General features: G+C 53.7%; 55 protein-coding genes and 1 riboswitch (2 of these 56 running past the window's edge). Of the genes, 33 read left to right on the plus strand and 22 right to left on the minus strand.

Annotation, left to right across the window (positions count from 1 at the left end; genetic code table 11):
• Both HV237_RS01075 and HV237_RS01080 read left to right on the plus strand, forming a co-directional pair.
• A protein-coding gene (locus HV237_RS01075; protein ID WP_016157705.1) for an SDR family oxidoreductase crosses the window boundary here: on the plus strand, positions 1–560 show its 3' portion. It extends 199 nt beyond the left edge of the window; 560 of the gene's 759 nt are visible here — the last part of the coding sequence; the start codon falls outside the window, past its left edge; its stop codon occupies positions 558–560.
• A 547-nt stretch (positions 561–1107) separates the two neighbouring features.
• Entirely contained in the window at positions 1108–1710 is a 603-nt protein-coding gene (locus HV237_RS01080; protein WP_181541665.1) for a response regulator transcription factor, read from the plus strand.
• A gap of 18 nt (positions 1711–1728) precedes the next feature.
• Here the strand turns inward: HV237_RS01080 and HV237_RS01085 are convergent, their stop codons facing one another.
• Both HV237_RS01085 and HV237_RS01090 read right to left on the minus strand, forming a co-directional pair.
• A complete protein-coding gene (locus tag HV237_RS01085) occupies positions 1729–2079 on the minus strand; it encodes a lysozyme (protein ID WP_047358196.1) in 351 nt (116 codons plus the stop codon).
• A gap of 71 nt (positions 2080–2150) precedes the next feature.
• Entirely contained in the window at positions 2151–2705 is a 555-nt protein-coding gene (locus tag HV237_RS01090) for a GNAT family protein (protein WP_047358195.1), read from the minus strand.
• A gap of 167 nt (positions 2706–2872) precedes the next feature.
• Here HV237_RS01090 and HV237_RS01095 point away from each other — a divergent pair, with 167 nt between their 5' ends.
• Positions 2873–4462, plus strand: coding sequence for an STY4199 family HEPN domain-containing protein (locus HV237_RS01095; RefSeq protein ID WP_047358194.1), 1590 nt, complete (start codon positions 2873–2875; stop codon positions 4460–4462).
• 26 nt (positions 4463–4488) lie between these two features.
• Here HV237_RS01095 and HV237_RS01100 read toward each other — a convergent pair whose 3' ends face one another.
• The gene (locus tag HV237_RS01100) at positions 4489–6138 is read right to left on the minus strand and encodes an alpha,alpha-trehalase (RefSeq protein ID WP_029139724.1); all 1650 of its coding nucleotides are present in this window, start codon (positions 6136–6138) and stop codon (positions 4489–4491) included.
• Between the two features lie 425 nt (positions 6139–6563).
• Between HV237_RS01100 and HV237_RS01105 the strand changes: the two genes are divergently transcribed.
• Complete coding sequence (locus HV237_RS01105; protein WP_016157700.1) at positions 6564–7958, plus strand: cytochrome-c peroxidase; 1395 nt, start codon at positions 6564–6566, stop codon at positions 7956–7958.
• 381 nt (positions 7959–8339) lie between these two features.
• Complete coding sequence (dinQ, locus tag HV237_RS01110) at positions 8340–8423, plus strand: damage-inducible type I toxin DinQ (protein ID WP_003837776.1); 84 nt, start codon at positions 8340–8342, stop codon at positions 8421–8423.
• A 66-nt stretch (positions 8424–8489) separates the two neighbouring features.
• Here dinQ and gorA read toward each other — a convergent pair whose 3' ends face one another.
• Together gorA and HV237_RS01120 are read right to left on the minus strand one after the other, a co-directional pair.
• Positions 8490–9842 (minus strand): glutathione-disulfide reductase, encoded by a 1353-nt coding sequence (gene gorA, locus HV237_RS01115; RefSeq protein ID WP_047358193.1) that lies wholly within the window; start codon positions 9840–9842, stop codon positions 8490–8492.
• A gap of 104 nt (positions 9843–9946) precedes the next feature.
• Positions 9947–10789 (minus strand): 23S rRNA (adenine(2030)-N(6))-methyltransferase RlmJ, encoded by an 843-nt coding sequence (locus tag HV237_RS01120; RefSeq protein ID WP_016154881.1) that lies wholly within the window; start codon positions 10787–10789, stop codon positions 9947–9949.
• Between the two features lie 214 nt (positions 10790–11003).
• Between HV237_RS01120 and prlC the strand changes: the two genes are divergently transcribed.
• Positions 11004–13046: an oligopeptidase A gene (gene prlC / locus HV237_RS01125; protein WP_046274490.1), complete on the plus strand. Its 2043-nt coding sequence runs from the start codon at positions 11004–11006 to the stop codon at positions 13044–13046.
• 8 nt (positions 13047–13054) lie between these two features.
• Positions 13055–13804: a 16S rRNA (guanine(1516)-N(2))-methyltransferase RsmJ gene (rsmJ, locus tag HV237_RS01130; RefSeq protein WP_047358192.1), complete on the plus strand. Its 750-nt coding sequence runs from the start codon at positions 13055–13057 to the stop codon at positions 13802–13804.
• A gap of 44 nt (positions 13805–13848) precedes the next feature.
• Here rsmJ and HV237_RS01135 read toward each other — a convergent pair whose 3' ends face one another.
• Complete coding sequence (locus HV237_RS01135) at positions 13849–15048, minus strand: NAD(P)/FAD-dependent oxidoreductase (protein ID WP_047358191.1); 1200 nt, start codon at positions 15046–15048, stop codon at positions 13849–13851.
• A 231-nt stretch (positions 15049–15279) separates the two neighbouring features.
• Between HV237_RS01135 and HV237_RS01140 the strand changes: the two genes are divergently transcribed.
• Positions 15280–15783 carry an Rrf2 family transcriptional regulator gene (locus tag HV237_RS01140; protein WP_016154877.1) on the plus strand — a complete coding sequence of 168 codons (504 nt, stop codon included), beginning with the start codon at positions 15280–15282 and terminating at the stop codon, positions 15781–15783.
• Positions 15784–15984: 201 nt separating this feature from the next.
• Here HV237_RS01140 and dtpB read toward each other — a convergent pair whose 3' ends face one another.
• Positions 15985–17457 (minus strand): dipeptide/tripeptide permease DtpB, encoded by a 1473-nt coding sequence (gene dtpB / locus HV237_RS01145; RefSeq protein ID WP_019078104.1) that lies wholly within the window; start codon positions 17455–17457, stop codon positions 15985–15987.
• 281 nt (positions 17458–17738) lie between these two features.
• Positions 17739–18176, minus strand: a complete 438-nt coding sequence (gene uspA / locus HV237_RS01150; protein ID WP_003023368.1) for a universal stress protein UspA — start codon at positions 18174–18176, stop codon at positions 17739–17741.
• Positions 18177–18569: 393 nt separating this feature from the next.
• Between uspA and uspB the strand changes: the two genes are divergently transcribed.
• The gene (uspB, locus tag HV237_RS01155; protein ID WP_003023371.1) at positions 18570–18905 is read left to right on the plus strand and encodes a universal stress protein UspB; all 336 of its coding nucleotides are present in this window, start codon (positions 18570–18572) and stop codon (positions 18903–18905) included.
• Between the two features lie 64 nt (positions 18906–18969).
• Here uspB and pitA read toward each other — a convergent pair whose 3' ends face one another.
• Positions 18970–20469: an inorganic phosphate transporter PitA gene (pitA, locus tag HV237_RS01160; RefSeq protein WP_016154875.1), complete on the minus strand. Its 1500-nt coding sequence runs from the start codon at positions 20467–20469 to the stop codon at positions 18970–18972.
• A 229-nt stretch (positions 20470–20698) separates the two neighbouring features.
• On the opposite strand from pitA, the gene HV237_RS01165 reads away from it, so the two are divergent.
• Complete coding sequence (locus tag HV237_RS01165; protein WP_046274493.1) at positions 20699–21892, plus strand: NAD(P)/FAD-dependent oxidoreductase; 1194 nt, start codon at positions 20699–20701, stop codon at positions 21890–21892.
• 38 nt (positions 21893–21930) lie between these two features.
• Here the strand turns inward: HV237_RS01165 and HV237_RS01170 are convergent, their stop codons facing one another.
• Positions 21931–22944 carry a magnesium transporter gene (locus HV237_RS01170; protein WP_047358190.1) on the minus strand — a complete coding sequence of 338 codons (1014 nt, stop codon included), beginning with the start codon at positions 22942–22944 and terminating at the stop codon, positions 21931–21933.
• 55 nt (positions 22945–22999) lie between these two features.
• Positions 23000–23183: riboswitch (M-box (ykoK) riboswitch) on the minus strand.
• Between the two features lie 411 nt (positions 23184–23594).
• Between HV237_RS01170 and HV237_RS01175 the strand changes: the two genes are divergently transcribed.
• From HV237_RS01175 to HV237_RS01185, 3 genes are read left to right on the plus strand one after another with little or no spacing between them, the layout of a single operon-like run.
• The gene (locus tag HV237_RS01175) at positions 23595–24662 is read left to right on the plus strand and encodes an HlyD family efflux transporter periplasmic adaptor subunit (RefSeq protein ID WP_016157686.1); all 1068 of its coding nucleotides are present in this window, start codon (positions 23595–23597) and stop codon (positions 24660–24662) included.
• Entirely contained in the window at positions 24659–27406 is a 2748-nt protein-coding gene (gene rbbA / locus HV237_RS01180) for a ribosome-associated ATPase/putative transporter RbbA (RefSeq protein ID WP_047358189.1), read from the plus strand. The genes HV237_RS01175 and rbbA overlap by 4 nt, the downstream gene beginning before the upstream one ends.
• Positions 27406–28530 carry an ABC transporter permease gene (locus HV237_RS01185; protein WP_019078107.1) on the plus strand — a complete coding sequence of 375 codons (1125 nt, stop codon included), beginning with the start codon at positions 27406–27408 and terminating at the stop codon, positions 28528–28530. The genes rbbA and HV237_RS01185 overlap by 1 nt, the downstream gene beginning before the upstream one ends.
• A 79-nt stretch (positions 28531–28609) precedes the next feature.
• On the opposite strand, the gene nikR is transcribed toward HV237_RS01185, so the two are convergent.
• Positions 28610–29011, minus strand: coding sequence for a nickel-responsive transcriptional regulator NikR (gene nikR, locus HV237_RS01190; protein ID WP_005121550.1), 402 nt, complete (start codon positions 29009–29011; stop codon positions 28610–28612).
• A gap of 91 nt (positions 29012–29102) precedes the next feature.
• The gene (locus HV237_RS01195; RefSeq protein WP_047358188.1) at positions 29103–29963 is read right to left on the minus strand and encodes a LysR family transcriptional regulator; all 861 of its coding nucleotides are present in this window, start codon (positions 29961–29963) and stop codon (positions 29103–29105) included.
• A 99-nt stretch (positions 29964–30062) separates the two neighbouring features.
• Here HV237_RS01195 and HV237_RS01200 point away from each other — a divergent pair, with 99 nt between their 5' ends.
• On the plus strand, positions 30063–30569 hold the full coding sequence (locus HV237_RS01200) for a phenolic acid decarboxylase (RefSeq protein WP_047358187.1): 507 nt from the start codon (positions 30063–30065) through the stop codon (positions 30567–30569).
• On the opposite strand, the gene acpT is transcribed toward HV237_RS01200, so the two are convergent.
• Both acpT and HV237_RS01210 read right to left on the minus strand, forming a co-directional pair.
• Positions 30561–31151 (minus strand): 4'-phosphopantetheinyl transferase AcpT, encoded by a 591-nt coding sequence (gene acpT / locus HV237_RS01205; protein WP_047358186.1) that lies wholly within the window; start codon positions 31149–31151, stop codon positions 30561–30563. The two genes, HV237_RS01200 and acpT, sit on opposite strands and share 9 nt — an antisense overlap.
• Before the next feature lie 62 nt (positions 31152–31213).
• Positions 31214–32263: an AI-2E family transporter gene (locus HV237_RS01210; RefSeq protein ID WP_047358185.1), complete on the minus strand. Its 1050-nt coding sequence runs from the start codon at positions 32261–32263 to the stop codon at positions 31214–31216.
• A gap of 133 nt (positions 32264–32396) precedes the next feature.
• On the opposite strand from HV237_RS01210, the gene HV237_RS01215 reads away from it, so the two are divergent.
• Positions 32397–33614: an MFS transporter gene (locus HV237_RS01215; RefSeq protein WP_047358184.1), complete on the plus strand. Its 1218-nt coding sequence runs from the start codon at positions 32397–32399 to the stop codon at positions 33612–33614.
• A 3-nt stretch (positions 33615–33617) separates the two neighbouring features.
• Here the strand turns inward: HV237_RS01215 and HV237_RS01220 are convergent, their stop codons facing one another.
• A complete protein-coding gene (locus tag HV237_RS01220; RefSeq protein WP_016154847.1) occupies positions 33618–34175 on the minus strand; it encodes a DcrB family lipoprotein in 558 nt (185 codons plus the stop codon).
• 72 nt (positions 34176–34247) lie between these two features.
• Positions 34248–34913 (minus strand): 7-cyano-7-deazaguanine/7-aminomethyl-7-deazaguanine transporter, encoded by a 666-nt coding sequence (locus HV237_RS01225; RefSeq protein ID WP_019078120.1) that lies wholly within the window; start codon positions 34911–34913, stop codon positions 34248–34250.
• Between the two features lie 168 nt (positions 34914–35081).
• Between HV237_RS01225 and tusA the strand changes: the two genes are divergently transcribed.
• Positions 35082–35327, plus strand: a complete 246-nt coding sequence (tusA, locus tag HV237_RS01230) for a sulfurtransferase TusA (protein ID WP_003827551.1) — start codon at positions 35082–35084, stop codon at positions 35325–35327.
• A gap of 46 nt (positions 35328–35373) precedes the next feature.
• Here tusA and zntA read toward each other — a convergent pair whose 3' ends face one another.
• Together zntA and HV237_RS01240 are read right to left on the minus strand one after the other, a co-directional pair.
• On the minus strand, positions 35374–37572 hold the full coding sequence (zntA, locus tag HV237_RS01235; RefSeq protein WP_047358183.1) for a Zn(II)/Cd(II)/Pb(II) translocating P-type ATPase ZntA: 2199 nt from the start codon (positions 37570–37572) through the stop codon (positions 35374–35376).
• Between the two features lie 74 nt (positions 37573–37646).
• Positions 37647–38273, minus strand: a complete 627-nt coding sequence (locus HV237_RS01240) for a lysoplasmalogenase (RefSeq protein ID WP_047358182.1) — start codon at positions 38271–38273, stop codon at positions 37647–37649.
• A gap of 141 nt (positions 38274–38414) precedes the next feature.
• Here HV237_RS01240 and HV237_RS01245 point away from each other — a divergent pair, with 141 nt between their 5' ends.
• Complete coding sequence (locus tag HV237_RS01245) at positions 38415–38789, plus strand: DUF2500 domain-containing protein (protein WP_016154843.1); 375 nt, start codon at positions 38415–38417, stop codon at positions 38787–38789.
• A gap of 84 nt (positions 38790–38873) precedes the next feature.
• Here HV237_RS01245 and HV237_RS01250 read toward each other — a convergent pair whose 3' ends face one another.
• Both HV237_RS01250 and rsmD read right to left on the minus strand, forming a co-directional pair.
• Positions 38874–39149, minus strand: a complete 276-nt coding sequence (locus HV237_RS01250; protein ID WP_016154842.1) for a DUF1145 family protein — start codon at positions 39147–39149, stop codon at positions 38874–38876.
• Positions 39139–39735: a 16S rRNA (guanine(966)-N(2))-methyltransferase gene (rsmD, locus tag HV237_RS01255; RefSeq protein ID WP_016157666.1), complete on the minus strand. Its 597-nt coding sequence runs from the start codon at positions 39733–39735 to the stop codon at positions 39139–39141. Before rsmD ends, HV237_RS01250 begins: the two co-directional genes overlap by 11 nt.
• A gap of 276 nt (positions 39736–40011) precedes the next feature.
• Here rsmD and ftsY point away from each other — a divergent pair, with 276 nt between their 5' ends.
• From ftsY to livJ, 5 genes are all read left to right on the plus strand, one after another.
• Positions 40012–41538 (plus strand): signal recognition particle-docking protein FtsY, encoded by a 1527-nt coding sequence (ftsY, locus tag HV237_RS01260; RefSeq protein ID WP_047358181.1) that lies wholly within the window; start codon positions 40012–40014, stop codon positions 41536–41538.
• A 2-nt stretch (positions 41539–41540) separates the two neighbouring features.
• Complete coding sequence (ftsE, locus tag HV237_RS01265; protein ID WP_003023420.1) at positions 41541–42209, plus strand: cell division ATP-binding protein FtsE; 669 nt, start codon at positions 41541–41543, stop codon at positions 42207–42209.
• Positions 42202–43260 (plus strand): permease-like cell division protein FtsX, encoded by a 1059-nt coding sequence (ftsX, locus tag HV237_RS01270; protein ID WP_016154839.1) that lies wholly within the window; start codon positions 42202–42204, stop codon positions 43258–43260. The genes ftsE and ftsX overlap by 8 nt, the downstream gene beginning before the upstream one ends.
• 255 nt (positions 43261–43515) lie before the next feature.
• Positions 43516–44370: an RNA polymerase sigma factor RpoH gene (rpoH, locus tag HV237_RS01275; RefSeq protein ID WP_003023425.1), complete on the plus strand. Its 855-nt coding sequence runs from the start codon at positions 43516–43518 to the stop codon at positions 44368–44370.
• Positions 44371–44637: 267 nt separating this feature from the next.
• Positions 44638–45741 (plus strand): branched chain amino acid ABC transporter substrate-binding protein LivJ, encoded by a 1104-nt coding sequence (gene livJ, locus HV237_RS01280; RefSeq protein WP_029139730.1) that lies wholly within the window; start codon positions 44638–44640, stop codon positions 45739–45741.
• Positions 45742–45898: 157 nt separating this feature from the next.
• Here the strand turns inward: livJ and panM are convergent, their stop codons facing one another.
• The gene (gene panM / locus HV237_RS01285) at positions 45899–46282 is read right to left on the minus strand and encodes an aspartate 1-decarboxylase autocleavage activator PanM (RefSeq protein ID WP_016154837.1); all 384 of its coding nucleotides are present in this window, start codon (positions 46280–46282) and stop codon (positions 45899–45901) included.
• A gap of 424 nt (positions 46283–46706) precedes the next feature.
• On the opposite strand from panM, the gene livK reads away from it, so the two are divergent.
• From livK to ugpQ, 11 genes are all read left to right on the plus strand, one after another.
• Positions 46707–47816: a high-affinity branched-chain amino acid ABC transporter substrate-binding protein LivK gene (gene livK / locus HV237_RS01290; protein WP_016154836.1), complete on the plus strand. Its 1110-nt coding sequence runs from the start codon at positions 46707–46709 to the stop codon at positions 47814–47816.
• Between the two features lie 61 nt (positions 47817–47877).
• Complete coding sequence (gene livH / locus HV237_RS01295; protein WP_003023435.1) at positions 47878–48804, plus strand: high-affinity branched-chain amino acid ABC transporter permease LivH; 927 nt, start codon at positions 47878–47880, stop codon at positions 48802–48804.
• Positions 48801–50078 carry a branched chain amino acid ABC transporter permease LivM gene (gene livM / locus HV237_RS01300; protein WP_016154835.1) on the plus strand — a complete coding sequence of 426 codons (1278 nt, stop codon included), beginning with the start codon at positions 48801–48803 and terminating at the stop codon, positions 50076–50078. The genes livH and livM overlap by 4 nt, the downstream gene beginning before the upstream one ends.
• Entirely contained in the window at positions 50075–50842 is a 768-nt protein-coding gene (livG, locus tag HV237_RS01305) for a high-affinity branched-chain amino acid ABC transporter ATP-binding protein LivG (protein ID WP_003023438.1), read from the plus strand. The genes livM and livG overlap by 4 nt, the downstream gene beginning before the upstream one ends.
• A gap of 17 nt (positions 50843–50859) precedes the next feature.
• Positions 50860–51573 carry a high-affinity branched-chain amino acid ABC transporter ATP-binding protein LivF gene (livF, locus tag HV237_RS01310; RefSeq protein ID WP_085951092.1) on the plus strand — a complete coding sequence of 238 codons (714 nt, stop codon included), beginning with the start codon at positions 50860–50862 and terminating at the stop codon, positions 51571–51573.
• Positions 51574–51674: 101 nt separating this feature from the next.
• Positions 51675–51956: a hypothetical protein gene (locus HV237_RS01315; RefSeq protein WP_016157661.1), complete on the plus strand. Its 282-nt coding sequence runs from the start codon at positions 51675–51677 to the stop codon at positions 51954–51956.
• 248 nt (positions 51957–52204) lie between these two features.
• On the plus strand, positions 52205–53521 hold the full coding sequence (gene ugpB, locus HV237_RS01320; protein ID WP_016154831.1) for a sn-glycerol-3-phosphate ABC transporter substrate-binding protein UgpB: 1317 nt from the start codon (positions 52205–52207) through the stop codon (positions 53519–53521).
• A gap of 112 nt (positions 53522–53633) precedes the next feature.
• Entirely contained in the window at positions 53634–54521 is an 888-nt protein-coding gene (ugpA, locus tag HV237_RS01325; protein ID WP_016154830.1) for a sn-glycerol-3-phosphate ABC transporter permease UgpA, read from the plus strand.
• Positions 54518–55363, plus strand: a complete 846-nt coding sequence (gene ugpE / locus HV237_RS01330) for a sn-glycerol-3-phosphate ABC transporter permease UgpE (protein ID WP_047358180.1) — start codon at positions 54518–54520, stop codon at positions 55361–55363. The genes ugpA and ugpE overlap by 4 nt, the downstream gene beginning before the upstream one ends.
• A 2-nt stretch (positions 55364–55365) precedes the next feature.
• Positions 55366–56436 carry a sn-glycerol-3-phosphate import ATP-binding protein UgpC gene (locus HV237_RS01335; protein WP_016154829.1) on the plus strand — a complete coding sequence of 357 codons (1071 nt, stop codon included), beginning with the start codon at positions 55366–55368 and terminating at the stop codon, positions 56434–56436.
• The gene (ugpQ, locus tag HV237_RS01340) at positions 56433–57176 is read left to right on the plus strand and encodes a glycerophosphodiester phosphodiesterase (RefSeq protein ID WP_047358179.1); all 744 of its coding nucleotides are present in this window, start codon (positions 56433–56435) and stop codon (positions 57174–57176) included. Before HV237_RS01335 ends, ugpQ begins: the two co-directional genes overlap by 4 nt.
• On the opposite strand, the gene HV237_RS01345 is transcribed toward ugpQ, so the two are convergent.
• Positions 57173–57287, minus strand: partial view of a DUF2756 family protein gene (locus HV237_RS01345; RefSeq protein ID WP_016157658.1) — the end only. Its footprint extends 326 nt past the window's final position; 115 of the gene's 441 nt are visible here — the last part of the coding sequence; its start codon lies beyond the right edge, outside the window — the gene reads right to left on this strand; it ends in the stop codon at positions 57173–57175. The genes ugpQ and HV237_RS01345 overlap by 4 nt on opposite strands.

Below are 57287 nucleotides of genomic sequence, written 5' to 3' on the forward strand. Positions count from 1 at the left end.
CTTTCCCTCAGTTTGTCAAACAGGTGCAGGAAACCCTACAAACGCACTGGCAAAGCGACACCTTTGATTATTTATTGAACAATGCCGGAGTTGGCATTAACGCGCCTTATCCGGCGTTCACTGAAGCGCAATTTGACCAGCTTTTGGACATCCATTTTAAAGGACCTTTTTTCCTGACACAGAACCTGCTGGCGCTGATCAACAACGGCGGACGCATTCTTAATGTCTCGACCGGATTGTCGCGCTTTGCGCTACCGGGTTACAGCGCTTACGCTGCCATGAAAGGGGCGATGGAGGTGTTAACCCGTTATCAGGCGAAAGAGCTGGGAGAGCGCGGCATTACGGCGAATATTATTGCGCCTGGGGCAATCGAGACGGATTTTAGCGGCGGAAACGTGCGGGATAATGCGCAATTGAATGCCTACATTGCATCGCAGACGGCGCTGGGGCGTGTTGGGTTACCGGACGATATTGGCGACGCCATTGCTGCGTTGCTCAGCGATGAACTGGCCTGGATGACGGCACAGCGTATCGAAGTCTCTGGCGGGATGTTCCTGTAATTGACCGCCTCTTACTTAGCCTTTTGAGCAATCGAAAACCGGCGCGCCATCAGAAGTCAAAATATAACTGGTGGCGTTAGCCGGTATTATTTGGAATCTGATACCGCAATCGCGGTGCTGAAAGAGATCGGGGATAAACGTTCTGAAGAGTTCATTCTTCTTCGGGAGTGGATTTGTTGTATCAGAAACTATGATCACCTCCCCATTCTCATGCCCGAATGATCATTTAATGCGATATTTTGTTTTGTAACATATTTGTCTGTTATCGTGAATTCCTTATTTTTAGCTAAGAATATAAACTCCGGGTTATTAATATTAGTAATCCAGTTTTGAACGTCAAATATTAAGGATTTTCTGAAAATTTGACCCCGATTTTGATCCTTTGTGTGATTCTTTGGTTTCAGCTGTAACTATTTATAACGTCTGCTTCTTTCTTCTCCGTCTATCGGTAAAATGGCCTCCGCCAAATGGTGACTTCATATTTTGCCCCTCGGATAATACCCTTCCGCGTGTTAAGGCTAATATCTTATTCAGACGGAGATAAATAATGCAGTTAATAATGTTTGACAGGCAGTCAATATTTATTCATGGAATGAATGTAATTTTGCAAGAGCGTATTCCAGGAGTGAATGTTCAGGGTGTCAGTCAGGCAGATGATCTTTGGCGGACGCTGGAAGACAATCCTGATGCACTGGTAATGCTGGATGGAGATTTTGACGCTGAATTCTGCCGTAGCTTGCTGCAACAGATGGCAGAGCGCTTTGCGAAGGTAAAAGTGCTGGTAACCGCAACGGACTGCCGTAAAAAATGGCTACAGGAAGTCACGCAATTAAACGTGCAGGCCATTGTTCCGCGCGATTCTGATGCGGAAACCTTCACGCTGGCACTCAATAGCGTCGCGATAGGTATGATGTTTATCCCCAGAGATTGCATCACAGCGACCGAATGTGGCGGGCAAAATATCAGATTGCTCAGCGCGCGTCAGCGGGAGATTCTGACGATGCTGGCCGCCGGAGAATCTAATAAACAAATTGGTCGATTATTAAATATCAGCACTGGAACGGTAAAAGCCCATCTTGAATCGCTGTATCAGCGCCTGGAGGTAAAAAACCGTACGCAGGCGGCAATGATGCTAAACGACACCCTATAATGGGAAAATATTTCACAGTCAGACTGTTTCTGGCTGTGAAATAGCCCCCGGCCAGAATTCAGCACTGCAAAACCGGCTAATCCCCACGCTGAGCATCCATGCAATTAACGCTTCTTGTTGAAACCGATCTTGTATTTGCGGCATTTCCTTATGGATGAATGCCTCGCAGATATTTATATCCGCGAACAGCAATGTTTCGGCTTGCATCAGCATAATTGGGGCATCAAAGGATTCATCTGCGGTGATTTCGTGCCCGTAGCCAATGACCCAGATCCCCTTTTTGTCCTGATACTTTTCCAGCGACAGGCCCTGCCATTGCTTAATAAATGCGATACAGGCGGGCGTGAACTGCGTCGAATGTAGCGGCATAATAATCTCTGTACAAAAAGACCTATTTTAAGAAACACACCCCGTTACGCCAGCCGCCATCCAGCCATTTTTTACAGCAAAACGCCTGATGGCTTGGGCGGCTGATATTCCTGTTTTAACAGGCCGAAAATCCAGTCATCATGCCAGGTTTGATGTAGCCAGTAGCTTTCTCGCAGCGTGCCTTCGAGAATGAACCCGACCTTTTCCAGTAGACGCCGTGAGGCATCGTTTCCTGCGGTGACGCAGGCCGTCAGTCGGCGTAGTCCTCCGGCGGTAAACGCATAATCGCAAACGGCATGCAGGGATTCAGCGCCATAACCTTTGCCCTGCGCCTCGGGAGTGAGCAGAAAGCCGACCTCGGCACATTCATTTCTATCCTGAATATATCCGGTTACCCCAAGCGGTACGCCCGATGCCTTATCGCACAGGACCAGGCACAGCCAGTGTGGACTGCCGGGAGACCATTCAGGCAAGCGGGAGTCAAAGACTGTCCGTATCTCCTCTTCGGTACGCGAGTCAGCGACAAAGCGCATCACATCTGCGTTCTTCTGTAACGTTAAGAAAAACGCCCAGTCGTCATGTGTGAGCGGGCGGCAGATCAAACGCGAGGTTTTCAGTACAGGCACAGGCTTATCTCCAGAATAATTTTCAATGATTGTGCGGAAGTCACTGTAAAACATATTTATTTGCTATATGAATGTGTTTTAGTCTGTGGCGGCACAGCGCTGCATTTAAAAAAGATAACTACACACCATTGTGAGGCCGCACTTTTTGGGTCCTTTTAGGGAAGATAATGACCAATAGCGCGTTACAGGCGACATGTACACCATTCGAACATTGTTTGGGGATAATCCGGCAAGCCTCGGTAGAAATTTTGCTGATGCTTGGCGTGCGCGTCGCAGAGGGTAAAGATCCACGCTGGTTTCTCGAGCAGCTTGACCAGGCGCGATTGAATCTGGGAGGTTGGGGTGTTGTCGCCAGGCGGTTGCAGATGAATGACGCGCAATTGAGTCAGTTCACGTTGCGGCTACGCCATCTTCAGCAGAGCGTGCCGCAATATGAAAATGGCCAGGACGTCAGTGAAAACCAGCTGATTTCTGCGCTGCGCTTTGTCGCTTCTCTGGAACAGTTGCGCCAGCAACAGCCCCTCCTGAAGTATCCAACCGAGATTGAACGTGCAGAGCCGGATGCGCAGATGCGGGCGCAGCGTCAGCTTCGCGCAATAGAATTAACCCTCAAATCGCTGATTGCGCGGGTATGGCCGGATCAACATCCGCTCAACAGCTTCCTGAAACAGCACTTTGGCGGTGAACGTCTGCGTCGCTGGTTAAAGCTGGGAGAAAGTCGGGATGCGCTGGACGGCATGATGTTTAGCGAACTGGCGCTGATGGTTGTCGATAAGAAGTTATTCGTTCGGCATTTTAGCGAGATTTTTAACGACACCTCGGTGCTCATGTCGTTTGTTGAGCCACGTATCACGCTGAGGATGTTCCTGGATGACTGCCGCCTGGCCCGTAACTGCGTTATCGCGCAGCAGCCGCTAACCTCAGTACAGCTGCTGTTGCTGGATTGCCAGTACCGACAGATTACTCACCCTGTGCAGCGGGCATTTGAAGAACGGCGTACGCGCATTAATCCTGCGTCGTATATGGAGTCCGATGAGGCGACGGTTCGCCAGTTTTGGGAAAGCGCAAAGCAAAAAGACGAGCAGGCGGGGGGCGATAAACAGGAAATCGCAGACAGTATCGATCCGCCGGAGAAGCGTGCCAGGCGCACGGCGGAAGAACGTGAACAGCTGATTTCCGGCATGTTGTGGGTAGCGGTCGGCGTGATGGTGCTGGTGATTTCGCTGGGCGCGTTCTGGTTATTCATTTCGCCAGCGCCACAAGCGTCTTCCGGGCAATCTGTTGAAATCGTGCAGGAGGAGCCACGGCGTGATGCCCCTAGTGCGCGGGAGTCGGTGACCCGAATGGGCATCACCTGGGATGCCTTTAACATGCGCGCGGCTATCGAGCGCAACGACACCCGTGTGACGTCACTTTTCCTACAGGGCGGGATGGACTGGAAGCTGGCGTGGACGGAGCAGGCATTCTCGGCAGGCAATACCGAGGTGTTGAGGCTGCTGCTGCGTTACCCTTCGCAGATGAGTGAGAGTAAGCCATGTCGGCAGTTTATGACCACGGTCAGCCATGCGATGGCGAATGGGGCGTCACTCACATCGCTGCATAAAAGCTACCTGCAAAGTTTTTGTTCGGTGCCGGCGGTTGTCGCGCGTCAGCAGTATGACCTTGAACAGGCCGAGCTACGCGTTCGCGCGCAGCCAAGCCCAGAGAACAAGAAATGGCAGAAAATTCACGCCGAACTGTACGATGCGATTAACTGACGGTCTGATAATTCAGACCGTCAGATCTAGGGTTCGCCATACAGACCGATGAGTCGGCGCACCACGCCATTGGTCCAGCCAAAGCCGTCCTGCAACGGATATTCTCCGCCGCCGCCTTCGCGCGGCGCGGCGTCGGCGATGTGGTATTTTTCGATAAGCTTGTGGTGTTCCTGATAAAAGAGATTCACCGTTTTCAACCAGTTACGGGCGATTTCATCCCCGAGATGGTCGTCGCCGTAAAGTTTGAAACCCTGGATCGCCATCCACTGCAGCGGCGCCCAGCCGTTGGGTTTATCCCATTGCTCACCTGTTTCATGCTCCGTGGCTAAAATTCCTCCGGGGGTTAGCAGGCGGCTGCGGACCGCATTGGCAAGTCGGTCGGCTTGTTCATGCGTTGCCATGCCGACATACAGCGGCACAATACTGGCTGCAGAGAACAGGGCCATTTGTTCGCGCCGCCAATCGTAATCGCGATAGCAGCCGTTTTCATCGTCCCAGAGATAGCGATTCACCGCATCGCGGCGGTCATTGGCTTTCTGGCGAAACTGCGCTTCAGTGTCTTTGTCGCCTTTCAGTGCGGAAATATTGGCGATAGTGCTCTCCAGCTTGTAGAGGAACGCGTTCAGGTCAATAGGTATGAACTGAGTGGTGCGTATGCTGGCAAGACGGCCTGCATCGCGTAGCCAGCGCGAGGAGTAATCCCAGCCGGAGGCCGCGCCCGCGCGCAAATCCCGATACACTTCATTGGGTGGGCGACCCGAATGCTTGGCGGTTTCGACGTCTTCAAGCCACGACTCATCGCGCGGCGTATCACGATCGTCCCAATAGCGGTTGAGCAGGGAGCCGTCCGACATTCTGATCACGTGACGGTAGGCCTGGTTGAGTACCAGGGAATCTGCGCCATCCATCCAGAACGCGTACTCCATTTTTAGATGATCAAGGTAACGACGCGCGCCGCGTACGCCATCCTCTTCAAACAGTTCGACCATCAGCGCAAAGACCGGCGGCTGCGAGCGACTCAGGTAGTAAGTACGGTTACCGTTCGGGATGTGACCATAGTTTTCAATCATCCAGGCAAAGTTATCCGCCATACATTTCAGCAGATCTTCGCGACCGCTCTCCGCCAGACCCAGCATGGTGAAGTAGGAATCCCAGTAGTAGGTTTCACTAAAACGTCCGCCGGGCACAATATATGACTGCGGTAACGCCAGCAGCGAGGACCAGGGAATGTGGTCCTGTGGTTCGCGCGTCAGCACCGGCCACAGTTGATCGATATGCTCTTTCAACGAATTTGCCGGGTCAGAAACATATTCACTGGAGGGCGTTTCCGGGAGCCAGAAGTGGTTCTCGACGAAGCGTCGCAGATCAAAGTCGCGGTGGCGTTTAACCTTGCGATAGCGGATCAAAATATCCAGCGGATCCATTTTCGGCGCACAGTCGGGGAAGGTTTTGCTATCGGCAAACAGTTTCGACGACTGAACGTGTTCGAACAGCTCGAGGTAACGATCGGCGGGAGTTAACGCATCTGAGGCGGGTAACCCTTCAATCATCTCCGGTTCAGGCTCTGCCTCAATCATTTCATCCAGCTTTAACTCGCACGGATCCATTTCATAAAGCAGATCGATGTCGATCGTCATTTCTTCAGAAGGGGCGTGGGGTAGTTTCTGGTTGAGCATAATGCGAAAGACCTCCGATGGACGTTGAAAGATTAAGGCTATTGCCCGCTCGTCAATTAAGCGTAGACATTCGCTTCGGTATCTGGTGAGTAAAGCGTGCGGTCGATCACATTTTAGTGCTGCGCAATATCCAAAAAATAAATCTATCCCAATGAAAATAATGAATAATTCCGAATTCTGCGCAACCTGAAGATATTCCATTTTCAGAACATTCGATTGCAACGAGGTGTGAACACAACCTGGTAACGTTTAACTCTATAATAGGCACAGGCTATTCTATCGATAGTTCTCCTCCATGTAATTGCTTGATACTTATCAAAATAGTAATCCCCTCATTTCCTATGATGGTCAGGTCTGACAAAGACTGTCTATTAATTATTCTAATTTTCTGGGTCACAATAACTCACAACGGTGAGGGTAAAATAATGAAAATCATTACCCGTCTTACCGTGATTGCCATAGCTGGCGTCGCGATTTGTTATTTTGGATTATCCGGTTATGTGTGGTATCACGATAATCAACGGAGTAAACAGGCTGATGTTCAGGCCTCTACGCTGGAAGAAAATAATAAAGTACTAGGGTTCTTACGTGAAAAAGGATGCGATTATTGTCACACTCCTTCGGCTGAATTACCTTTCTATTCTTCTTTTCCCGTCGCTAAGCAGTTGATGAATTACGATATTCAACTGGGATACAAATCATTCAATCTGGAGGCCGTTCGTGCGGCGCTGGTCGCGGATAAACCCGTTTCGCAAAGCGATCTGAATAAAATTGAATGGGTGATGCAGTACGAGACTATGCCGCCGACGCGTTATACCGCACTGCACTGGGCTGGCAAGGTCAGTGATACGGAGCGAGCAGAGATCCTGGGCTGGATTGCGAAACAGCGTGAGCAGTACTACGCCAGTAACGATACTGCCACGCAGCATCGTAATGAACCTGTACAGCCGATACCGGAAAGCATCCCGACCGATGCCCGCAAAGTAGCGCTTGGTTTTACGCTTTACCATGACCCGCGTATTTCCGGCGATAGCACGATTTCTTGCGCGCACTGTCACGCCCTGAATGCGGGCGGCGTGGATGGCCGGAAAACGTCAATCGGTGTAGGCGGCGCGGTTGGCCCTATCAATGCGCCAACGGTATTTAACTCGGTCTTTAACGTTGAGCAATTCTGGGATGGCCGTGCGCCAACATTGCAGGCGCAGGCCGGTGGTCCACCGTTGAACCCTATCGAAATGGCGTCTAAATCCTGGGATGAAATTATCCAGAAACTGGACAAGGATCCGCAACTTAAGCAAGAGTTCATTGCCGTTTATCCGCAGGGATTCAGTGGGGATAATATTACCGATGCGATTGCTGAGTTTGAGAAAACGCTGATTACGCCAAATTCGCCGTTTGATAAATGGCTGCGTGGTGATGAAGCGGCCTTAACCGCTCAGCAAAAACATGGCTATCAGTTGTTTAAAGATAATAAGTGCGCGACCTGTCATGGCGGTATTATTTTAGGCGGACGTTCATTTGAGCCATTGGGGCTGAAAAAGGACTTTAATTTCGGCGAGGTCACTGCTGCAGATATTGGCCGCATGAACGTCACCAATGAATTACGTGACAAGCTGCGTCAGAAAGTCCCTGGATTGCGTAACGTTGCGCTGACTGCGCCTTATTTCCATCGCGGTGATGTGCCTACGCTCGACGGTGCGGTAAAACTGATGCTGCGTTATCAGGTGGGTAAAGAACTGCCGCAGGAAGATATCGACGATATCGTGGCATTCCTCGAAAGCCTTAATGGGGTATATACACCGTATATGCAGGGTAAATAATTTCTCTCTGGTCCAGATTCGGACGTAAAAAAACCGACTTCGCGTCGGTTTTTTTACGCTTCAGCCCGAGTTGGTGGTTCTGGCCGAAGTGAGAGTTCCATCATCTAACCCTTCAATCGTATTACCATACCGGTAGTATTGCAAGAATACGCTGGTTGTTTTGATTAAAACAACTGTATACTTATCCAGTTAGCTCTGAAGCATTTTCATTCCGGACGCGCGCTAAACGCTTTCTAAGTCCTGATCGGCTGTACGGGTGGTGCCGTTGGCCGATGCTCTGGCCGGAGTGAGAGTTCCATCATCTAACACTGGGACATGCGCCGTGACAGGCAATGGATGAGTAAGCGGAGGCATTCTCACTCCATCTGATGGAGAAAACGGGTGATTGATAAAGCAATCATCGTTCTGGGAGCGTTAATCGCGTTGCTGGAGCTGATCCGCTATCTGCTGCAACTGCTGAACTAATAGCGGAAACGTAACTAAGGGCAAAGAGCTAACCCCTCTTTGCCCTTTAACATTCCTGAAGCGCGATTAACGCATGGTGACAAACTCTTCAGATGCCGTTGGGTGAATGGCAACGGTGTTATCAAAGTCTTTCTTGGTTGCGCCCATTTTCAGAGCGACCGCGAAGCCTTGCAGCATTTCATCCATCCCAAAACCAATGCCATGAATACCGACAATCTTCTCTTCCGGACCGACGCAAACCAGCTTCATGCGGCACGGCTGACGGTGGGTGGTGACAGCGGTATACATCGCGGTAAACGATGATTTATACACTTTCACCTGATCATCGCCGTGCTGTTCGCGAGCCTGCTGCTCGGTCAGGCCCACGGTACCAATAGGCGGATGGCTGAAGACCACGGTCGGGATGTTGCTGTAGTCCAGATGCTCGTCCGGCTTGTTGTTAAACAGACGCTCGGACAGGCGGCGGCCCGCGGCAACGGCAACCGGCGTCAGCTCAACGGCCCCGGTGTTATCGCCGACGGCATAAATACCCGGCACGCTGGTGTTCTGGAATTTATCAACGACGATGTAGCCTTTTTCGTTGGTTTTCACGCCAGTAACCGCCAGGTTGAAGTTGTCGGTGGCAGGTTCACGACCGATCGCCCAAATCAGGCAATCTACCGTTTCGCTACGACCATCTTCCAGTTGCAGGGTCAGGCTACCATCAGCGTTTTTAACGACTGCTTTTGGTATCGCGTGAGTATGCAGAGCCGGGCCTTCGGCGTTCATCACCTCAACGAGCGTGTCGACGATCATCGGGTCGAAGCTGCGCAGCGGCGCGTGTTTACGCACGAACAGATGCGTTTCTGCGCCCAGACCGTTAATTACGCCCGCCAGTTCAACGGCGATGTAGCCTGCGCCAACAACGGCCACGCGTTTTGGCAGCGCGGGCAGCTCAAAGAAACCGTCGGAGTCGATACCATATTCCACACCCGGAATGCTCGGATGGCTCGGGCGACCACCGGTAGCAATCAAAATATGATCGGCAGTAATGGTTTCACCGTTCACTTCAATGGTTTTGGCATCCACAAAGCGGGCAAAGCCTTTAATCACATCGACATTATTTTTGCCCAGCACGTTGTCGTACGAGGTATGAATGCGATCAATATAAGCGGTACGCGTGGCGATCAGTTTATCCCAATCGAACTTATTGATGGTGGTGTCGAAACCGTAATCCGGCCCGTACATGTGGATTGCTTCGCGGACCTGTGCGGCATGCCACATCACTTTTTTCGGTACGCAGCCAACGTTAACGCAGGTGCCGCCTAGCTCTTTAGCTTCAATCAGCGCGCATTTCTGGCCGTACATTGCTGCACGGTTAATGGAGGCAATACCGCCGCTGCCGCCGCCAATAGCGATGTAATCATAGTGCTTGGTCATGACCGCTCCTTCATGTTCATTGTAGGGCGGAGAAGCGTTACGCCATCCGCCAAAATATTCGCGATTGTATACCTGAAATTAAAAGGTTCCACCGATGACTGCGATTACTCCGGCACGATCCAGCTTACCGACGTATGACCGGTTCCTGCCGGAACCAGTTTGCTGTGCAACCACGGCAGGACACTGTTCATCTGCTGCTCCAGCTTCCACGGCGGGTTTATTACAATCATACCGGACGCCGTCATGCCGCGCTGATCGCTGTCCGGACGCACCGCCAGCTCAATCTGCAGAATTTTGCGGATACCGGTGTCTTCCAGGTCGTGGATCATGCGTTTGATTTGCTGGCGCAGAACTACCGGATACCACAGCGCATAGGTGCCGGTTGCGAAACGCTTATAGCCTTCGTTAATACCGGTCACCACCGCCTGGTAGTCGCTTTTGATTTCGTAGGGGGGATCGATAAGGATCAGCCCGCGACGGGAAACCGGCGGTAATTTTGCTTTTAGCTGCTGATAACCATCGGCTTTGGCCACGCGTGCGCGCTCATCTTTCTGGAATTCGCCGCGCAGCAAAGGAAAGTCGCTCGGGTGCAGTTCCGTTAATTGCAGGCTGTCCTGTTCTCGCAGCAGCTGGCGAGCAATTAACGGAGAGCCGGGGTAATAGCGCAGTTGGCCGCTACGGTTGAAGTGCTTCACCACGCCAATGTAGGGTTCCAGTTCGGCAGGCAAATCGTCCTGCTGCCAGATACGGGCGATCCCTTCCAGATATTCACCGGTACGTTCGGCATGCTCACTGCTCAGCTGATAACGGCCTGCGCCAGCATGGGTATCCAGATAGAGAAACGGTTTTTCTTTCTCTTTAAGCGATTCGATGATCAGGCTCTGGACGGTGTGTTTAAGGACGTCGGCGTGGTTGCCAGCGTGATAACTGTGGCGATAACTCAGCATGGGTAAACGTGTTCCAGGTTATAAACGTAGGCCCGAAAACAGCGCAATATCGGGCGAAAATAAAGCGTATCGCCACAGTATACAGAAAAGTCGTCACTGCCGCGAAAGCGCAACGCCTGGCATTGAAATCCTCTACACTTAACCCCATTGTACAAATTAATATGCACAGCGCCGGATACGCGCTTCATTCACTCTTTTCAACAGGACCGCGCTAATGACCAATCCATTGCTGACCCCCTTCGAACTGCCGCCATTTTCTAAAATTCAGCCTGAGCACGTCGTGCCTGCCGTGACTAAGGCGCTGAACGATTGCCGCGAAAACGTTGAGCGAGTGGTTGCGCAGGGCGCGCCGTACACCTGGGAAAATCTTTGCCAGCCGTTGGCGGAAGTTGACGATGTGCTGGGGCGTATTTTCTCTCCGGTTAGCCACCTGAACTCGGTGAAGAATAGCCCGGAATTGCGCGAAGCCTACGAACAAACGCTGCCGCTGCTGTCTGAATACAGCACCTGGGTTGGACAACATGAAGGTCTGTACAAAGCGTACCGCGACCTGCGTGACGGCGATCATTATGCCACCCTGAACACCGCACAGAAAAAAGCGGTCGATAACGCGCTGCGCGATTTCGAGCTTTCTGGTATTGGTCTGCCGAAGGAAAAACAGCTGCGCTATGGTGAGATTGCCACCCGCCTGTCTGAGCTGGGCAATCTCTACAGCAATAACGTCCTCGATGCCACGATGGGCTGGACTAAGCTGGTGACTGATGAAGCGGAACTCTCCGGCATGCCGGAAAGCGCTCTGGCGGCTGCAAAAGCCCAGGCTGATGCTAAACAGCAGGAAGGCTACCTGTTAACGCTGGATATCCCAAGCTACCTGCCGGTGATGACCTACTGTGATAACCAAGGGCTGCGTGAGGAGATGTATCGCGCTTACTCCACTCGCGCGTCTGACCAGGGGCCAAACGCTGGTAAATGGGACAACAGCCCGATAATGGAAGAGATCCTCGCGCTGCGCCACGAGCTGGCACAGCTGCTGGGCTTTGAAAGCTACGCTTTTAAATCTCTGTCCACCAAAATGGCGGAAAACCCGCAGCAGGTACTCGACTTCCTTACCGACCTGGCGAAACGTGCCCGTCCTCAGGGCGAGAAAGAGCTGGCTCAACTGCGCGCCTTCGCGAAAGCAGAATTTGGTGTCGATGAGCTGCAGCCGTGGGATATCGCTTACTACAGCGAGAAACAAAAACAGCACCTCTATAGCATCAGCGACGAGCAGTTGCGTCCATACTTCCCGGAAAACAAAGCCGTTAACGGCCTGTTTGAAGTGGTTAAACGTATTTACGGCATTACCGCTAAAGAGCGCACTGATGTTGACGTCTGGCACCCGGAAGTACGTTTCTTCGAACTGTATGACGAAAACAACGAACTGCGCGGCAGTTTCTATCTTGACCTGTATGCCCGTGAACATAAACGTGGCGGGGCGTGGATGGACGACTGCGTCGGCCAGATGCGTAAAGCCGACGGTACGCTGCAAAAGCCTGTTGCCTACCTGACCTGTAACTTTAACCGCCCGGTGAACGGCAAACCCGCGCTGTTTACCCACGATGAAGTGATCACCCTGTTCCACGAGTTCGGCCACGGTCTGCACCATATGCTGACCCGTATCGAAACCGCCGGTGTTTCAGGTATCAACGGCGTGCCGTGGGATGCGGTCGAACTGCCGAGCCAGTTTATGGAGAACTGGTGCTGGGAGCCCGAAGCGCTGGCATTTATCTCTGGTCACTTTGAGACCGGTGAGCCGCTGCCCAAGGAGTTGCTGGATAAAATGCTGGCGGCGAAAAATTACCAGGCGGCGCTGTTTATTCTGCGTCAACTGGAGTTTGGCTTGTTTGATTTCCGTCTGCATGCGGAGTTTAACCCACAGCAAGGGGCGAAAATCCTCGAAACGCTGGCGGAAATTAAAAAGCAGGTCGCCGTGGTGCCGGGCCCAACGTGGGGCCGCTTCCCGCATGCCTTCAGCCACATTTTTGCTGGTGGCTATGCGGCGGGTTACTACAGCTACCTGTGGGCTGACGTGCTGGCGGCGGATGCATTCTCTCGCTTTGAAGATGAAGGGATTTTCAACCGTCAAACCGGACAATCGTTCCTCGATAACATTCTCACCCGTGGTGGTTCTGAAGAGCCGATGGAACTGTTCAAGCGCTTCCGTGGCCGTGAGCCGCAACTGGATGCAATGCTGGAGCATTACGGGATTAAAGGCTGATTATTCACGTGAAAATCTGCTTAGTAGATGAAACAGGCGCCGGAGACGGCGCCTTATCTGTTCTTGCCGCCCGCTGGAATCTTACGCACGATGAAGATAACCTGATGGCGCTGGTGATGACACCGGAACATCTGGAACTGCGCAAACGTGATGAGCCCAAACTCGGCGGTATCTTCGTGGATTTCGTTGGCGGTGCGATGGCCCATCGGCGCAAATTTGGCGGTGGTCGCGGCGAAGCGGTGGCGAAGGCGGTTGGCATTAAAGGCGATTACCTGCCGGATGTGGTTGATGCGACTGCAGGGCTGGGGCGCGATGCGTTTGTGCTGGCCTCAGTAGGCTGCCGCGTGCGAATGCTGGAACGTAACCCGGTCGTGGCGGCGCTGTTGGATGATGGCCTGGCGCGAGGGTATGCTGACCCGGAAATCGGTCCGTGGCTGCAGGAACGTTTACAACTGATCCACGCCTCAAGCCTGACGGCGTTAACCGATATCACCCCGCGTCCGCAGGTGGTGTACCTCGACCCGATGTTCCCGCATAAGCAGAAAAGTGCGCTGGTGAAAAAAGAGATGCGGGTGTTTCAGTCGTTGGTGGGGCCGGACCTGGATGCGGATGGGCTGCTGGAGCCTGCACGTCAGCTAGCCACTAAACGTGTAGTAGTGAAGCGCCCGGATTACGCACCGCCGCTGGCGGATGTCGCCACGCCGAACGCGGTAGTCACGAAAGGGCATCGGTTTGATATTTACGCGGGGACCGCGTAGTTTGTAGGCCGGATAAGGCGTTAGCCGCTATCCGGCATTACTGCTTAAACAAACGGTGCGTATGGGTCAGCCATCTCAAATGCGACGGCTCTTTCCGCTTTCGGCGGATAAATCAGTTCACTGACAATCGATACTTTCAGTTTCTTCGCTTCTGCGCGAGTGAGTTTGACCTGCTGATCCCATCCTTCGGTATACACCGCGCCCCACGCGCCGAGATCCAGACAGGTGACGTACATCTCCTGACGGTACGGTGAAGGTTCTACTCCTAGCAGGCTTGCAGCGGCGTTATTACCGGCAAATTTACCCAACAAAATAGCGTGCTGGCAGGTCATTAACGCATGGTTGCCTTTGTCATCGGTGGCGGCGTAGGCCACATCGCCAGTGGCGTAGATATCATCATGACCTAAGACCTGCAGATTGGCATTCACATGCAGGCGGCCCTGTCGATCGCGCGGGGCGTTAATCTGTGCTGTCAGGTTATTGGCCTGCACGCCGACGGTCCAGATAACTGTTTGAGAGGCAATAACCTGCCCATCTTTCAGCGTTACGCCGCCAGCATCCACGCTTTCTACTTCTGCATTTACCAACCATTCGATGCCCAGTTCAGCGGAGGCTTCGATTATCACGTCGCGTAATTCCTGGCTCCAGCGCCCGGCAGGCTGAGCACCGCGTTCAACTACGACCACTCTGGTCTTAGCATCGACACCCAGAATCTCACGCAGACGACCAGGCAATTCCAGCGCCATCTCAATCCCGGTAAAGCCGCCGCCACAGACCACCACCGTATTGCGAGCCTCACTTTCCGGCTGTAATGCCAGGTCTGTAATGTGCTGCTCCAGTGCGGTGGCGCTCTCGAGCTGGTCGAGGTCAAACGCATGCTCGGCTGCACCGACAACGGCGTCGCGGTTAACGTGACTCCCGCTGGCGAGTACCAGGCGGTCGTAGCGGCGCAGATGAATTTCTCCGTTGGCATCTTTCCAGCTCACCTCTTTAGAGTCCGGGATGATCTGCTCGACGTGACCTTGCAGGAAGTTGACGCCGGTAACGTCAAACAAGGGTTGCAGCGGGGCGACCAGGGTTTGTACGGCGCGTTCATAAAAGCGTGGGCGGACACGCAGCTCTGGCTGTGGTGCAATTACTGTAATATCAATGGCCTGCTGATGTTTATCCGCCAGTCGTGCGGCGCTTAATGCTGCCCACATACCGGCAAAGCCGGCGCCCACGATCAGAATTCGTTTACGCATTGGGGGGTTCTCTCTGGTGACTACGAATAATTTACTCGGATTTTATTTGTCGGAGTTAAGAATTGCAATGCGATCAGGATCCTTTTTGTCCTGATGTCGTAGGGTGTTTGGTTATCTATTTGATAAATATATGATTAAAGTTTTATATAAATATGGGTTGTGCTGCTGTCTGGAATGAATGAGACGAAAAAGCTACAATTAACTCAGATTCATTTTGGCTGAGATAAGAGAATGGCATTTTACAGTTCCGGGGTTGAGTACGGCATTCATAGCCTGATGTGTATGGTCGACAGCAAGGGCGACGCGCGGGATATGAGCGTGCGGGAAATTGCCGAGCTGCAAAGCGTGCCGTACGACTACCTGGCGAAAATTTTCACCCGTTTGTCGAAAGCGGGCCTGGTGCGCAGCATTGAGGGAAAGGGCGGCGGTTTCCAGTTGGCTAAACCTGCTGAACACATTACGGTGCTGGACGTGGTGAATGCCATTGATGGCGATAAGCGCATCTTTGAGTGTCGTGAGATTCGCCAACGGCTGGCGGTATTTGAGGAGCATCCGCCGGAGTGGGCCTGTGAAGGCATTTGTGGTGTGCGCTCGGTAATGGATATGGCTCAGCAGCGAATGGAAGAAGCGCTCGGTCAGCATACGATTCTGGATTTGGCACGCAAAATGTACCGTAAAGCGCCGGACACTTTTGTGGTCGAAGTTCAGGAGTGGATTAACGCGCGCAAAGGGTAGCGATTGAAAATGCCCGGTGCTCATCCTCGGTGAGAAGCGTTTTCCGCTGGCGTGATAAAACTGAAGTCTTAATCAACGCAATATCGTTCATGGTCATGTCCATTCATGATGACCTGTTTGTATAAACTACGCTCTTACAATGCAGGACTTAAAAGGCAAAAAAAAACCGCGATGTGACTCGCGGTTAATGTTAAAAAAAGCTTATTTACTGCTATCTGGCGTATTAATCATTCGGTTCAGCCAGGGCACCATAATCGCCATCACCACCGTGACAGCCAGGGTGACCAGGCCTATCTTACTGAAGACGTTGGTGTAGATCGGCAGAGTTTGCAGCGGGTCGGTGATGTTCTCCGGTACGGCAGTAAACGTGGCGACATACCCGCCCATCAGGAAGGCGGCGGCTTGCGTCAGGAACCACATCCCGAGAATAAAGCCCATCAGGTGCTGCGGCACGAGAGCGGCGACCATCGCCAGTCCCAGGGCACTAATCAGCAGTTCACCCAGGCTCTGGAACAGATATACCAGCACGATAAACCACGGCGATGTCAGCCCCTGCGCATCCGCAAACCACATCCCGGCAGCGGCTGCCGTTAGGAAGCCCAACGAGCACAGGAACATACCGAGCGTAAATTTCATCGGCATAGTCAGGTCTTTGCCTTTGTTTCCCAGACGGGTATAGATCGCGGCCAGTACCGGACTTGCCAGCACCACCCAGAACGGGTTCAGCGCCTGGAAGCTCACTGGGTTAATGGCGAAACCGAGAATTTCATGGTGCACGTTATTGATAGCAAAGAAGTTCAGCGATGTCGGCATCTGCGCGTACAGCACGTAGAACACAACCGCTTCCAGCATCAGGATGAAGGCCACGAACATCTTGTTGCGCCCGGTTTTATCCAGTTTGAATGCCTGACGGAAGAAGATGATAGTCACGGCAATCGACAAGACGATCAGCACCAGGTTGGCAATCTGCACGTTGTGCATCAGCCAGGCGCAGATAAATACCATCACTACCGTACCGGCCAGCACGTACAGTAGGTTACGGAAATTCAGCGGTTTATGGTCTGGCTCAGAACCGATATTTTTTACCATCCCACGGCAGGCAAAGTAGACCAGCAGCGCGACGATAAGCCCGGCCCCGCACAGGTTGTAGGTCACCGCGTAGCCAAACTTATCGGCAATCACCGGCGCCAGCGACAGCGACAGCAACGAACCGATGTTAATCGACATATAAAACAGGGTGAAAGCACCGTCCAGACGGGCGTCTTTTGGTGGATAGCATTTTGACAACAGGCTTGCCGGGTTGGCTTTAAACAGCCCGTTACCGACGGCAATGGTACCCAAAGCAATAAAGATCAGATCGGGCTTGAGCAGCGACATCCCGGTCATGAAGTAGCCGATTGCCAGCACAATGGCACCGAGAACCAGCGTGCGCTTGGTGCCTAACAGGTGGTCGCCGACGTAGCCGCCGATCGAGATCAGGCCGTAGACCAGCGCAGCAAAGGCACCAAAGGTGACAAATGCCTGTTCCTGTGAAAATCCTAGCTGCTTAACAAAGAATACCGCCAGGATGCCCTGAACGCCGTAATAGCCAAATCGTTCCCATAATTCCACAAAGAAGATCATGAAGAACGGACGAGGTTGCTGCAGCAAGCCCGTAGGTGCAGTTTTATTCATATTCCATCGCCTTTCAAAGCCATCCCGAAAAGTATGAACGCGTATGCTTAAACGCGCCGAAAAAGTCTTATTTTGTTATAGACTGCGGCTATTGGCCGCGAGAGTAGAGTATTATAGAGATGGTTTTCGATCCAATTAGTTGATCACACTAATTATGATTTGTTTGTTGGATTGATGTACTAATTGTGTCCGAATGATAAAAACAAAAACGCCCGCACAGGCGGGCGTTTACAGGCTTAACTACTTGCAGCAGGCCGGGCTATATCCCGGCGGCAAGTATTTTATGCTTCTTCGTCGTCACGCAGCGGAACAATCAACATGTCGACGTGGACGGTGTTGATCAGTTGGCGCGCGGAGGACATCAGTTTGCTCCAGAAATCCTGGTGGTGACCACAAACGACCAGATCCATGTCGTATTTTTTGATGGCATCAACCAGAACCTGACCCAGGTCGCCGCTACCGCTCAGGGTTTCGGTGATAGGGTAGCCTGCGTTGGTGGACAGCTCGGTTAACGCGTGGTGGGTTTCTTCAGAAATGCGTTTCTGCATGTCGCCCAGATTCACGTCGATAAGGCCGGTGTACAGGTCGGAATAGTTTACGTCAACGTGGATAAGGGAAACTTTAGCATTGTAAGGCCGCGCCATAGAGACCGCTTTTTCAACCAGAACTTTGCTTTCCGGAGAAAGATCAACCGCGATAAGAATGTGTTTATAAGCCATAGTGTTACTCCTTCCATAAGTTGTCGATGACTAGCCTGCTGGCGTTTCTCTGCCGCCGCGTCATCCGCGTCCTGCGAACCTTGTGCGCGGGGCTAGCCCAGTCGTAAAAACGTACCATATAAGGACTATCCTTACATTATAGCGACCAGAATAATCCGTCAATCCGCCTTGCTTGCCAAGCAGTTAAACAAATTTTTTAGTTAATTGCATTGATAGCGATTAACCTTCTGGCAAAAAAATTAACTAATCTCCTACACTATCTAGAGGGGCGTTCGAATGCGTGATACTAATACGAACGGTTTCTTCAGTACTCTTCACTGAATGGTTTGGCAGGGTATCGGGGAGCGGTAGTCCCGGAAAGGAGTTCCGTGGGCGGGTCGCCGGGGAGGGGGTATGATAAGCACCATTGCATTGTTCTGGGCTTTATGTGTCGTTTGCATTGTTAATATGGCGCGCTATTTTTCTTCGCTACGCGCACTGCTAGTAGTACTTCGTGGTTGCGATCCATTGCTTTACCAGTATGTAGATGGAGGGGGCTTTTTTACCTCGCATGGGCAACCGAACAAGCAGATGCGTCTGGTGTGGTATATCTACGCTCAGCGTTACCGCGATCATCATGATGATGAATTTATTCGCCGCTGTGAGCGGGTTCGCGGTCAGTTCATTCTCACCAGCGCGCTATGCGGCCTGGTGCTAATCAGCATGGTTGCGCTGATTATCTGGCACTGATTCCAACGACAGATACAAAAAAAGCGGGCCAGTTTCCTGACCCGCTTTTTTACCGCGCATTCGCTTAGATAAGCTTCAGGGAGAGCCAGTACAGCCCGCCGGAAAGAAGAATTGCTGCTGGCAGGGTGAAGACCCAGGCCATCAGAATGCTGGTCACTGTTTTACGTTGCAAACCGCCGCCATCAACAACCATTGTTCCCGCAACGGAAGAGGAGAGAACGTGTGTGGTGGAAACGGGCATACCGGTGTAGCTGGCAAGACCGATAGAGACTGCGGCGGTCATCTGCGCCGACATCCCCTGGGCATAGGTCATGCCTTTTTTACCGATTTTCTCACCGATAGTGGTTGCCACGCGACGCCAGCCAATCATCGTACCAATACCCAGCGCCAGTGCGACGGCCATAATGATCCAGATAGGCGCGTACTCAATGGTGCTCAGCATGTCAGATTTCAGTTTCTTCAGCAGACGCTGATCGTCAGCGCTTACGCCAGGCAGCTTAACCACTTTATCGGTGGTATCAGAGATGCACAGCATAATACGGCGCAACTGACCACGCTGTTCGACGCTTAACTTGTCGTAGGTTTCCAGATTCGCCAGCATACCTTTCGCACGTTCCAGCGCGTTGATGGTATTCGCCGGGTGGCAATGGAACTCGGTCGGCGTCGCTGGTGCCGCATCCGTCGGGGACGGAATCAGCTGGTCTACGCCTGTGGCCTGTTTAAGCAGGTCAGGGCGCTGCTGGAAGAAGACTTCGACGTTATTGATTGCATCGCGGGTACGGGTAATTTCGTAACCGGAAGCATTCATATTCACCACGAAACCTGCTGGCGCTACGCCAATCAGCACTAGCATCACCAGACCAATGCCTTTCTGACCATCGTTCGCGCCGTGAGAGAACGCCACGCCGATAGCGGAGAGGATCAGTGCAATACGCGTCCAGAACGGCGGCTTTTTCTTTCCATCTTTCTTTTCACGTTCTGCCGGCGTCAGGTGGATACGGGCACGTTTTTTCGTACCGCTCCAGTAGCGACGCAGAATGAAAATAAGACCACCTGCAACCACCAGACCGACAATAGGTGAGATGATAAGCGAGGCAAAAATACCGATAACTTTCGGGATGTTAAGTGCATCCACCACCGAGGTGCCGTTCATCAGCGCATTGGTTAAACCAATACCGATAATGGCGCCAATCAGCGTGTGGGAGCTGGATGCAGGCAGACCAAAGTACCAGGTACCCAGGTTCCAGATAATTGCCGCCAGCAACATGGAGAATACCATGGCGAGGCCATGTGACGATCCCATATTAAGCAGCAGATCCGTTGGTAACATATGCACGATGGCATACGCCACGCTGAGACCACCCAGCAAAACACCAAAGAAGTTGAACACCGCAGCCATGACCACCGCCAATTGCGAACGCATTGCACGGGTATAGATCACAGTTGCGACAGCATTGGCTGTATCATGGAAGCCATTAATTGCTTCGTAGAACAGCACGAAAGCCAGAGCAAGCAATAGTAAAAGCCCGGTATGTAAATCCAGGCCAGCAAACAAATGTAGCATAGGACGTTACGCCATTTTGAGGACATGAACGCGGCGCATTATCAGTGACTTTGGCGGCGCGGGCAAAGTGAAATATAGAGTTTTTTTGATTTGTCTCCTGCTTTGTTTTACACCACTAAAGAATTATCCTATATATTTCAGATAAATACCCTTTATCGGTAGTTTGGTGCTGGTGCGACCACTGAGGAATCTTTACAATTCACTCCCGCTTTTTAGAGAGGATCGCAACGTGGAAAGGTTTGATACCGTTATTATAGGCGCTGGCGCAGCGGGTATGTTTTGTGCCGCGCAGGCAGGACAAGCAGGTAGTCGCGTACTGCTAATTGATAATGGTAAAAAGCCCGGGCGCAAGATTCTCATGTCTGGCGGGGGCCGCTGCAACTTTACCAACCTTTATGTCGAGCCGGCTGCGTATTTGAGCCAAAACCCGCATTTTTGCAAATCGGCGCTGGCGCGTTATACACAGTGGGATTTTATCGATCTGGTGGGTAAGCACGGTATTGCCTGGCATGAAAAAACGCTAGGCCAGCTTTTCTGCGATGATTCCGCCCAGCAAATTGTCGATATGCTGGTGGATGAGTGTGAAAAAGGTAACGTAACTATGCGGTTACGTAGCGAAATCCTGAGCGTTGAGCGAGATGGTGACGATTTTATCCTGGAATTGAATGGGATGAGTGTCGGCACGAAAAAGCTGGTTATTGCCTCCGGTGGTCTCTCTATGCCGGGTCTGGGCGCGACGCCGTTTGGTTATAAAATTGCGGAACAGTTCGGCCTGAACGTTTTGCCTACGCGCGCAGGGCTGGTGCCTTTCACCTTACATAAGCCGCTACTGGAGCAGCTTCAGGTGCTCTCTGGCGTATCCGTTTCTTCCGTTATCACCGCCGAGGACGGCACCGTATTTCGTGAAAATCTGCTCTTTACGCACCGCGGGCTTTCTGGTCCGGCCGTGCTGCAAATTTCCAGTTTTTGGCAGCCAGGTGAATTTGTCAGCATTAATTTGTTGCCGGATGTTGACCTCGCGAGCTTCCTCGATGACCAACGTAGCGCACACCCTAATCAAAGCTTAAAGAACACCCTGGCAATGCAGTTGCCAAAGCGTCTGGTGGAATGCTTACAGCAGTTAGGGCAAATCCCGGATGTCTCGCTGAAGCAGCTTAATGTACGCGATCAGCAAACGCTGGTTGAGACGCTGACCGAGTGGCGGGTGCAGCCGAACGGTACGGAAGGGTATCGTACCGCTGAAGTCACGTTGGGCGGCGTCGATACCAACGAGCTGTCATCGCGCACGATGGAAGCGCGCAAAGTACCGGGACTCTACTTTATCGGCGAAGTCATGGACGTCACCGGCTGGCTGGGCGGCTATAACTTCCAGTGGGCGTGGTCGAGCGCCTGGGCATGCGCGCAGGATTTGACACCTGCCTGACCGTGGTGCCCGACAACCTGGGCTGCCGGGCGTTATCATTAGTTCAGACCAAGAAAATACTGGGCGATTTTAAAGTAGATAATCAACCCGGTACCGTCGATAAGCGTGGCGATAAACGGGGCGGAAACCACGGCGGGATCAATGCCGATACGCTTGAGCACCATGGGGATCACTGATGACACCACGGCGCTCCACAACGTAATGCAAACCAGCGTCAGGCTAACGATTAGCGTGATTTCCACTCCGATACCCATCATCCACGCGCGCAAGCAGCCTGCCAGACCCAGCGTCAGGGCGATCAGCAGCGAAGTTGAAACTTCTTTGCGGATCACCCGACCCATATCGCGCAGCCGCACTTCTCCCAGCGCCATTGAACGTACCAGCGTTGAGGTGATCTGCGTACCGCTGTTGCCGCCAGTACCAATTAATAGTGGAATAAAAAAGGCCAGTGCAATAGCAGATTCCAGCGCCTCTTCAAAATGTTGAAGAACGCTGCTGGTATAGGCTTCTGCGACAAAAAGCAGCAGGAGCCAGACAGAACGTTTTTTCCACAATGTCCACGGGCTAATCTCCAGGTAGGGTTTTTCCAGCGGCAACGTTGCCCCCTGAAGCTGAACATCTTCGGTAACATCATCTTCCTGTAGATGAGCGATCTCTTTTTCCATCAGACAACCGACCAGCTCACCTTTCTCAACGACAGCCACCAGATCGAGTTCGCGTTCGGCTAACTCGGCAACGACCTGTGCCCGTTCATCATCAGGCTTTACATGAAACAAACAACTGTCCGTAAGATGGTTGATGTTCAGCGATGTATCTTTTTCCTGCAATAAGCGCTTGATGGATAACACCCCGCGCAGCGCTTTTCCAGCCACAACAAAGACCTGGCCTGGAATATCATCCGTTGTGAGCTGGGAGACAAAGTATTCACGAGCGCCGTTCACGCTGAGATGATCCGGCAGGGTAATAAAATCGGTGCGCATATATTGCGCGATAGCATCGCCATTGAAATCCGGCATAGGATGATGGGCGGCGCAGAGTGGGATAGATGACATGGTGTAATTCCCTATAAAAATCTCTCATAGGGGCGAACAAGACAGGGTTAGCGCAGGCGGATCCCTACGTCCTGGTTTTAGCACTGAACAACGTATCTGTCCGATGGTGAAATCGTCAGAAGTTACCTTGGCAACACCTTGATTCGATGGATGCCTGTATTTCCCTGAGTGGCCTCTCTCGATACCAGCAGGGCGGTAACTTGTATTTGTACAGGAGCCTCGCCATAACGAGATCGGTAAATGAGCCACTATTATAGCGATGTCTAATTATTGATTATGTTTATAGTTGTGAATGTTTATCAATCGTTGATATACGAAATATTCCCTGTGCCAGAGCGCGATAGGGCTGAAGTGGAAACTACAACCGAATAGACATATTGAATCCAGGTGTTAGTATTCAATAGATAGCAGTTATGAGTATGCGTGTTTCATTTCCGGCCAGGAACGCTGATGATGACAACATTACTACCCGATTTCACAGCATTTTCGTCATTCACTTCCTGCGCGGCGCAGGTTGCCTTAACGCCTGTCCGCTCTCTGGCCATGGTTTCTTATTCCTTCTCATCCCGGATGGAATCTCCCGCTGAATAGCTATTCAGTGGGCTTTGTGACACGCATCGTTTGATAACAGGGATTACGGCGGGTCGAATATGGATAAGTTTAAGCGTCATGTGATGTGGTGGGGGGCGGGCATCCTGGTCGTGGTGGCCGCGATAGCATGGTGGATGCTCCGCCCTGCCGGAATACCGGAGGGGTTCGCAGCCAGCAACGGCAGAATTGAAGCCACCGAAGTGGATATTGCTACCAAGATTGCCGGGCGAATTGACACGATCCTTGTGTCGGAAGGGCAGTTCGTTCGTCAGGGCGAGGTGTTGGCGAAAATGGATACTCGCGTGCTTCAGGAGCAGCGGCTGGAAGCGATCGCGCAAATCAAAGAGGCCGAAAGCGCGGTGGCGGCGGCGCGAGCGCTGCTGGAACAGCGGCAAAGTGAAATGCGCGCCGCGCAGTCGGTAGTAAAACAGCGCGAGGCGGAGCTGCAGTCGGTTTCTAAACGCCACGTGCGTTCCCGTTCGCTATCCCAGCGTGGGGCCGTATCTGAGCAACAACTGGATGACGATCGGGCCGCGGCAGAAAGCGCACGTGCGGCGCTGGAATCCGCAAAGGCGCAGGTCTCAGCGGCAAAAGCCGCAATTGAAGCCGCTCGCACCAGCATCATTCAGGCGCAAACCCGCGTAGAAGCTGCGCAGGCCACCGAACGTCGTATTGCGGCTGATATTGATGACAGCGAGCTGAAAGCCCCGCGCGATGGTCGCGTGCAGTACCGTGTTGCTGAACCGGGTGAGGTGCTTTCTGCGGGCGGGCGCGTCCTGAATATGGTCGATCTCAGCGATGTCTACATGACGTTCTTCTTGCCTACCGAACAGGCTGGCTTACTGAAGATTGGCGGCGAAGCGCGCCTGGTGCTGGATGCCGCACCGGATCTGCGTGTTCCGGCGACCATCAGCTTTGTGGCAAGCGTCGCGCAGTTCACACCGAAAACGGTTGAAACCAGCGATGAGCGGTTGAAGCTGATGTTCCGCGTTAAAGCGCGGATCCCGCCAGAGCTGTTGCAGCAGCATCTCGAGTACGTGAAAACCGGTCTGCCGGGCATGGCGTGGGTGCGTATCGATGAAAATCGAGCCTGGCCTGACGACCTGATGGTGAGGTTGCCGCAATGACGCATCTGGCGCTGGTTCCCGTTCCTCCCGTGGCGCACCTTGACGGCGTGAGTCAGCATTACGGGAAAACGGTAGCGCTGAACAATATCACGCTGGATATCCCCGCCCGCTGTATGGTGGGGCTGATTGGCCCGGATGGCGTCGGAAAATCAAGCCTGCTGTCGCTCATCTCCGGCGCGCGAGTCATTGAACACGGTAACGTGATGGTGCTGGGCGGCGATATGCGCGACCCGAAACATCGCCGGGATGTCTGCCCGCGCATTGCCTGGATGCCGCAGGGGTTGGGGAAAAACCTGTACCACACGCTGTCGGTGTATGAGAACGTCGATTTCTTTGCCCGGCTATTTGGCCATGACAAAGCGGAGCGCGAAGCGCGGATTACCGAGCTGCTGAACAGCACCGGACTGGCGCCGTTTCGCGATCGTCCGGCCGGGAAACTCTCGGGTGGGATGAAGCAAAAGCTGGGGCTGTGCTGTGCGTTAATCCATGACCCGGAACTGTTAATTCTCGATGAACCTACCACCGGGGTCGACCCGCTGTCCCGCGCCCAGTTCTGGGATCTGATTAACAGCATTCGCCAACGGCAGACCAACATGAGCGTGCTGGTTGCGACCGCCTACATGGAAGAAGCCGAGCGCTTTGACTGGCTGGTGGCGATGAACGCCGGGGAGGTGCTGGCCACCGGGAGCGCGCAGCAGCTACGCGAAAAAACCAACTCCGACACGCTGGAGCAGGCGTTTATCGCGCTGTTACCCGAAGCCCAGCGCCAGGCGCATAAGCCAGTGGTGATCCCGCCGTATCACGCTGAGCAGGAAGAGATTGCCATCGAGGCGAAAGATCTGACCATGCGCTTCGGCAAGTTCGTGGCCGTTGACCACGTTAACTTTCGTATTCCGCGCGGGGAAATCTTCGGTTTTCTCGGCTCCAACGGCTGCGGTAAATCCACCACCATGAAAATGCTCACCGGGCTGCTACCCGCAAGTGAAGGTGAGGCGTGGCTGTTTGGGCAAGCGGTTGACCCGAAGAATATCGATACCCGTCGCCGGGTAGGCTATATGTCGCAGGCGTTTTCGCTCTACAGCGAGCTGACCGTACGGCAAAACCTCGAGCTACACGCGCGGTTGTTCCATATCCCCGAAGCAGAAATCCCGGGGCGGGTACAAGAAATGAGTGAGCGCTTTTCGCTGACCGATGTCGAAGACGCGTTGCCTGGCGCGCTGCCGTTGGGGATCCGTCAACGCCTGTCGCTGGCGGTGGCGGTGATCCATCGCCCGGAGATGCTCATTCTCGATGAACCAACCTCCGGGGTCGATCCGGTGGCGAGAGACATGTTCTGGCAACTGATGGTCGATCTGTCGCGTCAGGATAAAGTGACCATTTTTATCTCCACCCATTTTATGAACGAAGCGGAGCGCTGCGACCGTATGTCGCTGATGCACGCCGGAAAAGTCCTGGCCAGCGGTACGCCGCAGGAGCTGGTGAAACAGCGTGGTGCCGCCAGTCTGGAAGAAGCGTTTATCTCCTGGTTACAGGAAGCGGCAGGTCCGGCGCCGGAGGCTCAGTTACCGCCAGCCAATGTCCCGTCAGTGCATGAAAACAGTCAGCCGCCGCACCAGGGATTTAGCCTGCGGCGCTTGTTCAGCTACAGCCGCCGCGAAGCGCTGGAGCTGCGACGTGATCCGGTACGTTCAACGCTGGCGCTGATGGGCACGGTGATCCTGATGCTGATCATGGGCTACGGCATCAGCATGGATGTGGAAAACCTGCGTTTTTCGGTGCTCGATCGTGATCAGACAGTCAGCAGCCAGGCGTGGACGCTGAATCTGGCGGGATCGCGCTATTTTATCGAGCAGCCGCCGCTCACCAGTTATGACGAGCTGGACAAACGGATGCGCTCGGGCGAAGTCGCGGTAGCCATAGAGATCCCGCCAAATTTTGGCCGCGATATCGCGCGTGGAACGCCGGTGAAGATTGGCGTCTGGGTCGATGGCGCAATGCCGAGCCGTGCGGAAACGGTCAGAGGCTACGTGCAGGCGATGCACCAGACCTGGCTGCAGGATGTGATGGCGCGTCAGCCAAATACCAGCGGGCAAAACGGACTGATGACCATTGAAACTCGCTATCGTTACAACCCGGATGTGAAAAGCCTGCCAGCGATTGTTCCGGCGGTGATCCCGCTGCTGTTGATGATGATCCCCTCCATGCTCAGCGCTCTGAGCGTGGTGCGTGAGAAAGAGCTGGGGTCGATTATCAACCTGTACGTGACGCCCACTACCCGCAGCGAGTTTTTACTCGGCAAACAGTTGCCTTACATCGTGCTGGGCATGCTGAACTTCCTGCTGCTGTGCGCGCTGTCGGTGTTTGTATTCGGCGTCCCGCATAAGGGGAGTTTTTTGACCCTGACGCTGGCCGCGCTGCTGTACGTCACCATTGCCACCGGGCTGGGATTGTTAATCTCCACGTTTATGAAAAGTCAGATCGCCGCCATTTTTGGTACGGCGATTATTACGCTGATCCCGGCGACGCAGTTTTCCGGGATGATCGACCCGGTCGCCTCGCTGGAAGGGCCGGGACGGTGGATTGGCGAAATTTACCCGACCAGCCATTTTCTGACCATCGCGCGCGGGACGTTCTCTAAAGCGCTGGATCTGACCGATCTCTGGCCGCTGTTTATTCCGCTGGCGGTAGCCATTCCAGTGGTCATTGGTCTGAGCGTATTGCTGCTGAAAAAACAGGAGGGGTGATGCGCCGATTACGGAATATTTATAACCTCGGCATCAAAGAGTTACGCAGCCTGCTGGGTGACAAAGCGATGCTGACGCTGATCGTCTTCGCCTTCACGGTCTCGGTTTACTCTTCCGCGACCGTTCTGCCAGGGTCGCTGCACCTGGCGCCGATTGCTATTGCCGATATGGACCAGTCGCAGTTGTCGAATCGCATTGTGAACAGTTTTTATCGTCCGTGGTTTTTACCGCCGGAGATGATTACCGCCGATGAGATGGATGCCGGGCTGGATGCCGGGCGCTATACCTTCGCTGTGAACATTCCGCCTGATTTTCAGCGCGATGTACTGGCTGGGCGGCAGCCGGATATTCAGGTTAACGTCGATGCCACGCGGATGAGCCAGGCCTTTACCGGCAACAGCTATATCCAGAATATCATTAGTGGCGAGGTGAACAGCTTTGTGTCGCGTTACCGCGATAACAGCGAGCTGCCAGTGGCGCTGGAAATGCGTATGCGCTTTAACCCTAATCTGGAACCCGCCCGCTTTGGCGCGGTGATGGCGATTATCAACAACATCACCATGCTGGCGATTGTGCTTACCGGGTCGGCGCTGATTCGCGAGCGTGAACATGGGACCATTGAGCACCTGCTGGTGATGCCGGTGACGCCGTTTGAAATCATGATGGCAAAAATCTGGTCGATGGGGCTGGTGGTGCTGGTGGTTTCCGGTCTGTCGTTGATGCTGATGGTAAAAGGTGTGCTTGGCGTACCGATTGAAGGCTCGATACCGCTGTTTATGCTGGGAGTGGCGCTGAGCCTGTTCGCCACCACATCAATCGGCATTTTTATGGGCACGCTGGCGCGCTCCATGCCACAACTGGGGCTGCTGATGATTCTGGTACTGCTGCCGTTACAGATGCTCTCCGGCGGCTCTACACCGCGTGAAAGCATGCCGCAGGCGGTGCAGGACATTATGCTGACGATGCCGACTACCCATTTTGTTAGCCTTGCGCAGGCGATTCTTTACCGCGGCGCAGGATTTAATATTGTCTGGCCGCAGTTCCTGACGCTGCTGGCGATTGGCAGTACGTTCTTCCTGATAGCTCTGCTGCGTTTCAGAAAGACGATTGGCACGATGGCGTAAATATTATTGCCGGGTGGCGGCTGCGCCTTACCCGGCCTACAAACGGGAATGAATGTAGGCCGGGCAACAAAACAAGCAATTACTCTTCTTTCGGCAGGCACTGCAGATGACCGTGGCGCACGCCGCGCTGGGAAATCACGTCATCGGCAAAATGCTGCACATCGCCCATGTCACCTTTTAGCACAGCGATTTCCAGACAGTCGTCATGGTTGATGTGCACGTGCAGCGTGGCGACTGATAAATCGTGGTGGTGATGTTGGGTGGAAACAATACGGCTCGCCAGGTCACGCTTCTCATGCTCATAAACATACGAGAGCACTGCGAATCCCTGAGTGCCGTGCTCCTGGGTAGTTTCCTGCGCCAGTGCGCCGCGCAGAATATCGCGGATCGCTTCGGAACGGTTGTTATAGCCACGGCGCTGGCTCAGGCTGTCGAGCGTTTCCAGTAAATCGTCATCGAGGGTAATGGTGACTCGTTGCATCTGCAATTAACCTTTCATGTGGCGCGTGGGCGCACAGGGAGTAAGGGGAATAGCGTATTTTGTAACACACCTCCGGCATCCGGGGAAAAGGTTAATGCTCTCGCAATAAACGCAGCAGGGTTGTTACCTGTTCATCCAGCGGCGCGAGCGTGTCTTTGACGATCAGATGCAGCGGGGTGGCACGGCGAGCGCCATGGCTTAACGGCAGCGGTCGTAATAGCCCCTGCTCAAGCTGCTGCTGAATTCGCTCCTCAGGCAACCAGCCGTAACCGACCTGATACATCACCGCCTCAATCGCGGCATCAATGGTCGAGAAGGTCCAGGCATCGCGCACCGCTTGCTGCGGGTTGTCGCGATCGGCAATGCGAATCAGCGGCCACGCGCGTAACGCGTCTTCATCCAGCGGCGCATTCAACATGCAGAGCGGGTGATCGCGGTGGGCAACGGCCACGAAGTCAATATTCATCAGCCATTCGCCGCGGCCGGTGATATCCTGGCGTCGGGTCAGGACCATCACGTCCGCATCGGCATGCGCCGCCAGTCGATCGTCAGCATTCTCCAGCACTTCGGTCAAACGTACCTGCGTCTGCGGCCACGCCTGCTGAAACTGCTTGAGGATCGCGAACAGGCGTTTGCGTGGGAAGATGCTATCTACCATGAAATCCAGCCGCGTTCGCGTGCCGTTTTGCAACGTTGCTGCCCGGGTTTCCACCCATAAAAAGGCCTTCAGTAACGGTTTGACCTGGCCCAGCAGTAGCTCTCCCGCAGGAGTTAATACCGCCCTGCGACCTTCCGGCGTCAGCAGCGTCACGCCAAGCCGCTCCTGCAGTAGCGCCAGATTGTAGCTCACCGAAGACTGGCTACGGTTGGTCTCTTCCGCAGCTTTAGCAAAGCTGCCCAGCTCCACGACTTTCTCCAGTAAGGCCCATTGCTCCAGCGTTGTCTTGTGCATAACTCATCTAAAAATTGAATGAATATGATGTAAACATAGCGTTATTCATCCAATTTTTGAAGCGTTAAGATCCTCGCATCAAGTAAGAGGAGAACGAATATGAGCACTTTTGATAAACATGATTTGAGCGGCTTTGTCGGCAAACATCTGGTCTATACCTACGATAATGGCTGGAATTACGAGATCTACGTGAAAAACGACACCACTCTGGATTACCGTATTCACAGCGGCATTGTGGGGAATCGTTGGGTGAAGGATCAGCGGGCGTACATTGTGCGGGTTGGCGAGAGTGTTTATAAAATTTCATGGACCGAGCCGACCGGGACCGACGTCAGCCTGATCGTAAATCTGGGCGACAAACTCTTTCACGGCACCATCTTTTTCCCACGCTGGGTGATTAACCATCCGCAAAAAACGGTCTGTTTCCAGAATGACCATATTCCGCTGATGATGTCATATCGCGATGCGGGTCCGGCATATCCAACTGAGGTGATTGACGAGTTTGCGACCATCACCTTCGTGCGTGACTGTGGGGCGAATAATGACAGCGTTATTGCCTGTGCGGCCAATGAATTGCCGGAAAACTTCCCGGAAAATTTACGCTAAGGCTTCCAGACGCTGCACGGCGTCGGCGGTCAGAGTAAACGGCGTGGGGGTACACACCGCCAGGCTCAGGGTATCGAGCTGGCACTGGCTGACTGAGAGTGAGGAGGTTAGCGCGGTGCTGTCGACGCTGACAATTTGCCAGGCGCTGCCGCCACGCTGTTTCACGATAGCTTCTTTACGCGTCCAGATGCGCCAGAACGCCGCCAGCTGTTGCTCCGGGTGTTCGGCCTCAACTTCGGCATGTTCCCTGAGACTGAACACCGTATTTGCCAGCGTCTGCCAGTTATCGCGCGGGCGAACGACTTCAATATCACAGCCGACTTCCCCTTCGTCGCTGAGCAGCAGGGCAATATCATCACCGCTGTGGCTGAGATTGAACCACAGCGGTGTGTCGGCGGAAAAGGCCGGTTTTCCTTGCTCACTGTAGATGATGTCCGGTAATGGCGAAAGAGTATGGGAAAGCAGCACGCGACCAGCCAGCCAGCGCGCACGACGAGCGCCTTGCGGGGCCTGCTCACGCAATGCGGCAGGCAGTGCGCCAGCGCTTAAAACAGAAACTTTCCCAAGAACGATCCGGTACATATCAGGGCTAACCTTTAGTAATAATGGGGTTGTTTACCATTCTATACATGCTGTTTGCAAGTTTATCCAGGTAATCGGGTTTTGGGCCTGCCGGGTCCCAGCAAAATTGCCAGTTTGCTACCGCCTGTGGTGGTTTCCATCCAGATTTTACACACGCTGGTTAACGGCACGGAGAGCAGCATACCTACCGGACCAAGCAGCCATCCCCACACCAACAAAGAGAGAAAGACGATTAGCGTCGATAATCCCAGCCGGTGCCCCATCATGCGGGGCTCGAGGATGTTGCCAATTACCATATGCACCACCAGAAACAGCGCCCCAACCAGCACGCATTCGTAAACGCCGTTGAACAGCAGCGCCTGGATCATGGGTGGAACGGCGGAAATGACCGAGCCAATGTTGGGCACGTAATTTAGCAGGAATGCCAGCACACCCCACATCAGAGCAAACTGAATACCCATTAGCGCCAGCCCCAGCCAGACGATGGCGCCGGTCCATAAGCTGAGCAACGTTTTCAGCGCCAGATAGTGAGATACACCTTTCAGCGCCCGATGCAGCCCCGCAATATGGATTTGGGGGTTGTTCAGCGCAAAGCGCAGCTTATAGGGGACATGACGCACCTCAAACAACATAAAGACCACCGTCATCACCAGCAGAACGACGCTGGCCATGGCACCGGAAAGACTTGTCATCAGCGTAGTTGTGAAGGTCATCAGCTTGTCGGAATCCATACGTTGCAGCATGCGCTCCGGGGACATATGCAGATTCAGAAAAGGCACCATCTCTTGCAGATACAGAACCTTGCGCGTCAGCTCCTTATTGTATTTTGGCAGCATGGCCATGAATTCAGTAATGGATGACGCCAGAACGCCGATTAACGCCGTAAGAACGATCAGCATCACCACCACGACTAACGTTATCGCGACTGGCCGACGTACACCCCGGCGAATAAACCAGGTGACCAGCGGATTCAATACAATGGCAAAAAAAAGGGCCAGCAGAAGCTGTACGATGATATCCGCCGCAGCATGAATACCCGCGAGGATCACCACCAGAGCGGCCAGTTTGAGCAGAATGTGCAAACCCGTTTTATCGGGCTGGGCGGTTGTCATGTCGTCTTCCTGTTTGCGTTTTTGCATTAAGTGTAGCGGCTGGCTTGCGACTGATATTCCTAAACTGACTACTGATTTCTGCCCGGCAACATGGTAGAAATGAAACACTGTTGTGAAAACGTGGTGATCCTCCATGCCCGAACCCGTCGCTGAACCGACGCTTAGCGGTTTACGCCTTAATCTGCGTATTGTCTCTGTGGTGATGTTTAACTTCGCCAGCTACCTGACCATTGGTCTGCCGCTCGCTGTATTGCCAGGCTATGTCCATGATGTGATGGGATTTAGCGCTTTTTGGGCAGGGCTGGTCATCAGCCTGCAATATTTCGCTACGCTGCTGAGCCGTCCACATGCCGGTCGCTATGCCGACCTGCTGGGGCCAAAGAAGATTGTGGTATTCGGACTGTGTGGCTGTTTTTTAAGTGGTCTGGGCTACTTCCTGGCGGGCTTCACGAATGGCTGGCCGCTGGCCAGCCTGCTGCTGTTATGCCTGGGGCGCGTGATTCTAGGGATCGGGCAAAGCTTTGCCGGGACTGGCTCTACGCTGTGGGGGGTTGGGGTCGTTGGTTCAATGCACATCGGACGGGTGATTTCGTGGAACGGCATCGTGACCTATGGCGCGATGGCGATAGGCGCTCCGCTGGGCGTTCTGTTTTATGCCTGGGGTGGCTTACAGGGATTGGCGCTGACCGTGATGGGCGTGGCGCTGTTGGCAATACTGCTGGCGCTCCCTCGTCCGGCGGTGAAGGCCAGCAAAGGCAAACCATTGCCGTTTCGCGCGGTGCTTGGGCGTGTCTGGTTGTACGGCATGGCGCTGGCCCTGGCCTCAGCCGGATTTGGCGTGATCGCCACTTTCATTACCCTGTTTTATGATGCCAAAGGCTGGGACGGCGCCGCTTTCGCGCTGACGCTTTTTAGCTGCACGTTTGTGGGGACCCGCCTGTTATTCCCAAATGGTATCAACCGTTTAGGTGGACTAAATGTGGCGATGATCTGCTTTAGCGTCGAGATTGTTGGGTTGCTGCTGGTCGGGATGGCTTCCATGCCGTGGATGGCGAAAAGCGGCGTCCTGCTGGCCGGTGCAGGGTTCTCGCTGGTGTTCCCGGCGCTGGGCGTGGTGGCGGTAAAAGCCGTCCCGCAGCAAAATCAGGGCGCTGCGCTGGCGACGTATACGGTGTTTATGGATTTATCACTGGGAGTTACGGGGCCGCTGGCCGGGCTGGTCATGACCTGGGCGGGCGTGCCGGTTATCTATCTGGCGGCGGCAGGGCTGGTGGCGGTGGCGTTATTGCTGACCTGGCGATTAAAAAAACGGCCTCAGGTGGTGTCACCGGAGGCCGAGTCATCGTCTTAACCGTTACTGGATAACCAGCGTGTTAATGATGTTTTCTGCGGTAGTCTGCGCTTTTTGCTGATCGTCAGCAGGCAGCGTGATTTGCAGAGTCAGCAGTTGGTTATCGACTTTACCCAACACCACGGAAGAGTAAGCGGTCTGGCCTTTGGCCGAGATGATGCTGTCTAACTGCTGCAGCGTGTGGCCTTTCAGTTCAATCGATTTATTGGTGACGACCTGCAACTGCGGGTCGCGGCTACGCTGCTGATCTTCCAGGCGTTTTGCCAGCACAGCCAGGTCTTCGTTGGTATTGTCGCCAACAATTACAATCACCGCTTTCTGGCCGGTTGCGTCAGAATAAACGTGCATATTGTTCGCCTGGGTGCCCAGTTTGCCGCTCTGATCGGTCATATCCGCTGGCAGGGAAAAACTGAGTTTACCGTCCAACAGGCTGACCGGTTGTCCAGTGGCGCTACTTTCTGCGGCAGCACCCTCTGCTGGCGCTTTTGTATCGCTATTATCACAGGCCGCAAGCCCCATAACCAGCAGGCCAATACCGACATATTTAACCAGATTGCGCATTGACTTCTTCCTTTCGATAAACGGCCATAACGGCTCATTCGTCCATCTTATCACAACTCGGAAAATGAACCTTTAACTCGTCTGCAATGCAGAGATTTCGGATTTATCTGCCAGCCTTTTCAGTAACATATTCAGCAGCACGCCGTACATCGGCAGGAAGAAAATAATGCTGATCAGCACTTTGAAGCAGTAGTCGACCAGCGCGATTTCCATCCAGTGCTCGGCCATAAAGGCATCCGGGCTGCGCCAGAAAGCGATAAAGAAGAAGGCTAACGTATCGCTGATGTTGCCAAACAGCGTCGAAGCCGTTGGCGCCAGCCACCAGCGACGGTTCTGACGTAGGCGGTTAAAGACATGCACATCCAGAATTTGACCCAACGCGTAAGCCATAAAGCTGGCGGCGGCGATACGGGCGACAAACAGATTAAAGTGCAGCAGTGCGCCGAATCCCTGCCACGATCCCATATAGAACAGTGATGAAACGACATAGGAGATCAGCAGCGCGGGGATCATTACCGCAAAGATGATACGTCGTGCCAACGGAGCGCCAAAAATACGCACGGTCAGATCGGTCGCGAGGAAAATAAACGGAAAGCTGAAAGCGCCCCATGTGGTATGGAAACCAAAAATGGAGATCGGTAGCTGCACCAGATAGTTGCTGGAGGTGATCACCAGCAGATGAAATAGCGATAGCCAAAACAACGCTTTTACGCGTTGAGATTGTGTAAACGGAGTCATATTGTGACCTTTTTGTTGGATGGGGTGAGGGAACCCAATAAAAAACCGTCGCATGATACTGCTTTAAGAGCACATTGCAATGGTTGTTTTTCACGCAATCGTTAACCTGATTGGCTTACGCCACAACAGAGCGTAAAATAACGCCGTTTTTGAATGAACGAGACTACGATGAGCGATCTGTTTACCTCTCCCGACCATACTCTTGATGCCCAGGGGCTGCGCTGCCCGGAACCCGTAATGATGGTGCGTAAAACCGTGCGCGGCATGCAGGCGGGTGAAACGCTGCTGATTGTCGCCGACGATCCGGCGACAACCCGTGACATTCCCGGCTTCTGTACCTTTATGGAGCATGAGCTGGTAGCAAAAGAGACCGATTCTCTGCCGTACCGCTATCTGGTGCGCAAAGGCCAGTAATCTCAGCCGGATGGCGCTAATGCAACTGCCGTCCGGCATAGACGCATTATCCTTTACGTAGTAACCGCAGTGCGTTAGCGGTCACCAGTACCGTCGCCCCCGTATCTGCCAGCACCGCCAGCCACAGTCCGGTTATCCCGAGCAGCGTGGTGACGAGGAAAATCCCCTTCAGGCCTAGCGCAATCGCAATGTTCTGGCGAATATTGGCGTGGGTGGCGCGGGCTAACTGAATCATTTGCACCAGACCACGCAGGCGGTTGTGGGTCAGGGCGGCATCGGCGGTTTCCAGGGCGACATCGGTCCCGCTTCCCATCGCAATGCCAATGGTGGCTGCTTTCATTGCCGGAGCATCGTTGATGCCATCGCCGACCATCGCCAGCGGCGACTGTTGGTTAAGATGGGTAACGGCCTGTACTTTATCTTCCGGTAATAGACCCGCTTTGAATTCGAGACCCAATTCACTGGCAATAGCTGCCGCCGCTCGCGGGTTATCGCCCGTCAGAATCACCCCTTTCACGCCAATCTGATTAAGCTCGCTGATGGCGCTACGGGCGTCGTCGCGCAGCGTGTCCTGTAGGGCCAGCACGCCGAGAACGGCATCGTTACGCAGCACCAGTACCACTGTTTGACCCGCGCTTTCCAGCTCGCTTATCTGCCCGGCAAAAGCATCGGCAGGCTGCTTACCGGCGGCGCAAATCAGCACGCGTTCGCCGTTGACCAGTGCTTCAATGCCAGAGCCAACCAGCGCCCGCTGATCTTTTGCGACAGGGATAGTCAGTTCGCGCGTTTGGGCTTCCCGAACAATCGCCTGCGCCAGCGGGTGCGTCGCGCCTTGCTCTACTGCTGCCGCCAGCGCCAGCAGTTCTGCCTCGCCAATACCGCTTGCCGGGTGAATCGCCGTGACGCGCGGTTTACCGATGGTCAGGGTGCCGGTTTTATCAAACGCGACCTGCGTTACCCTACCCAACTGCTCCAGCGCGGCCCCGCCTTTGATTAACGCGCCACGACGTGCCGCGGCGGCAAGGCCAGAGGTAATGGCGGCGGGTGTGGAAATCACCAGCGCACATGGGCAGCCAATCAGCAGCAGCGTCAGCCCTTTATAAATCCACTCCTGCCAGGATGCGGCAAACAGCAGCGGTGGTACAAGGGTGACCAACAACGCAACCGCCATAATGGCTGGGGTGTAAATCCGGCTGAAACGGTCAATAAAACGCTCAATGGGGGCGCGGCGTTCTTCCGCTTCTTCAATCAATTTCAGAATACGGTCAATGGCGCTGGCACCCGGTTCGGAGAGTACTTCCAGCGTTACCAGACGGTCCACGCTGGTGGCACCCGCCGGGACTTTCTCGCCGGTGGCGCGCTCAACCGGTATCGATTCGCCGGTCAGGGCGCTTTCATCAAAGCTGGCAAACCCGGAAACCAGCTTGCCATCGGCTGGTAAACGCCCACCTGCGGCAACCTCGATAACATCGCCTGGCTGGAGAGTATTGATAGCAACCTCTTCGCGCTCGCCGTTACGCAGGCGCGTGGCGGTTTCCGGCTTGAGCGCCATCAGTGCGCTGACCCCTTTACGGGCGCGGCTGGCGGCCCATCCTTCCAGGCGTTCGCCAATTAAAAACAGCAGCAGCACCATGGCGGCTTCGGCCGTCGCGCCGATAAACAGTGCGCCAATGGCGGCCACGCTCATCAACGTTTCAATGGCAAAGTAGCTGCCGGTTTTCATCAGACGCAGGGCCTGACGGGCAATGGGATACAGACCTACCAGCGTGGTGGCGATAAATGCTATCTGGCCAAAGGGGTGATTGAACTGCTCCAGCCCCCAGCTAATCGCCATCATGATAATCAGCGAAATCAGCGGCAGGTTCTCTTTAAACCGCGACTCGGGGGCGGCGTCTGGCGCTTGCTCATCGCGCAGGGTATAGCCTGCCTTTTGCACTGCGCTTTCAACTTGCAGGCGGATATCGGAACCCGCATCGACTACCAGTTTTTCGGTGGCGAACAGAACCTGGACCTGGTTGACGCCGTTGACCTGGCGGACCGCATTCTCCACTTTTCGGGCGCAGGCTGCACAGTCCATGCCTGCCACTTTCCAGGAGTAGCGGGTACCCATTACGGTACCGGATACGGGTGGTGGGGTGGAGCAACTTCCTTCGCAGCAGCAGTCGTCAGCCTTTTGTGGCGCAGGCGCTAGCTTGAAAGAAGAAAATTGTGGGGCTTTTTTGCCACTGGAATCGGGTGTCGACATGGCATCCTCCGGTTGATAATCATTTCATATTAACCGGAGGATACACTCTGGAGTCGACTCCAGAGTCAAGCGTTTTAAAGATACAACGAACGAACAATCAGGAAATGTCCGGCGAAGTAGCAGGCGGCAGCAATTGCGTTATCGGCGCGGAAGCGGCGACGGTAATGGCTACCCAGCCAGACAATGTTGCCGATGAACAGGAGTGATGCGCCCATAAAAGCCGACAGCGCCGGAGCGGTCGGGCGGAAGAACCACAGCTCACCAGCCATCCAGACCATCATCAGCGTGATACCAATAAAGGTACAGATAGCGATGCGTAGCTCTTCCAGACGCGTCCAGATCACGGCAATCAGCAACGCCCCCAGCCCCACCAGCACCAACGGCAAAGGCCAGAAGAACGACAGCGTCATTTGGCTGGCGAAGTAAATGGTATACAGCAGATGCGACAGGAAGAATGCCCCCACGGCATACAAAAGGCGTTGGCGCGGTAACAGCGTCAGCGCATCGCCCAGCAGCGAGGCAAGCAGGCCAGCCAGCACCAGATAGCTGACAGCATTAAACATTGGCGCCTGCCAGGCCAGCAGCGCCAGCAGGAGTAACGTTAGGGGTTTAAAGACCCAGCGTTGCCAGGCGGGCCCACGATAGGAAGCATCCACGAACAACCATGCGGAAAGGCAGACAGCGATAAACGACCAAAGCATCTTAGTTCCTTGAATTCGTTATTTTTTCGTAAGCGGGGTGCTCACGGCTCTACTGTTCAGTGTAGAGGTCGACACTGCCAGATGACAACACCATAACAGGCAATGTATGCTTATTTCCGCATTTTCTGATGGGTTAATAATATGAGCAAACCACCACTTTTCTTCATTGTTATCATTGTTTTAATCGTTGTTGCTGCGTCGTTTCGCTTCGTTCAGCAGCGGCGTGAAAAAGCCGATAATGATACTGCGCCGTTAGTGCAAAAGCAGGTGGTGGTGAGTAACAAACGGGAAAAACCGCTTAACGATCGGCGATCCCGCCAGCAGGAAGTGAGCCCGGCGGGGACCAGCATGCGCTATGAAGTCAGTTTTAAGCCACAAAGTGGCGGCTTCGAGCAGACGTTTCGTCTGGATGCCCAGCAGTACCATGCGTTAACGGTCGGGGATAAGGGAACGCTGAGTTATAAAGGTTCGCGTTTTGTTGATTTTACAGTGAACGCTAAGGTTTCATCTGACTGATGCCGGATGGCGGCTTACGCTTTGTCCGGCCTGGAGATTTTGTCGCCCCGGCCTGCTAAGCGCCGCCGGGCGAAAAGATCACAGTTACTTTTTCAACTGATCTTTAATCTTCTTCTGCCAAACCAGTAACTCAAAGACGCCGAACAGAAAAATACGGATTTTCTCTCCGCGGGTCATCTGCGGGCCATCTTTAGGCATGGTGCTTTTTAACAGCGCCAGTTGCATGCCGTGCATCAGCACCATAAAAATCAGTGCGACGTTAACGAAGATGTTAAGCGGGCGTGGAAAGGGTTGGAAAATATTGAGTAGTAAAAATGCCCAGACGCACAACATCAGCAGGCGTCCCAGGTTAATCAGCATCGTGTTCTCCTCGTGCTTCACGTTGGTAAAGGCGATAGGCGACCTGTCCGGCGACTTTTTCACGGTACAGCGACCAGTTCACCGGAACCGGCGGCAAACCGTTTTCTACTTCGCTTTCAACGTAAATATACGCTTCATTTGCCAGCCAGCCATGAGTTTCCAGAAGAGTTAATGTTTCTTCCAGTAATCCTTTGCGAAACGGCGGGTCAACAAACACCACGTTATGCGGCGTACCCGTCTGGGCCAAAAATGTCAGGGTATTGGTGTTGACGACCCGGGCATGGGGGGCTTTCAGCGTGGCGAGATTGTTTTGTAGCTGCTGTGATACCGCGCGATCCATTTCCAGAAGCGTCGCATTTGCCGCATAGCGAGAGAGGGCTTCCAGTCCCAGCGCGCCGCTGCCGGCGAAGCAGTCCAGGCAGTGAGCATCGACCATTACCGGGGCCAGCCAGTTAAATAAGGTTTCGCGTACGCGGTCGGTGGTTGGGCGCAGACCGGGACTATCCGGAACCGGGAGTTTACGGCCACGCCATTGGCCGCCAATAATGCGGATCTGGCCGCTACCAGAGTGATTCGGTTTTTTCATTTCAATTATTGCTCAATCCGCTGCTGACGTGTCATTCCAGGCGGTGATGTGAGTTAAGTTAACCCGTCGCCTTTCAAGTTACCTCTTCGTTGGCTGCACTTACTCACCCGAATCACTTACTAAAAGTAAGCTCATCGGGATTCGTGCGCTTGCCACCTTGACGTAACTCGAAATTCATTGGGTATAAGTGATAGACTATTTCATCATTTTTTTAGCTGCTATGTACATAGCGTTGACGCTGTGCCATGAAGCAACAGCGGGGGAGTGTAGTCGCAAATGGCGAAAGAGAAAAAACGTGGCTTTTTTTCCTGGCTGGGCTTTGGTCAAAAAGAGCAGGCACCGGAAAACGAGACAGAATTAAAAAACGAAGAACAACAACCGGTTGCTGAAGAAACTACCGTCGTTGACGAACAGCCGCGCGCCGAGGAAACCCGTAGCGAGGCGGAAACGGAAGCTTTTGCAGCTGAAGTTGTTGAAGTGACTGAACAGGTTGCGGAAATAGAAAAACTGCAGCCGGAAGCTGAACCTGTTGCCGAACAATCGCAGCCGGAGATTGAGCGGGTTGCTGAACCTGCAGCTGAACCCGTTGTGGAAACGCCAGCGGCGACGGTTATCGAACGCGAAGAATTGCCACTGCCGGAAGAGGTGAAAACCGAAGAGGTTTCTGCCGAAGAGTGGCAGGCCGAAGCGGAAACCGTGGAAATCGTTGAGGCGGTTGAAGAGGAAGCCGAAAACGAACCGCACCTGACTGATGAAGAGCTGGAAGCGCAGGCGCTGGCGGCTGAGGCAGCTGAAGAAGCCGTGATGGTGGTGCCGGTAGAAGTACCTGCCGTAGAAGCACCGACAGAAGAAGAGGGAGTCCAGGAGCAGGAAAAACCAACGAAAGAAGGTTTCTTTGCGCGTCTGAAACGCAGCCTCCTGAAAACAAAAGAAAACCTTGGTTCCGGATTTATCAGTCTGTTCCGTGGTAAAAAGATCGACGATGATCTGTTTGAAGAGCTGGAAGAGCAACTGCTGATCGCCGACGTGGGCGTAGAAACGACCCGCAAGATTATTGCGAATCTGACGGAAGGTGCCAGCCGTAAGCAGCTCAAAGACGCGGAAGCGCTGTACGGCCTGCTGAAAGAAGAGATGGGCGAGATTCTGGCGAAGGTGGAAGAACCGCTGAATGTTGATGGCAAGACGCCGTTTGTTATCTTAATGGTTGGCGTCAACGGCGTGGGTAAAACCACCACTATCGGAAAGCTGGCACGTCAGTTTGAGCAGCAGGGTAAATCGGTGATGCTGGCGGCGGGCGATACCTTCCGTGCGGCGGCGGTAGAGCAGCTGCAGGTCTGGGGTCAGCGTAACAACATCCCGGTGATTGCTCAGCATACCGGCGCGGATTCCGCGTCCGTCATCTTTGATGCCATCCAGGCGGCGAAGGCGCGTAATGTAGATGTGCTGATCGCTGATACCGCGGGGCGTTTGCAGAACAAATCGCACCTGATGGAAGAATTGAAAAAAATCGTTCGCGTCATGAAGAAGCTCGACGAAGATGCGCCGCATGAAGTTATGCTGACTATCGACGCCAGCACCGGGCAGAATGCGATAAGCCAGGCCAAACTGTTCCATGAAGCCGTGGGCTTAACCGGTATCACCCTGACTAAGCTGGACGGTACAGCGAAGGGCGGGGTCATCTTCTCGGTTGCCGATCAGTTTGGCATCCCTATCCGCTATATCGGTGTGGGCGAACGTATCGAGGATTTACGTCCGTTTAAAGCGGACGATTTTATAGAGGCACTTTTTGCCCGAGAGGATTAACAATGATTCGCTTTGAACATGTCAGCAAGGCCTATCTCGGTGGGAGACAAGCGCTGCAGGGAGTTACCTTCCATATGCAGCCTGGCGAGATGGCATTTCTGACCGGCCACTCCGGCGCGGGGAAAAGTACCCTGCTGAAGCTGATTTGTGGAATTGAACGGCCCAGCGCCGGGAAAATCTACTTCAGCGGGCATGACATCAGCCGTTTGAAAAACCGTGAAGTGCCGTTTCTGCGTCGTCAGATTGGCATGATTTTTCAGGATCACCACCTGTTGATGGACAGAACCGTGTTTGACAACGTGGCAATCCCGCTGATCATCGCGGGCGCCAGCGGGGACGATATTCGTCGTCGCGTGTCAGCGGCGCTGGATAAGGTCGGACTGTTGGACAAAGCGAAAAACTTCCCTATTCAGCTCTCCGGCGGTGAACAACAGCGCGTGGGCATCGCCCGTGCGGTGGTGAACAAACCAGCGGTATTGCTGGCGGATGAACCAACAGGGAACCTGGATGACGCGTTGTCGGAAGGGATCCTTCGCCTGTTTGAAGAGTTTAACCGCGTCGGGGTCACGGTATTAATGGCCACGCACGATATTGGCCTGATCTCCCGTCGCTCCTATCGCCAAATGGTTCTGAGCGATGGACATCTGCATGGAGGCCTGGCCCATGAATAGACGTGACGCTATTAATCAAATCAAACAGTTCGGTGGCCGACTGGATCGCTTCCGTAAATCGGGCGGCGCGCCGGGAGATGGCGGTCGTAACGCGCCAAAGCGGGCGAAAGCCGCGCCAAAGCCGAACTCGCGTAAAACCAATGTCTTTAACGAGCAGGTACGCTACGCGTTCCAGGGCGCGTTACAGGACCTGAAAAGCAAGCCTTTGGCGACGTTCCTGACGGTGATGGTTATTGCCATCTCCCTGACGCTGCCAAGCGTATGCTACATGGTTTATAAGAACGTCGACCATGCGGCAAGCCAGTATTATCCTTCTCCGCAGATCACCGTTTACCTGCAAAAAACGCTGGATGATGATGCAGCGGCGCGGGTGGTTGGTCAGTTGCAGGCCGAGCAGGGCGTGGAGAAAGTGAATTATCTTTCCCGCGATGACGCGCTGGGCGAATTCCGTAACTGGTCCGGCTTTGGCGGCGCGCTGGATATGCTGGAAGAGAACCCGCTACCAGCCGTGGCGGTGGTTATCCCGAAACTGGACTTCCAGGGCACGGAGTCGCTGAACACGCTGCGCGACCGTATCGCACAAATCAACGGTATTGATGAAGTGCGCATGGATGACAGCTGGTTTGCCCGTCTGGCGGCGCTGACGGGCCTTGTCGGACGCGTCTCCGCGATGATTGGCGTGCTGATGGTAGCGGCGGTCTTCCTCGTCATCGGTAACAGTGTGCGGCTGAGTATTTTTGCGCGTCGCGATACCATTAACGTGCAGAAACTGATTGGCGCGACGGATGGGTTTATCCTGCGTCCGTTCCTCTACGGCGGTGCGCTGCTCGGTTTTTCCGGCGCATTTCTTTCACTGATTTTGTCAGAAATTTTGGTGATGCGCCTGTCGTCAGCGGTTACTGAGGTGGCGCAGGTTTTTGGAACTAAGTTTGATATCAACGGCTTATCATTCGATGAATGCCTGTTATTACTGCTGGTGTGCTCGATGATTGGCTGGGTGGCAGCCTGGCTTGCCACGGTTCAACATTTACGCCACTTTACCCCCGATTAAAAAATCTCTGGTATAATCTTTCCCTGCACTGAGTAGTTCGCTCTGCAGGGAAAGAGTCCCTGTTATCTCTTCCCAGCGTATTCATTGTGATGTCACATTTTGTGCGTAATCTATACACATTACGACATGGAACTTGTGGATAAAATCACTGTCTGATAAAAGATTGAATGATATTCTCGTTGCTCATAAGCTCTGGCATGGTTGTTGCTATTGGTTTTAGCCAACGCGTCAGATGAAAAGATTGAGAGGATTTGAATGACCAAAGAAATGCAAAATTTAGCTTTAGCCCCTGTTGGTAACCTGGAATCTTACATCCGGGCTGCGAACGCGTGGCCGATGTTGTCGGCTGACGAGGAGCGGGCACTGGCTGAAAAGCTGCATTACCAGGGCGATCTGGAAGCAGCTAAAACGCTGATCCTGTCTCACCTGCGCTTTGTTGTTCATGTTGCTCGTAATTATGCGGGCTATGGCCTGCCGCAGGCGGATCTGATTCAGGAAGGTAATATCGGCCTGATGAAAGCCGTGCGCCGTTTCAACCCGGAAGTGGGTGTGCGCCTGGTTTCTTTCGCCGTGCACTGGATCAAAGCTGAGATCCACGAATACGTTCTGCGTAACTGGCGTATCGTAAAAGTCGCGACCACCAAAGCGCAGCGTAAGCTGTTCTTTAACCTGCGTAAAACCAAGCAGCGTCTGGGCTGGTTCAATCAGGACGAAGTTGAAATGGTTGCTCGTGAGCTGGGTGTTTCCAGCAAAGACGTGCGCGAAATGGAATCCCGTATGGCGGCGCAGGACATGACGTTTGACATGTCTTCAGACGACGAGTCTGACAGCCAGCCGATGGCACCGGTTCTGTATCTGCAGGATAAATCATCTAACTTTGCCGACGGCATTGAAGAAGATAACTGGGAAGATCAGGCCGCGAACAAACTGACCCACGCAATGGAGGGTCTGGACGAGCGTAGCCAGGACATCATTCGCGCCCGTTGGCTGGACGAAGACAACAAGTCGACGTTGCAAGAACTGGCCGATCGCTACGGCGTCTCTGCTGAACGTGTTCGTCAGCTTGAAAAGAACGCCATGAAAAAACTGCGTGCGGCGATCGAAGCGTAATCTTCCGCCGACCTGGAAATGCTGATAAACCCTGGATGAAAATCCGGGGTTTTTTGTTTTTATCTCTCCCTCTCCTCTGACGTTTATGCTATTTGTCATCAGGTTGTTATCTGCATGTCAAATTTAGCTATTCCAAAATAATAAAAATCGGGTATGTTTTAGCAGAGTATGCTGCTAAAGCACGGGTGGCTATCCAATAATCGAAATAAAGTGCTGAACAACAACATCACAACACACGTAATAACCACAATAATGGGGATTGTCAGGATGAATATGAAGGGTAAAGCGTTATTGGCAGGATGTATCGCCCTGTCTTTGAGCAATATGGCGTTTGCTAAGGATATTAAAGTTGCCGTCGTCGGGGCGATGTCTGGCCCGGTAGCACAATATGGCGATCAGGAATTTACCGGCGCAGAGCAGGCAATTGCGGATATCAACGCCAAGGGCGGCGTGAAAGGTGACAAACTGGTCATGGTGAAATATGACGATGCCTGTGACCCGAAACAAGCGGTAGCGGTTGCGAACAAAGTGGTCAACGACGGGATTAAATACGTAATCGGTCACCTGTGCTCTTCTTCCACTCAGCCTGCGTCAGACATCTATGAAGACGAAGGCATTCTGATGATCACCCCAGCGGCAACGGCGCCGGAGCTGACCGCGCGCGGCTATAGCCTGGTAATGCGTACCACTGGTCTGGATTCCGATCAGGGCCCAACGGCCGCCAAATATATCGTTGAAAAAGTGAAGCCGCAGCGCATCGCGATTATTCATGATAAGCAGCAGTACGGTGAAGGTCTGGCCCGCGCGGTGCAGGATGGCCTGAAAAAGGGTAACGCCAACGTGGTGTTCTTTGACGGGATCACCGCCGGGGAAAAAGATTTTTCTACGCTGGTAGCGCGTTTGAAGAAAGAGAATATCGATTTCGTTTACTACGGCGGTTACCACCCGGAAATGGGGCAAATCCTGCGTCAGGCACGCGCCGCGGGTCTGAAAACCCAGTTTATGGGGCCAGAAGGTGTAGCGAACGTGTCGCTGTCTAACATCGCCGGTGAATCTGCAGAAGGCTTACTGGTAACGAAACCGAAGAACTACGACCAGGTTCCGGCGAACAAACCCATCGTAGATGCTATCAAAGCCAAGAAACAGGATCCGAGCGGCGCATTCGTATGGACCACCTACGCCGCGCTGCAATCTTTGCAGGCCGGTCTGAACCAGTCTGATGATCCGGCTGAAATTGCCAAGTATCTGAAAGCAAACTCAGTGGAAACCGTGATGGGGCCGCTGTCATGGGATGCGAAGGGCGACCTGAAAGGCTTCGAATTCGGCGTGTTTGACTGGCATGCAAACGGGACGGCGACAGACGCCAAGTGATTTTCCCGGCGCCTTTCGTGCCGCAGGTGTGTTGGCTGCGTTATTCAACCCCGGTCACTTACTTATGTAAGCTCCGGGGATTTTATAACTTGCCGCCTGCCTGCAACACAAAATTCTTGGGAAAATACTCGTAATACAATTGGTTGGGGGCGGTTTTCTACCGTTTCTCCCAGCCATTCTCCTGGGCCGTAAATCCTAACACCTGCATAAATGCGGCCATCACGCTGCGGTCTTCAACGCCGACGTCGGCCATCCACCACGAACTCACGTCAGGGTTTTCCCGGATCACTTCTTCGATCAAATACTGCCCGACGCCGCGACGGCGGGTGATATCGCGCACGCGCAATGAATCCAGTGCGCCTTGTGTGCCGCTCAGGGTTACCCGCACGGCGCCTAACAGACGCTCGTTAAAGCGTGCGGCGTAGATCCGGTGCGTTTCATCTACGCTTAATGATGAGGCGGAATATTCCGGCCAGATTTTGCCCAGATCAATCAGGTCCTGGTCGCTAAAGTTATCTAAACGAACGATGGTCAGCTTCATTAACAGCATGTCCAAATCACAAAAGATGGAATCAGTGTACCGAAATAATTCGCCCGGATGCTTTCTCTTTTTAATGCGATTAACCAGGTTAATAGTTTTGTAACAACGACAATGACAGATTGAAACAGTAGAGATTGAAAAACAGGCAGGATAATACCCTGGAATGCAGCATTTTATTCCGCTCTTTGTGCCGTTATTTTATGCTGACAAATGCACTTTTTTTTGTTTATCTATAGTGAAAAGCAGAATATTATCTTTTCTTAATCGACTGAAAAATAGAGATTTTAGCCGTAATTTGCTTAAAAAACTGCGCTAAACCATTAACGAGACTGGTAAAAGTAGTACAGTTCAAAAAAAGCACAGTCTGCTTTTTAACCACATAAATACAAAATATATACATCATCACGAATGGGGATTCAGGAAAATGAAACGGAATGCGAAAACAATCATCGCAGGGGTGATAGCACTGGCAATGTCACACGCGGTCATGGCGGAGGATATCAAGGTCGCTGTTGTCGGGGCGATGTCAGGTCCGGTCGCGCAGTGGGGTGATATGGAATTTAATGGCGCACGTCAGGCCATTAAAGATATCAATGCCAAAGGCGGGGTCAAAGGCGACAAACTGGTTGCCGTCGAATATGACGACGCCTGCGATCCGAAACAGGCCGTTGCGGTAGCGAACAAAATCGTCAATGATGGCATTCAGTACGTTATTGGTCATCTGTGCTCATCTTCCACGCAGCCCGCATCAGATATCTATGAAGACGAAGGCATTCTGATGATTTCCCCGGGCGCGACCAACCCGGAACTTACCCAGCGCGGTTACGCACACATTATGCGTACAGCGGGCCTGGACTCCTCTCAGGGGCCGACCGCCGCGAAATACATTCTGGAGAAGGTGAAGCCGCAACGCATCGCCATCATTCACGATAAACAGCAATACGGTGAAGGCCTGGCGCGTTCAGTGCAGGAGAGCCTGAAAGCGGGCAAAGCCAATATCGTCTTCTTTGACGGGATCACTGCCGGGGAAAAAGATTTTTCTGCGCTGATCGCCCGCCTGAAAAAAGAAAATATCGATTTTGTTTATTACGGCGGATACTACCCGGAAATGGGACAAATGCTGCGCCAGGCTCGCTCCGTCGGGCTGAATACCCAGTTTATGGGACCTGAGGGCGTGGGCAATGCGTCGCTGTCTAACATTGCCGGTGATGCCGCTGAAGGCATGCTGGTGACCATGCCAAAACGCTATGATCAGGACCCGGCGAATAAAGCTATCGTCGATGCGCTCAAAGCTGACAAGAAAGATCCAACCGGACCGTACGTGTGGATCACCTATGCCGCCGTCCAGTCATTGGCGACAGCAATGGATCGCAGCGGCAGCAAAGAGCCGTTGGAGCTGGTGAAAGATCTGAAAGCACACGGAGCTGACACCGTGATAGGGCCGCTGAAATGGGACGAAAAAGGCGATTTGAAGGGATTTGAGTTTGGTGTCTTCCAGTGGCACGCGGACGGATCATCGACCGTCGCGAAGTAATAGCTGAAGACGAGTTATCCCACCGCCCGTACAAAGCGGGCGGGTTAAGAAAGGTTACCTTATGTCCGAGCAGTTCCTCTATTTCTTGCAGCAGATGTTTAACGGCGTCACGCTGGGAAGCACCTACGCGCTGATCGCTATCGGTTACACGATGGTGTACGGCATTATCGGCATGATCAACTTCGCCCACGGCGAGGTGTATATGATCGGCAGCTATGTCTCCTTTATGATCATCGCTGCGCTAATGATGATGGGTATTGATTCCAGCTGGCTACTGGTCGCGGCGGGCTTTGTCGGCGCGATTGTGATTGCCAGCGCCTACGGCTGGAGCATTGAACGCGTAGCGTATCGGCCCGTGCGCAGCTCTAAGCGCCTGATCGCGCTGATTTCCGCTATCGGGATGTCCATCTTCCTGCAAAACTACGTCAGCCTGACGGAAGGTTCGCGCGATGTGGCGCTGCCCAGCCTGTTTAACGGCCAGTGGACCGTCGGCAGTAGCGAAAACTTCTCTGCTTCCATCACCACTATGCAGTTGGTTATCTGGATTGTAACCTTCCTGGCGATGCTGGCGCTGACGCTGTTTATCCGTTACTCCCGTATGGGCCGTGCCTGCCGTGCCTGCGCGGAAGACCTGAAAATGGCCAGCCTGCTCGGCATAAATACCGATCGCGTGATTGCGCTGACCTTTGTGATTGGCGCGGCAATGGCGGCGGTAGCGGGCGTACTGCTCGGCCAGTTCTACGGCGTAATTAACCCCTATATCGGCTTTATGGCCGGGATGAAAGCCTTTACCGCGGCGGTACTGGGCGGCATCGGCAGCATTCCTGGGGCGATGATCGGCGGCCTGATTCTGGGTGTCGCGGAAGCGCTCTCCTCTGCTTATCTGAGTACCGAATACAAAGACGTGGTTTCATTCGCGCTGCTGATTCTGGTGTTGCTGGTGATGCCGACCGGTATTCTGGGTCGCCCGGAGGTAGAGAAAGTATGAAACCGATGCATTTTGCAATGGCGCTGCTCTCTGCCGCTATGTTCTTCATCCTGGCGGGCGTCTTTATGGGCGTCCAGTTGGAGCTTGACGGCACCAAACTGGTGGTGGATACCGCCGCGGATATCCGCTGGCAGTGGGTGTTTATCGGCACTGGCGTGGTCTTTCTCTTCCAACTGTTGCGTCCAGCTTTCCAGAAGGGCCTGAAGAGTGTCTCCGGACCGAAGTTTATTCTGCCGGCGATTGATGGCTCCACCGTTAAACAGAAGCTGTTCCTGGTCGCGCTGCTGGTGATTGCCGTGGCGTGGCCGTTTATGGTGTCGCGCGGTACGGTTGATATTGCCACGCTGACGATGATTTATATCATCCTCGGCCTCGGTTTAAACGTGGTGGTGGGGCTTTCCGGTCTGCTGGTGCTGGGTTACGGCGGCTTCTATGCCATCGGTGCTTACACCTTCGCGCTGCTGAACCACTATTACGGACTCGGCTTCTGGACCTGTCTGCCGCTGGCGGGGCTGGTTTCCGCTGCTGCGGGCTTTATGCTCGGCTTCCCGGTACTGCGCCTGCGCGGTGACTATCTGGCGATTGTGACTTTAGGCTTCGGCGAAATCGTCCGTATCCTGCTGCTCAACAACACCGAAGTGACCGGTGGGCCGAACGGTATCAGCCAGATCCCCAAACCGACCTTTTTCGGTCTGGAGTTCAGCCGTACTGCCCGTGAAGGTGGCTGGGATACCTTCAGCAACTTCTTTAACGTGAAGTACGATCCCTCTGACCGCGTGATTTTCCTCTATCTGGTGGCGCTGCTGCTGGTGGTCTTCTCGCTGTTTGTCATCAACCGTCTGCTGCGTATGCCGTTGGGTCGTGCGTGGGAAGCGCTGCGCGAAGATGAAATAGCCTGTCGCTCGTTGGGCTTAAACCCTACGCGCATCAAGCTGACCGCCTTTACCATCAGCGCCGCGTTCGCCGGTTTTGCCGGTACGTTGTTTGCCGCGCGTCAGGGTTTTGTCAGCCCAGAATCCTTCACCTTTGCCGAGTCGGCCTTTGTGCTGGCGATTGTGGTACTGGGCGGGATGGGCTCACAGTTTGCAGTGATCCTCGCGGCCATCCTGCTGGTGGTGTCACGCGAGCTGATGCGTGATTTCAATGAATACAGCATGTTAATGCTGGGGGGTTTAATGGTACTGATGATGATCTGGCGTCCGCAGGGCTTGTTGCCGATGACCCGTCCGCAGTTGAAGCTGAAAAACGGGGAAGCAAAAGGAGAGCAGGCATGAGTCAGCCATTATTATCCGTCAACGGCCTGATGATGCGCTTCGGCGGTCTGCTGGCGGTAAACAACGTTGAACTGGAGCTGAGACCACAGGAGATCGTCTCGTTAATCGGGCCAAACGGTGCGGGAAAAACCACGGTCTTTAACTGCCTGACCGGTTTTTATAAGCCGACGGGTGGGACGATTAAGCTGCGCGACCAGCATCTGGAAGGACTGCCGGGTCAGCAAATCGCGCGGATGGGTGTGGTGCGTACTTTCCAGCATGTGCGTCTGTTTCGCGAAATGACGGTGATTGAAAACCTGCTGGTGGCGCAACATCAGCAGCTGAAAACCGGCGTCTTCTCCGGCCTGTTGAAAACCCCGTCGTTCCGTCGCGCGCAGAGTGAAGCGTTGGATCGCGCTGCCACCTGGCTGGAGCGTATTGGTTTGCTGGAGCACGCCAACCGTCAGGCCAGTAACCTGGCCTACGGCGACCAGCGCCGTCTGGAGATTGCACGTTGCATGGTGACCCAGCCGGAAATCCTGATGCTCGACGAACCCGCCGCAGGCCTCAACCCGAAAGAGACCAAAGAGCTGGACGAGCTGATTGCTGAACTGCGTAACCATCACAACACCACCATTTTGTTGATTGAGCACGACATGAAGCTGGTGATGGGTATTTCCGACCGTATTTACGTGGTGAATCAGGGCACGCCGCTGGCGAACGGGACGCCGGAACAGATTCGTAACAACCCGGACGTGATCCGCGCCTATTTAGGTGAAGCATAATGGTGGTGACGCATAATATGGAAAAAGTCATGTTGTCCTTTGACAAAGTCAGCGCCCACTACGGCAAGATACAGGCGCTGCACGACGTCAGCTTGTATATCAATCAGGGTGAAATCGTGACGCTGATCGGCGCCAACGGTGCGGGAAAAACCACGCTGCTTGGTACGCTGTGCGGCGATCCGCGTGCGACAAGTGGGCGAATTGTCTTTGATGGTAAAGACATTACCGACTGGCAGACGGCGAAAATCATGCGCGAAGCGGTAGCGATTGTTCCGGAAGGGCGTCGCGTGTTTTCCCGCATGACGGTGGAAGAGAACCTGGCGATGGGCGGCTTCTTTGCCGAAAAGGACCAGTTTCAGGAACGCATCAAGTGGGTGTATGACCTGTTTCCCCGCCTGCATGAACGTCGAATTCAGCGTGCGGGCACGATGTCCGGCGGTGAACAGCAGATGCTGGCGATAGGCCGTGCGCTGATGAGTCAGCCGCGGCTGCTGCTGCTTGATGAGCCGTCGCTGGGTCTGGCGCCGATTATCATCCAGCAGATCTTCAACACCATCGAACAACTGCGCGAGCAGGGGATGACAATCTTCCTCGTCGAACAGAACGCTAACCAGGCGCTGAAGCTCGCCGATCGCGGCTACGTGCTGGAAAACGGTCATGTGGTGTTGGAAGACACTGGTGATGCGTTACTGGCTAACGAAGCAGTGCGCAGCGCGTATCTGGGCGGTTAACATTCTCTGAATGGACAAGGGGGCCTGATATGGCCCCTTTTTATTGCTCTATGTTATTATTGAGAATAGTTATCAATAATAAAAGTGAACATGGAGAAAGGATGATACGTTCCGGTATCTGCATGATGATTGGCGGTTTGTTTTGGACGCTTTCATCAAATACCCTGGCCTTAACACCGCCAGCGTTCGACCCGCGCGACCCTTCAATCTGGGAAGAGAAACCGGACAACTCGTTAGCGCAGTCCAGCTCGCCCTGTGAAGTGTTCACCTCCTCTGTCTGCCCGGGCTGGGAAGATGAGAAATCGGATATTCAGCGCGAACGTGAGCGGCGGGAACAGCAGCGTTTACAGAATGAATATGAACGACGCTGGCGTAAAGATTAATGTTCTTTGCTGGCTGCAACAGATAACGTCATCCTGGCCGGGTAAGACATAGCGTTACCCGGCTTTGTTGTGCACCACCCCGCATTTTCCTGTCACTACGCTTTCACCGCCTTGCCATCTGTTTGTCGCCTTACTATCTTTTTTTTGTAATAAAAAAGTTATTTTTCTGTCATTCGAGCATGTCATGTTACCCCCGCGAGCATAAAACGCGTGATATCGCGCATCCGGCACAACAAGAGAGATAACCGATGATATCGTTACGACATACAGCTTTAGGACTGGCACTTAGCCTGGCGTTTGCAGGTCAGGCTCTGGCCGTCACCACTATCCCGTTCTGGCATTCAATGGAAGGTGAACTGGGTAAAGAAGTTGATTCACTGGCGCAACGTTTTAATGCCGCCAATCCCGACTACAAAATTGTTCCGCAGTACAAAGGCAACTACGAGCAGAGCCTGAGCGCAGGTATTGCGGCTTTCCGTACCGGAAACGCACCTGCGCTACTGCAGGTTTATGAAGTGGGCACGGCAACGATGATGGCCTCGAAAGCCATTAAACCGGTCTATGAAGTATTCAAAGAGGCTGGTATTAACTTCGATGAGTCTCAGTTCGTACCAACGGTTTCCGGTTATTACACCGACTCTAAAAGCGGACACTTACTCTCCCAGCCGTTTAACAGCTCCACGCCGGTGCTGTACTACAACAAAGATGCCTTCAAAAAAGCCGGTTTAGACCCTGAGCAGCCGCCAAAAACCTGGCAGGATCTGGCGGAATACACCGCGAAGCTGAAAGCAGCAGGCATGAAGTGCGGTTACGCCAGCGGCTGGCAGGGATGGATTCAGATTGAAAACTTCAGCGCCTGGAATGGTCTGCCGGTGGCTACCAAAAACAACGGCTTTGACGGTACTGACGCGGTGCTGGAATTCAATAAACCGGAACAGGTGAAACATATCGCCCTGCTGGAAGAGTTGAACAAAAAAGGAGATTTCAGCTACTTCGGGCGTAAAGACGAGTCTACCGAGAAGTTCTATAACGGGGATTGTGCCATTACCACCGCCTCTTCCGGTTCTCTGGCTGACATCCGCCACTACGCCAAATTCAACTATGGCGTCGGCATGATGCCGTACGATGCCGATGTGAAGGGCGCGCCGCAGAACGCGATTATCGGGGGAGCCAGCCTGTGGGTGATGCAGGGTAAAGACAAAGCAACCTACGAAGGCGTGGCGCAGTTCCTCAACTTCCTGGCGAAGCCTGAAATTGCTGCCGAATGGCACCAGAAGACCGGCTACCTACCCATTACCACCGCCGCGTACGACTTGACCCGCGAGCAGGGCTTCTATGATAAGAACCCTGGGGCTGATATCGCCACCCGCCAGATGCTGAACAAGCCACCGTTGCCGTTCACCAAAGGGCTGCGTCTGGGCAACATGCCGCAGATCCGCACCATCGTAGATGAAGAACTGGAAAGCGTCTGGACCGGGAAGAAAACCCCGCAGCAGGCGCTGGATGCTGCCGTTGAGCGTGGCAATCAGTTACTGCGCCGCTTTGAGCAATCGACTAAATCGTAATGTGAAATGCCGGGTGGCGGCTGCGACTTACCCGGCCTACAAATGCGTGTAGTTTGTAGGCCGGATACGGTGTTTGCACCGCAATCTGGCACCTTCCAGGAAAAGAACCTACATGTCTTCATCCCGTCCGGTGTTCCGCTCGCGCTGGCTTCCCTATTTGCTGGTGGCCCCGCAGCTGGTTATCACCGTTATTTTCTTTATCTGGCCCGCCGGTGAAGCGCTGTGGTACTCACTACAATCCGTTGATCCGTTTGGTCTTTCTAGCCAGTTTGTCGGACTGGAAAACTTTATCGCGCTGTTTCATGACCCGTACTACCTTGATTCATTCTGGACCACCATTAAGTTCAGTACGTTAGTCACGGTAAGCGGTTTGCTGGTGTCGTTATTTTTTGCGGCGCTGGTGAATTACGTGGTGCGCGGCAGCCGTTTTTACCAGACGCTGATGCTGTTGCCTTACGCCGTCGCGCCCGCCGTCGCCGCCGTATTGTGGATCTTCCTGTTTAACCCAGGACGCGGGCTGATTACCCATTTTCTCGGTGAGTTTGGCTATGACTGGAACCATGCGCAAAACAGCGGTCAGGCGATGTTTCTGGTGGTGTTTGCGTCGGTCTGGAAGCAGATTAGTTACAACTTCCTGTTCTTCTTTGCCGCACTACAGTCTATTCCGCGGTCGCTGATTGAAGCCGCCGCGATTGATGGTGCGGGACCGGTTCGCCGCTTCTTTAAGCTGGCGCTGCCGCTGATTGCACCGGTCAGCTTCTTTCTGCTGGTGGTGAATCTGGTTTATGCCTTCTTTGATACCTTCCCGGTGATCGATGCCGCCACGGCGGGTGGGCCGGTACAGGCGACCACTACGTTGATTTATAAGATCTATCGCGAAGGCTTTGTCGGGCTGGATCTCTCCGCCTCGGCCGCCCAATCGGTAGTGCTGATGTTCCTGGTCATTATTTTGACGGTGGTGCAGTTCCGCTATGTGGAAAGTAAGGTACGTTACCAATGATTGAGAATCGTCGTGGGCTGACAATATTCAGCCATGCCATGTTGATTATGGGGATCATGGTGATCCTGTTTCCGCTGTACGTCGCGTTTGTCGCGGCGACGCTGGATAACAAAGCAGTCTTTGAAACGCCGATGACGCTGATTCCCGGCACACAGCTGCTGGAAAACATGAAATACATCTGGGTCAACGGCGTGGGCGTTAACAGCGCGCCGTTCTGGCTGATGATGCTCAACAGTTTCATCATGGCGTTCAGTATTACGGTAGGGAAAATCACCGTCTCTATGCTCTCCGCATTCGCCATCGTCTGGTTCCGCTTTCCACTGCGTAACCTGTTCTTCTGGATGATTTTTATCACGCTGATGCTGCCGGTCGAGGTGCGTATTTTCCCGACGGTGGAAGTGATCGCCAACCTGAAAATGCTCGACAGCTATGCGGGTCTGACGCTGCCGTTAATGGCATCGGCGACTGCGACGTTCCTGTTCCGGCAGTTTTTTATGACCCTGCCGGATGAACTGGTTGAGGCGGCGCGTATTGACGGTGCGTCACCGATGCGTTTTTTCCGCGATATTGTACTACCGCTGTCAAAAACCAATCTGGCGGCGCTGTTTGTGATCACCTTTATCTACGGCTGGAACCAGTATCTGTGGCCGTTGTTAATTATTACCGATGTCAATTTGGGCACTGCGGTGGCAGGTATCAAAGGCATGATTGCTACTGGTGAAGGCACCACACAGTGGAATCAGGTAATGGCAGCCATGCTGCTGACGCTCATCCCTCCGGTAATCATCGTGTTAGCCATGCAGCGTGCCTTTGTACGTGGCCTGGTCGATAGTGAGAAATAAAAATGGCTGGTTTAAAACTACAGGCAGTAACCAAAAGCTGGGACGGCAAAACCCAGGTGATTAAACCGCTGACGCTGGATGTCGCGGACGGAGAATTTATCGTGATGGTTGGCCCATCCGGCTGCGGTAAGTCAACGCTGCTACGGATGGTGGCCGGGCTTGAACGGGTGAGCGGCGGCGATATCTGGATTGATAATAAGCGCGTCACCGAAATGGAGCCTAAGGATCGCGGCATTGCGATGGTCTTTCAGAACTACGCGCTCTACCCACATATGAGCGTGGAAGAAAATATGGCCTGGGGACTGAAAATCCGCGGGATGGGCAAGGAGCATATTGCCGAACGGGTGAAAGAGGCGGCGCGTATTCTCGAGCTGGGTGAACTGCTCAAGCGTCGTCCGCGCGAGCTTTCTGGCGGTCAGCGCCAGCGTGTGGCGATGGGGCGGGCGATTGTCCGTGACCCAGCGGTATTCCTGTTTGATGAGCCGCTGTCTAACCTCGATGCCAAGCTGCGCGTACAGATGCGTCTGGAGTTACAGCATCTGCATCGCCGACTGAAAACCACCTCACTGTATGTGACGCACGATCAGGTTGAAGCGATGACCCTCGCCCAGCGGGTGATGGTGATGAACAAAGGCATTGCCGAGCAGATCGGCACGCCGGTTGAGGTATATGAAAAGCCTGCCAGCCGCTTTGTGGCGAGTTTTATCGGCAGCCCGGCGATGAATCTGCTGGACGGGCGCATCAGCGCCTCGGGCACCCATTTTGAACTGGATGACGGCATGACGTTGCCCCTCGGCAGAAGCGCGAGGGAGTCTGGTGGGCGCAACATGACGTTGGGTATCCGCCCGGAGCATATTGCGCTAAGCTCGCAGGCCGAAGGCGGCGTGCCGTTGGTCGTCGACACGCTGGAAATGCTGGGAGCGGATAACCTGGCACACGGACGTTGGGGTGAGCAAAAGCTGGTGGTGCGACTGGCGCATCAGCATCGCCCGACGGCAGGCAGCACGCTGTGGCTGCATCTGCCAGAAAATCATCTGCATCTTTTTGATGGCGAAACAGGACAACGCGTATGAGTAACTGGCCTTACCCCCATATCGTCGCCCATCGCGGCGGCGGTAAGCTGGCACCGGAAAACACCCTGGCGGCGATCGACATGGGGGCGCGATACGGGCATACCATGATTGAGTTTGACGCTAAATTGTCGAAAGACGGTGAGATCTTCTTGCTGCATGACGACAACCTGGAACGCACCAGCAATGGTTGGGGTGTGGCAGGCGAGCTGAACTGGCAGGATTTATTGCGCGTGGACGCCGGTGGCTGGTTTAGCGGTGAGTTTAAAGGCGAACCGCTACCGCTGCTCTCGCAAGTGGCCGAGCGCTGCCGTCAGCACGGTATGATGGCGAATATTGAAATTAAACCTACCACCGGCACCGGAACGTTAACCGGCAAAGCCGTAGCGCTGGCCGCTCGGGAACTGTGGGCGGGAATGACACCACCGCTGTTGTCATCCTTTGAAATTGACGCGCTTGCAGCGGCGCAGCAGGCGGCGCCTGAACTGCCGAGAGGCTTACTGCTTGATGAGTGGTGCGAAGACTGGCGTGAGCTGACAACGCGGCTGGGCTGCGTCTCTATTCATCTTAATCACAAGCTGCTGGATGAAGCGCGCGTGGATGCGCTGCGCGACGCAGGACTGCGTATTCTGGTGTATACCGTCAACCGACCCCAGCGCGCGGCGGAACTGCTACGCTGGGGAGTGGACTGCATCTGTACCGATGCCATTGATACGATTGGTCCGGATTTCCAGCCCTGTTAAGGCCCAATTGTTTTTAACGGAACGTTAGGCTGCGGCGTGCTGGAGGGCTTCAGCATGTCGCCGTTCTTTTTCTCCGACAGCATATGTTGCTTATTCAGCGAGCTGTCCGGG

Origin of the sequence: Citrobacter sp. RHBSTW-00570, assembly GCF_013739755.1 — a bacterium.
Lineage (GTDB): Bacteria > Pseudomonadota > Gammaproteobacteria > Enterobacterales > Enterobacteriaceae > Citrobacter > Citrobacter braakii.

Coding starts and splice junctions, on each gene's coding strand:
- HV237_RS01080 (WP_181541665.1), top strand. CDS start 1,108: ATGCAGTTAATAATGTTTGACAGGCAGTCAATATTTATTCATGGAATG.
- HV237_RS01085 (WP_047358196.1), bottom strand. CDS start 2,079: ATGCCGCTACATTCGACGCAGTTCACGCCCGCCTGTATCGCATTTATT.
- HV237_RS01095 (WP_047358194.1), top strand. CDS start 2,873: ATGACCAATAGCGCGTTACAGGCGACATGTACACCATTCGAACATTGT.
- HV237_RS01100 (WP_029139724.1), bottom strand. CDS start 6,138: ATGCTCAACCAGAAACTACCCCACGCCCCTTCTGAAGAAATGACGATC.
- HV237_RS01105 (WP_016157700.1), top strand. CDS start 6,564: ATGAAAATCATTACCCGTCTTACCGTGATTGCCATAGCTGGCGTCGCG.
- gorA (WP_047358193.1), bottom strand. CDS start 9,842: ATGACCAAGCACTATGATTACATCGCTATTGGCGGCGGCAGCGGCGGT.
- HV237_RS01120 (WP_016154881.1), bottom strand. CDS start 10,789: ATGCTGAGTTATCGCCACAGTTATCACGCTGGCAACCACGCCGACGTC.
- prlC (WP_046274490.1), top strand. CDS start 11,004: ATGACCAATCCATTGCTGACCCCCTTCGAACTGCCGCCATTTTCTAAA.
- HV237_RS01135 (WP_047358191.1), bottom strand. CDS start 15,048: ATGCGTAAACGAATTCTGATCGTGGGCGCCGGCTTTGCCGGTATGTGG.
- HV237_RS01140 (WP_016154877.1), top strand. CDS start 15,280: ATGGCATTTTACAGTTCCGGGGTTGAGTACGGCATTCATAGCCTGATG.
- dtpB (WP_019078104.1), bottom strand. CDS start 17,457: ATGAATAAAACTGCACCTACGGGCTTGCTGCAGCAACCTCGTCCGTTC.
- uspA (WP_003023368.1), bottom strand. CDS start 18,176: ATGGCTTATAAACACATTCTTATCGCGGTTGATCTTTCTCCGGAAAGC.
- uspB (WP_003023371.1), top strand. CDS start 18,570: ATGATAAGCACCATTGCATTGTTCTGGGCTTTATGTGTCGTTTGCATT.
- pitA (WP_016154875.1), bottom strand. CDS start 20,469: ATGCTACATTTGTTTGCTGGCCTGGATTTACATACCGGGCTTTTACTA.
- HV237_RS01170 (WP_047358190.1), bottom strand. CDS start 22,944: ATGTCATCTATCCCACTCTGCGCCGCCCATCATCCTATGCCGGATTTC.
- HV237_RS01175 (WP_016157686.1), top strand. CDS start 23,595: ATGGATAAGTTTAAGCGTCATGTGATGTGGTGGGGGGCGGGCATCCTG.
- rbbA (WP_047358189.1), top strand. CDS start 24,659: ATGACGCATCTGGCGCTGGTTCCCGTTCCTCCCGTGGCGCACCTTGAC.
- HV237_RS01185 (WP_019078107.1), top strand. CDS start 27,406: ATGCGCCGATTACGGAATATTTATAACCTCGGCATCAAAGAGTTACGC.
- nikR (WP_005121550.1), bottom strand. CDS start 29,011: ATGCAACGAGTCACCATTACCCTCGATGACGATTTACTGGAAACGCTC.
- HV237_RS01195 (WP_047358188.1), bottom strand. CDS start 29,963: ATGCACAAGACAACGCTGGAGCAATGGGCCTTACTGGAGAAAGTCGTG.
- HV237_RS01200 (WP_047358187.1), top strand. CDS start 30,063: ATGAGCACTTTTGATAAACATGATTTGAGCGGCTTTGTCGGCAAACAT.
- acpT (WP_047358186.1), bottom strand. CDS start 31,151: ATGTACCGGATCGTTCTTGGGAAAGTTTCTGTTTTAAGCGCTGGCGCA.
- HV237_RS01210 (WP_047358185.1), bottom strand. CDS start 32,263: ATGACAACCGCCCAGCCCGATAAAACGGGTTTGCACATTCTGCTCAAA.
- HV237_RS01215 (WP_047358184.1), top strand. CDS start 32,397: ATGCCCGAACCCGTCGCTGAACCGACGCTTAGCGGTTTACGCCTTAAT.
- HV237_RS01220 (WP_016154847.1), bottom strand. CDS start 34,175: ATGCGCAATCTGGTTAAATATGTCGGTATTGGCCTGCTGGTTATGGGG.
- HV237_RS01225 (WP_019078120.1), bottom strand. CDS start 34,913: ATGACTCCGTTTACACAATCTCAACGCGTAAAAGCGTTGTTTTGGCTA.
- tusA (WP_003827551.1), top strand. CDS start 35,082: ATGAGCGATCTGTTTACCTCTCCCGACCATACTCTTGATGCCCAGGGG.
- zntA (WP_047358183.1), bottom strand. CDS start 37,572: ATGTCGACACCCGATTCCAGTGGCAAAAAAGCCCCACAATTTTCTTCT.
- HV237_RS01240 (WP_047358182.1), bottom strand. CDS start 38,273: ATGCTTTGGTCGTTTATCGCTGTCTGCCTTTCCGCATGGTTGTTCGTG.
- HV237_RS01245 (WP_016154843.1), top strand. CDS start 38,415: ATGAGCAAACCACCACTTTTCTTCATTGTTATCATTGTTTTAATCGTT.
- HV237_RS01250 (WP_016154842.1), bottom strand. CDS start 39,149: ATGCTGATTAACCTGGGACGCCTGCTGATGTTGTGCGTCTGGGCATTT.
- rsmD (WP_016157666.1), bottom strand. CDS start 39,735: ATGAAAAAACCGAATCACTCTGGTAGCGGCCAGATCCGCATTATTGGC.
- ftsY (WP_047358181.1), top strand. CDS start 40,012: ATGGCGAAAGAGAAAAAACGTGGCTTTTTTTCCTGGCTGGGCTTTGGT.
- ftsE (WP_003023420.1), top strand. CDS start 41,541: ATGATTCGCTTTGAACATGTCAGCAAGGCCTATCTCGGTGGGAGACAA.
- ftsX (WP_016154839.1), top strand. CDS start 42,202: ATGAATAGACGTGACGCTATTAATCAAATCAAACAGTTCGGTGGCCGA.
- rpoH (WP_003023425.1), top strand. CDS start 43,516: ATGACCAAAGAAATGCAAAATTTAGCTTTAGCCCCTGTTGGTAACCTG.
- livJ (WP_029139730.1), top strand. CDS start 44,638: ATGAATATGAAGGGTAAAGCGTTATTGGCAGGATGTATCGCCCTGTCT.
- panM (WP_016154837.1), bottom strand. CDS start 46,282: ATGAAGCTGACCATCGTTCGTTTAGATAACTTTAGCGACCAGGACCTG.
- livK (WP_016154836.1), top strand. CDS start 46,707: ATGAAACGGAATGCGAAAACAATCATCGCAGGGGTGATAGCACTGGCA.
- livH (WP_003023435.1), top strand. CDS start 47,878: ATGTCCGAGCAGTTCCTCTATTTCTTGCAGCAGATGTTTAACGGCGTC.
- livM (WP_016154835.1), top strand. CDS start 48,801: ATGAAACCGATGCATTTTGCAATGGCGCTGCTCTCTGCCGCTATGTTC.
- livG (WP_003023438.1), top strand. CDS start 50,075: ATGAGTCAGCCATTATTATCCGTCAACGGCCTGATGATGCGCTTCGGC.
- livF (WP_085951092.1), top strand. CDS start 50,860: ATGGAAAAAGTCATGTTGTCCTTTGACAAAGTCAGCGCCCACTACGGC.
- HV237_RS01315 (WP_016157661.1), top strand. CDS start 51,675: ATGATACGTTCCGGTATCTGCATGATGATTGGCGGTTTGTTTTGGACG.
- ugpB (WP_016154831.1), top strand. CDS start 52,205: ATGATATCGTTACGACATACAGCTTTAGGACTGGCACTTAGCCTGGCG.
- ugpA (WP_016154830.1), top strand. CDS start 53,634: ATGTCTTCATCCCGTCCGGTGTTCCGCTCGCGCTGGCTTCCCTATTTG.
- ugpE (WP_047358180.1), top strand. CDS start 54,518: ATGATTGAGAATCGTCGTGGGCTGACAATATTCAGCCATGCCATGTTG.
- HV237_RS01335 (WP_016154829.1), top strand. CDS start 55,366: ATGGCTGGTTTAAAACTACAGGCAGTAACCAAAAGCTGGGACGGCAAA.
- ugpQ (WP_047358179.1), top strand. CDS start 56,433: ATGAGTAACTGGCCTTACCCCCATATCGTCGCCCATCGCGGCGGCGGT.